The 51,488-nt window shown below is 71.4% G+C and carries 48 protein-coding genes and 1 riboswitch (1 of these 49 only partly in view); of the genes, 7 read left to right on the top strand and 41 right to left on the bottom strand.

The genetic code is table 11. The features are described from left to right. Positions 1 to 743 precede the first annotated feature (743 nt). Together ACZ3I4_RS38600 and yczE are read right to left on the bottom strand one after the other, a co-directional pair. Positions 744 to 1,172 carry a hypothetical protein gene (locus ACZ3I4_RS38600; protein WP_465387057.1) on the bottom strand — a complete coding sequence of 143 codons (429 nt, stop codon included), beginning with the start codon at positions 1,170 to 1,172 and terminating at the stop codon, positions 744 to 746. 184 nt (positions 1,173 to 1,356) lie between these two features. Then, the gene (yczE, locus tag ACZ3I4_RS38595; RefSeq protein ID WP_465387056.1) at positions 1,357 to 1,995 is read right to left on the bottom strand and encodes a membrane protein YczE; all 639 of its coding nucleotides are present in this window, start codon (positions 1,993 to 1,995) and stop codon (positions 1,357 to 1,359) included. A gap of 59 nt (positions 1,996 to 2,054) precedes the next feature. Between yczE and yczR the strand changes: the two genes are divergently transcribed. After that, complete coding sequence (gene yczR, locus ACZ3I4_RS38590) at positions 2,055 to 3,509, top strand: MocR-like transcription factor YczR (RefSeq protein WP_465387055.1); 1,455 nt, start codon at positions 2,055 to 2,057, stop codon at positions 3,507 to 3,509. 9 nt (positions 3,510 to 3,518) lie between these two features. Here the strand turns inward: yczR and ACZ3I4_RS38585 are convergent, their stop codons facing one another. Then, a complete protein-coding gene (locus tag ACZ3I4_RS38585; RefSeq protein ID WP_465387054.1) occupies positions 3,519 to 3,971 on the bottom strand; it encodes a pyridoxamine 5'-phosphate oxidase family protein in 453 nt (150 codons plus the stop codon). 55 nt (positions 3,972 to 4,026) lie between these two features. Here ACZ3I4_RS38585 and ACZ3I4_RS38580 point away from each other — a divergent pair, with 55 nt between their 5' ends. Then, positions 4,027 to 4,887, top strand: a complete 861-nt coding sequence (locus ACZ3I4_RS38580) for a sigma-70 family RNA polymerase sigma factor (RefSeq protein ID WP_465387053.1) — start codon at positions 4,027 to 4,029, stop codon at positions 4,885 to 4,887. 56 nt (positions 4,888 to 4,943) lie between these two features. On the opposite strand, the gene ACZ3I4_RS38575 is transcribed toward ACZ3I4_RS38580, so the two are convergent. The 4 genes from ACZ3I4_RS38575 to ACZ3I4_RS38560 all read right to left on the bottom strand — a co-directional run bounded on the left by ACZ3I4_RS38575 (position 4,944) and on the right by ACZ3I4_RS38560 (position 9,562). After that, on the bottom strand, positions 4,944 to 6,767 hold the full coding sequence (locus ACZ3I4_RS38575; RefSeq protein WP_465387052.1) for an AMP-dependent synthetase/ligase: 1,824 nt from the start codon (positions 6,765 to 6,767) through the stop codon (positions 4,944 to 4,946). A gap of 257 nt (positions 6,768 to 7,024) precedes the next feature. Then, complete coding sequence (locus tag ACZ3I4_RS38570; RefSeq protein WP_465387051.1) at positions 7,025 to 7,918, bottom strand: aminoglycoside phosphotransferase family protein; 894 nt, start codon at positions 7,916 to 7,918, stop codon at positions 7,025 to 7,027. A gap of 10 nt (positions 7,919 to 7,928) precedes the next feature. Continuing rightward, positions 7,929 to 8,690: an imidazole glycerol phosphate synthase subunit HisF gene (gene hisF, locus ACZ3I4_RS38565; protein ID WP_465387050.1), complete on the bottom strand. Its 762-nt coding sequence runs from the start codon at positions 8,688 to 8,690 to the stop codon at positions 7,929 to 7,931. Continuing rightward, complete coding sequence (locus tag ACZ3I4_RS38560; protein ID WP_465387049.1) at positions 8,687 to 9,562, bottom strand: EamA family transporter; 876 nt, start codon at positions 9,560 to 9,562, stop codon at positions 8,687 to 8,689. Before ACZ3I4_RS38560 ends, hisF begins: the two co-directional genes overlap by 4 nt. Positions 9,563 to 9,634: 72 nt before the next feature. On the opposite strand from ACZ3I4_RS38560, the gene ACZ3I4_RS38555 reads away from it, so the two are divergent. After that, complete coding sequence (locus ACZ3I4_RS38555; RefSeq protein ID WP_465387048.1) at positions 9,635 to 10,543, top strand: LysR substrate-binding domain-containing protein; 909 nt, start codon at positions 9,635 to 9,637, stop codon at positions 10,541 to 10,543. Here ACZ3I4_RS38555 and priA read toward each other — a convergent pair. Genes priA through hisD form a run of 7 tightly spaced genes read right to left on the bottom strand, consistent with a single transcriptional unit; the run spans position 10,509 to position 15,324 of the window. Beyond that, on the bottom strand, positions 10,509 to 11,228 hold the full coding sequence (priA, locus tag ACZ3I4_RS38550) for a bifunctional 1-(5-phosphoribosyl)-5-((5-phosphoribosylamino)methylideneamino)imidazole-4-carboxamide isomerase/phosphoribosylanthranilate isomerase PriA (RefSeq protein WP_465387047.1): 720 nt from the start codon (positions 11,226 to 11,228) through the stop codon (positions 10,509 to 10,511). The genes ACZ3I4_RS38555 and priA overlap by 35 nt on opposite strands. 18 nt (positions 11,229 to 11,246) lie before the next feature. Continuing rightward, positions 11,247 to 11,567 (bottom strand): hypothetical protein, encoded by a 321-nt coding sequence (locus ACZ3I4_RS38545; RefSeq protein ID WP_465387046.1) that lies wholly within the window; start codon positions 11,565 to 11,567, stop codon positions 11,247 to 11,249. 5 nt (positions 11,568 to 11,572) lie between these two features. Next, positions 11,573 to 12,187: an imidazole glycerol phosphate synthase subunit HisH gene (gene hisH / locus ACZ3I4_RS38540; RefSeq protein ID WP_465387045.1), complete on the bottom strand. Its 615-nt coding sequence runs from the start codon at positions 12,185 to 12,187 to the stop codon at positions 11,573 to 11,575. Further along, positions 12,187 to 12,333, bottom strand: a complete 147-nt coding sequence (locus tag ACZ3I4_RS38535) for a hypothetical protein (RefSeq protein WP_465387044.1) — start codon at positions 12,331 to 12,333, stop codon at positions 12,187 to 12,189. Before ACZ3I4_RS38535 ends, hisH begins: the two co-directional genes overlap by 1 nt. Then, the gene (gene hisB, locus ACZ3I4_RS38530; protein ID WP_133872264.1) at positions 12,333 to 12,944 is read right to left on the bottom strand and encodes an imidazoleglycerol-phosphate dehydratase HisB; all 612 of its coding nucleotides are present in this window, start codon (positions 12,942 to 12,944) and stop codon (positions 12,333 to 12,335) included. Before hisB ends, ACZ3I4_RS38535 begins: the two co-directional genes overlap by 1 nt. Next, entirely contained in the window at positions 12,941 to 14,005 is a 1,065-nt protein-coding gene (locus ACZ3I4_RS38525; RefSeq protein ID WP_465387043.1) for a histidinol-phosphate transaminase, read from the bottom strand. The genes hisB and ACZ3I4_RS38525 overlap by 4 nt, the downstream gene beginning before the upstream one ends. Beyond that, a complete protein-coding gene (gene hisD / locus ACZ3I4_RS38520) occupies positions 14,002 to 15,324 on the bottom strand; it encodes a histidinol dehydrogenase (RefSeq protein ID WP_465387042.1) in 1,323 nt (440 codons plus the stop codon). Before hisD ends, ACZ3I4_RS38525 begins: the two co-directional genes overlap by 4 nt. Before the next feature lie 140 nt (positions 15,325 to 15,464). Between hisD and ACZ3I4_RS38515 the strand changes: the two genes are divergently transcribed. Continuing rightward, positions 15,465 to 16,172, top strand: a complete 708-nt coding sequence (locus ACZ3I4_RS38515; protein ID WP_465387041.1) for an LON peptidase substrate-binding domain-containing protein — start codon at positions 15,465 to 15,467, stop codon at positions 16,170 to 16,172. On the opposite strand, the gene ACZ3I4_RS38510 is transcribed toward ACZ3I4_RS38515, so the two are convergent. The 27 genes from ACZ3I4_RS38510 to ACZ3I4_RS38380 form a co-directional block, all read right to left on the bottom strand. After that, positions 16,169 to 16,918, bottom strand: coding sequence for a hypothetical protein (locus ACZ3I4_RS38510; protein ID WP_465387040.1), 750 nt, complete (start codon positions 16,916 to 16,918; stop codon positions 16,169 to 16,171). The two genes, ACZ3I4_RS38515 and ACZ3I4_RS38510, sit on opposite strands and share 4 nt — an antisense overlap. A gap of 55 nt (positions 16,919 to 16,973) precedes the next feature. Next, complete coding sequence (gene dnaE, locus ACZ3I4_RS38505; RefSeq protein ID WP_465387039.1) at positions 16,974 to 20,507, bottom strand: DNA polymerase III subunit alpha; 3,534 nt, start codon at positions 20,505 to 20,507, stop codon at positions 16,974 to 16,976. A 79-nt stretch (positions 20,508 to 20,586) separates the two neighbouring features. Further along, positions 20,587 to 22,083, bottom strand: coding sequence for a MinD/ParA family ATP-binding protein (locus ACZ3I4_RS38500; protein ID WP_465387038.1), 1,497 nt, complete (start codon positions 22,081 to 22,083; stop codon positions 20,587 to 20,589). A 147-nt stretch (positions 22,084 to 22,230) separates the two neighbouring features. Then, positions 22,231 to 23,232: a hypothetical protein gene (locus tag ACZ3I4_RS38495; protein WP_465387037.1), complete on the bottom strand. Its 1,002-nt coding sequence runs from the start codon at positions 23,230 to 23,232 to the stop codon at positions 22,231 to 22,233. A 17-nt stretch (positions 23,233 to 23,249) separates the two neighbouring features. After that, positions 23,250 to 24,134: an RluA family pseudouridine synthase gene (locus ACZ3I4_RS38490; RefSeq protein ID WP_465387072.1), complete on the bottom strand. Its 885-nt coding sequence runs from the start codon at positions 24,132 to 24,134 to the stop codon at positions 23,250 to 23,252. Between the two features lie 41 nt (positions 24,135 to 24,175). Then, positions 24,176 to 24,736, bottom strand: a complete 561-nt coding sequence (gene lspA / locus ACZ3I4_RS38485; protein ID WP_465387071.1) for a signal peptidase II — start codon at positions 24,734 to 24,736, stop codon at positions 24,176 to 24,178. Between the two features lie 29 nt (positions 24,737 to 24,765). Beyond that, entirely contained in the window at positions 24,766 to 25,200 is a 435-nt protein-coding gene (locus ACZ3I4_RS38480; protein ID WP_465387070.1) for a TraR/DksA family transcriptional regulator, read from the bottom strand. 291 nt (positions 25,201 to 25,491) lie between these two features. Beyond that, on the bottom strand, positions 25,492 to 27,036 hold the full coding sequence (locus ACZ3I4_RS38475) for a potassium/proton antiporter (RefSeq protein WP_465387036.1): 1,545 nt from the start codon (positions 27,034 to 27,036) through the stop codon (positions 25,492 to 25,494). Beyond that, on the bottom strand, positions 27,033 to 27,362 hold the full coding sequence (locus ACZ3I4_RS38470) for a DUF167 domain-containing protein (RefSeq protein WP_465387035.1): 330 nt from the start codon (positions 27,360 to 27,362) through the stop codon (positions 27,033 to 27,035). The genes ACZ3I4_RS38475 and ACZ3I4_RS38470 overlap by 4 nt, the downstream gene beginning before the upstream one ends. A gap of 285 nt (positions 27,363 to 27,647) precedes the next feature. Next, positions 27,648 to 28,799, bottom strand: coding sequence for an ICP22 family protein (locus tag ACZ3I4_RS38465; RefSeq protein ID WP_465387034.1), 1,152 nt, complete (start codon positions 28,797 to 28,799; stop codon positions 27,648 to 27,650). Between the two features lie 35 nt (positions 28,800 to 28,834). After that, on the bottom strand, positions 28,835 to 29,647 hold the full coding sequence (locus ACZ3I4_RS38460) for a DivIVA domain-containing protein (protein ID WP_184952808.1): 813 nt from the start codon (positions 29,645 to 29,647) through the stop codon (positions 28,835 to 28,837). A 43-nt stretch (positions 29,648 to 29,690) separates the two neighbouring features. Beyond that, the gene (locus ACZ3I4_RS38455; protein ID WP_184952809.1) at positions 29,691 to 29,996 is read right to left on the bottom strand and encodes a YggT family protein; all 306 of its coding nucleotides are present in this window, start codon (positions 29,994 to 29,996) and stop codon (positions 29,691 to 29,693) included. Positions 29,997 to 30,041: 45 nt separating this feature from the next. Then, positions 30,042 to 30,740: a cell division protein SepF gene (locus ACZ3I4_RS38450; RefSeq protein ID WP_465387033.1), complete on the bottom strand. Its 699-nt coding sequence runs from the start codon at positions 30,738 to 30,740 to the stop codon at positions 30,042 to 30,044. A 231-nt stretch (positions 30,741 to 30,971) separates the two neighbouring features. Continuing rightward, positions 30,972 to 31,679 carry a YggS family pyridoxal phosphate-dependent enzyme gene (locus ACZ3I4_RS38445; RefSeq protein ID WP_465387032.1) on the bottom strand — a complete coding sequence of 236 codons (708 nt, stop codon included), beginning with the start codon at positions 31,677 to 31,679 and terminating at the stop codon, positions 30,972 to 30,974. Beyond that, positions 31,676 to 32,818 carry a cell division protein FtsZ gene (gene ftsZ, locus ACZ3I4_RS38440; protein WP_465387031.1) on the bottom strand — a complete coding sequence of 381 codons (1,143 nt, stop codon included), beginning with the start codon at positions 32,816 to 32,818 and terminating at the stop codon, positions 31,676 to 31,678. The genes ACZ3I4_RS38445 and ftsZ overlap by 4 nt, the downstream gene beginning before the upstream one ends. Before the next feature lie 296 nt (positions 32,819 to 33,114). After that, on the bottom strand, positions 33,115 to 33,876 hold the full coding sequence (locus ACZ3I4_RS38435; RefSeq protein WP_465387030.1) for a cell division protein FtsQ/DivIB: 762 nt from the start codon (positions 33,874 to 33,876) through the stop codon (positions 33,115 to 33,117). Between the two features lie 8 nt (positions 33,877 to 33,884). Beyond that, positions 33,885 to 35,312, bottom strand: coding sequence for a UDP-N-acetylmuramate--L-alanine ligase (gene murC / locus ACZ3I4_RS38430; RefSeq protein ID WP_465387029.1), 1,428 nt, complete (start codon positions 35,310 to 35,312; stop codon positions 33,885 to 33,887). A gap of 31 nt (positions 35,313 to 35,343) precedes the next feature. After that, complete coding sequence (gene murG / locus ACZ3I4_RS38425) at positions 35,344 to 36,456, bottom strand: undecaprenyldiphospho-muramoylpentapeptide beta-N-acetylglucosaminyltransferase (protein WP_465387028.1); 1,113 nt, start codon at positions 36,454 to 36,456, stop codon at positions 35,344 to 35,346. Continuing rightward, positions 36,456 to 37,832: an FtsW/RodA/SpoVE family cell cycle protein gene (locus tag ACZ3I4_RS38420; RefSeq protein ID WP_465387027.1), complete on the bottom strand. Its 1,377-nt coding sequence runs from the start codon at positions 37,830 to 37,832 to the stop codon at positions 36,456 to 36,458. The genes murG and ACZ3I4_RS38420 overlap by 1 nt, the downstream gene beginning before the upstream one ends. A gap of 62 nt (positions 37,833 to 37,894) precedes the next feature. Continuing rightward, on the bottom strand, positions 37,895 to 38,998 hold the full coding sequence (gene mraY / locus ACZ3I4_RS38415) for a phospho-N-acetylmuramoyl-pentapeptide-transferase (protein WP_465387026.1): 1,104 nt from the start codon (positions 38,996 to 38,998) through the stop codon (positions 37,895 to 37,897). Next, positions 38,995 to 40,380, bottom strand: a complete 1,386-nt coding sequence (locus ACZ3I4_RS38410) for a UDP-N-acetylmuramoyl-tripeptide--D-alanyl-D-alanine ligase (protein WP_465387025.1) — start codon at positions 40,378 to 40,380, stop codon at positions 38,995 to 38,997. The genes mraY and ACZ3I4_RS38410 overlap by 4 nt, the downstream gene beginning before the upstream one ends. After that, entirely contained in the window at positions 40,377 to 41,891 is a 1,515-nt protein-coding gene (locus ACZ3I4_RS38405) for a UDP-N-acetylmuramoyl-L-alanyl-D-glutamate--2,6-diaminopimelate ligase (RefSeq protein WP_465387024.1), read from the bottom strand. Before ACZ3I4_RS38405 ends, ACZ3I4_RS38410 begins: the two co-directional genes overlap by 4 nt. A gap of 54 nt (positions 41,892 to 41,945) precedes the next feature. Beyond that, complete coding sequence (locus ACZ3I4_RS38400) at positions 41,946 to 44,306, bottom strand: peptidoglycan D,D-transpeptidase FtsI family protein (RefSeq protein WP_465387023.1); 2,361 nt, start codon at positions 44,304 to 44,306, stop codon at positions 41,946 to 41,948. A 6-nt stretch (positions 44,307 to 44,312) separates the two neighbouring features. Then, positions 44,313 to 45,266, bottom strand: coding sequence for a cell division protein FtsL (gene ftsL / locus ACZ3I4_RS38395; protein WP_465387022.1), 954 nt, complete (start codon positions 45,264 to 45,266; stop codon positions 44,313 to 44,315). Further along, positions 45,263 to 46,327, bottom strand: coding sequence for a 16S rRNA (cytosine(1402)-N(4))-methyltransferase RsmH (rsmH, locus tag ACZ3I4_RS38390; protein ID WP_465387069.1), 1,065 nt, complete (start codon positions 46,325 to 46,327; stop codon positions 45,263 to 45,265). The genes ftsL and rsmH overlap by 4 nt, the downstream gene beginning before the upstream one ends. Positions 46,328 to 46,615: 288 nt before the next feature. Beyond that, positions 46,616 to 47,047 carry a division/cell wall cluster transcriptional repressor MraZ gene (mraZ, locus tag ACZ3I4_RS38385; protein ID WP_465387021.1) on the bottom strand — a complete coding sequence of 144 codons (432 nt, stop codon included), beginning with the start codon at positions 47,045 to 47,047 and terminating at the stop codon, positions 46,616 to 46,618. 550 nt (positions 47,048 to 47,597) lie between these two features. Next, on the bottom strand, positions 47,598 to 48,419 hold the full coding sequence (locus ACZ3I4_RS38380; RefSeq protein ID WP_465387020.1) for a C40 family peptidase: 822 nt from the start codon (positions 48,417 to 48,419) through the stop codon (positions 47,598 to 47,600). A gap of 6 nt (positions 48,420 to 48,425) precedes the next feature. Beyond that, positions 48,426 to 48,606, bottom strand: a riboswitch (cyclic di-AMP (ydaO/yuaA leader). Between the two features lie 454 nt (positions 48,607 to 49,060). On the opposite strand from ACZ3I4_RS38380, the gene ACZ3I4_RS38375 reads away from it, so the two are divergent. The 3 genes from ACZ3I4_RS38375 to ACZ3I4_RS38365 form a co-directional block, all read left to right on the top strand. Next, positions 49,061 to 50,281: a MurT ligase domain-containing protein gene (locus ACZ3I4_RS38375; RefSeq protein ID WP_465387068.1), complete on the top strand. Its 1,221-nt coding sequence runs from the start codon at positions 49,061 to 49,063 to the stop codon at positions 50,279 to 50,281. A gap of 32 nt (positions 50,282 to 50,313) precedes the next feature. After that, positions 50,314 to 51,024: a type 1 glutamine amidotransferase gene (locus tag ACZ3I4_RS38370; protein ID WP_465387019.1), complete on the top strand. Its 711-nt coding sequence runs from the start codon at positions 50,314 to 50,316 to the stop codon at positions 51,022 to 51,024. Positions 51,025 to 51,106: 82 nt separating this feature from the next. Beyond that, a protein-coding gene (locus tag ACZ3I4_RS38365; protein WP_465387018.1) for a TVP38/TMEM64 family protein crosses the window boundary here: on the top strand, positions 51,107 to 51,488 show its 5' portion. Its footprint extends 365 nt past the window's final position; only the first 382 of its 747 coding nucleotides appear in the window; the start codon lies at positions 51,107 to 51,109; its stop codon lies off the right edge, out of view.

The raw sequence follows: 51,488 nt of genomic DNA, 5'->3' as shown, positions 1-51,488 counted from the left end.
GCGAAATCTTCACCCACATCCACACCGCACTACGACAACACGGACTACTCACCACACCACAGTTATCCACAACTTGACTCACAGGAGCTTCAGGCCGTCTCCGAAGATCGGCTCGGCTTGGCAAAATAGCGACGCAGGCCGGGTAGGCATGTCACATAGCGCAAGGGCGTCAAGCGGCGTCGCGGTTCGTCCTGCGCGAAGCGTGGCGTTGATGGGTGGTGATTTCGTTGTAGTGGTTGCTGACTCAGAGTCGGCCGTGCTGGGTGGAGCGGCCGATTAGCGCTGGGCGGCGTTTGTGCCTCACTCAGCGGGTAAATGCTGCGGGCCTCATCAGGCGCGGGCACACAGGGTGAGGTCCGGTGTCGCAAGAGCTCCAGCAGCCGGCTTGGTCGAGACGGCGCTCCGGGCGGCTCGCGGAGACGGTCAGCGCAGAGACGACCAGCAGGGGACGGCCCGATCGAGGCGGCATGCGGAGACGGCCAGCAGGAAGACGTCATCGCGGAGAGGCTCGGCGCGCGAAGGCGTCGACCAGCCGACAGGTGTGCCCACACGGAGCTGACGCTGTGGCCGGCACACGGCGGATCACTGCCAAGAACGGCTCGGCCCGCTCGGAGAGCACGTCGCCAAGGCCGCTGCCTCAACGCGGCAACGGCTCGCCAAGGGCAGGGTGGGAGTGGTGCATTGGCGGCCGTCGCGGTCAGCGGGATGGCGGCCAGGTGCACGGTCGTGATCGGGGTCCGGGGTCAGCGGCCGTCGGCCAGGCGGTGGCTGTATTCGCGTACGGCGGCGGCGTAGGACTGTTCGTCGAGGACCCAGTCGGAGTCGCCCGGTGACGCGGCCCGGTTGAGTTGGGTCTGCAGCGTCATCACGGCCGAGGACAAGCCGCTGAAAGGGCGGCTCCGCCATAGCTGCTCGCCCGCAGGAGCGACCTCGACCAGGTCGTCCTCGACGACGATGAGGCCGGCGCCGGCCAGGCGGCGTACGGATTCTTCGAGCTCGGCCCGGCTGGGGACCGCGTGGTGCAGGAAGTCGGCGGCGGCGAGGACGTCGGCCAGGCTGGCACCGGCCATCGGCAGGGCGGCGTGCAGGGCCCGGTCACGTTCCAGGCGCTCGGCGATGACCGCGGACACGAAGATCCAAGCGTCGTTCCATTGCCAGTCGCCAGCCCCCATGCGGCAATGATGCCGTGCGACCGGGGCGCCGGGAAGCGAATGTGTCGTGATGATCACAAAGCTGTGACCGAGGACCTTGGCCGCTAAACCGAATCAGTTGGGCAAAACACTCAGTCCACAGAGGACCGCAGCCACGGATGAGTGAACGTGAGGGCCGGGGCGCGAGCGGCGGGCCGCACGCGCGTCAGTGTGTGAGCGCCGGTTCCTGGGTGGCGCCGGACCGCACGGTGCACCAGGGCAGGAACACGTGCACGAGCGGGCCGATGGCGAGAGCGTACGCCAGGGTCCCGATGCCGACCGTGCCGCCGAGCAGGAAGCCCACCCCGAGGACGAGCAACTCGATCGAGGTGCGCACCAGCCGGACCGAGAGCCGCGGGAAACGTCCGACGAGACCGGTCATCAGGCCGTCGCGCGGGCCGGGACCGAATCGGCTGCCGATGTAGAGGCCGGTGGCCAGGCCGTTGAGCAGGATGCCGCCGACCAGGTAGCCGATCCGGGCGGGAATGGTCCCGCCCTCGGGCAGCACGGCCAAAGCCCCGTCCACCGCGAAGCCGACGACGACCAGGTTGGCCAGCGTGCCGAAGCCGGGCTTCTGCCGCAGCGGGATCCAGAGCAGCAGGATCGGGATGCCGAGCAGGATCACGACCCAGCCGAAGCTGATTCCGGTGACCTCGGACAGGCCCTGGTGGAACACGTCCCACGGGTTGAGCCCGAGCGCCGACTCGACCATGAAGGCCATGCTGACGCCGTAGAGCACCAGGCCGGTGAAGAGCTGGATCACACGACGGGTGAGACGACGATCTCCGTTGCCACTCGGTTCCATGAATGCCACTCTGAGGGCCAATTGTGCGAAGCTGAAGAGCCAATTCCCCGGAGGTGGATGTGACCACGACGATACGCGGGGGCCAATTGGCGCGCCTGCTCGGTCAGTGGCACTCCTTGCCGGGGCGGCACCGCAGCCCGGATTACGCCGCTCTCGCGGCGGCGGTGCGGGGGCTGCTCAGTGACGGCCGGCTTCCTTTGGGCGTACGCCTCCCGGCCGAGCGCGAGCTGGCCGAGTCGCTCGCCGTGAGCCGCACGACGGTCAGCGCGGCCTATCGGACCCTGCGCGAGACGGGCCACCTGACCAGCCGCCGCGGCGCCGGAAGCTGGACCACCCTCCCGCACGGCCACCGGGTCGCGACGTCGGGGCTGTGGGCCGCAGGCGACGACCGCGACATGATCGATCTGGGGGTGGCGGCTTCGGCCGCGCCGGACGAGCTGGTCCCGGCCGCCCGCGCCGCCGCCGACGATCTGCCCCGCTATCTGGGTAGTGCCGGTTATCACCCGACCGGGCTGATGGAGCTGCGCGACGCCGTAGCCGCCGGCTACCGGGCTCGGGGCGTGGCCACGTCGGCCGAGCAGATTCTGATCACCGCCGGCACCCAGCAGGCGCTCGATCTGGTGCTCCGGCTGTCGGTCCCGGCCGGCTCGCCTGTGCTGGTGGAGGCCCCGACCTATCCGAACGCGCTGGCCGCCCTGGCCGCGCGGCGAGCCCGCATCAACACGCACGGGCTGGACGCCGAGACCGGGTGGGACGGCGAGATGCTGCTGGGCGCGCTGCGGCAGACGCGGCCGCGTCTCTCGTACGTGATCCCGGAATTCCACAACCCGACCGGGCATCTGATGTCGGCCGACCTGCGCGAGCGTCTCGCCGCCACGGCCCATTCCACCGGTACGGAACTGGTGGTCGACGAGTCGTGGGTCGATCTGGTGCTGGAGGGTGAGCCGATGCCGCCGCCGGTGGCCGTGTTCGACCGGCATTCGCGGGTGGTGTCGATCGGCGGCATGAGCAAGGGCTACTGGGGTGGTCTGCGGATCGGCTGGGTGCGCGCGTCGGCCCCGCTCGTGCAGCGGCTGGCCGCTATCCGGGTGGGTGTCGACATGGCCAGCCCGGTGCTCGAGCAGCTCGTCGCCGTGCGCCTGCTCGACCAGGCCCCGCAGGTGCTCGGCGAGCGCCGGATCCGCCTGCGGGAACGGCGGGACGTGCTGGCCGCGACGCTGCGGCGGCTGCTGCCGGAGTGGAGTTTCGTGCTGCCGCGCGGCGGGGCGTCGCTGTGGGCGGAGCTGGACGGGCCGATTTCGAGCGCGCTGGCCCGGGCCGCGGAGGATGTGGGCGTACGGCTGGCGCCCGGTCCCCGTTTCGGTCTGGACGGCACTCTCGAACGCTTCCTGCGGCTGCCGTTCACGCTGCCGCCCGAGGACCTGACCGAGGCCGTACGCCGGATCGCCTCGGTGCGGCACGACCTGGACCGCGCGTCCGCGCCCTCGTGGCGTACGCCAGCTGTGATCGCTTAGCTGGAGGGCCTAGATCTTCCAGGCGCCGTCGGTCATCAGTGTGCGGCCGGGCAGCTCGTTCTCCTCGCGCCAGGCCTGCACCCGTTCGGGCCGCATCACCAGGAAGACGTACGCCTCCCCGGCCGTACGCGGATCCCAGTCGTTCTGCTCGGCGTAGGCCGCGCCCTCGTCCCGCGCCTCGGTGACCGGGATCGTCGCCTCGAGCACCGCGTCGATCAGGACGACGTCGCGGGTCGTGCCGAGGGCGAGGCGCGCGCGGCCGCTCGCCGTGATGTTGCGGGCGGTGACCATCGTGCGGCCGGTGGCGATCAGCAGGCGCTCGCGGAACCAGGCCAGCGTCAGCGGCACCAGATAGGGCTGGTCGCCCCCGGCCGTGGACACCCACGCGTCGGCCACCGGAGCGCTCAGCCGGGCCAGCACATCCGCTTTGCGCTGTTCGAGGGACCGCGGATCCTCAGGCATCGCCGTAGCCTACGTGTCACAGTCCGTTCCCGCCGTCCGTCAGACAGGTGTGAACATGAACGAGCTCGACGTGCTGGCCGCCCGCTTCGAGCGGGATCGGGCCCACTTGCGTACGGTCGCTCAGCGCATTCTCGGCTCGTCCGACGAGGCCGACGACGCGGTGCAGGAGGCGTGGGTGCGTCTCAGCCGCAGCGACACCGGTGACGTGGGCAATCTGACCGGCTGGCTGACCACGGTCGTCTCCCGGATCTGCCTCGACATGCTGCGCTCGCGGGCGTCGCGCAAGGAGCATCCGGCCGAGGTGCCCGACGATCTGCCGGTCACCGCGCCGGGGCCGGAACACCAGGCGGTCCAGTACGACGCCCTCGGGCCGGCGCTGCTGCTGGTGCTGGACACGCTGGGCCCGAGCGAGCGGCTGGCTTTCGTGCTGCACGACATGTTCGCGGTGCCGTTTCCCGAGATCGCGTCGATCGTCGGATGCTCACCGGCGGCGGCCCGTCAGCTGGCCAGCCGGGCGCGGCGCCGGGTGCAGGGGCAGTCGACCGGCGGTGGGCCGGACACCGGGCGCCGCCGCGAGATCGTGGAGGCCTTCCTGGCCGCGGCGCGGGGCGGCGACTTCGACCGGCTGCTGACGCTGCTCGACCCCGAGGTGGTGCTGCGGGCCGATCCGGCGTCGGTCCAGATGGGCGCCAACGCGCTGGTCAACGGGGCCGCCGGGGTGGCCGGGGTGTTCAACGGGCGGGCGCACGCGGCCACCGTCGCGCTGCTCGACGGCGTACCGGGGCTGGTGTGGGCTTCCGGCGGCGCCGTGCGGGTGGCGTTCTTCCTGGTGTTCGACGACGACGCGGGCTGGATCGCGGGCATCGAGCAGGTGGCCGACCCGTCGCGCATCGCCGCCGTGACGATCGCGTCCTGAACAGAACGGCCGGGTTCCCCGTACGGGAAACCCGGCCTTTCGCTTATGCCGTGTGATCAGATCTGCGCGAGGGAGCCCGCGTACATCTTGTCGATCTGCTCGGCGAAGTTGGTCTCGACCGAGCGCCGCTTGATCTTCATGGAGGGCGTGATCTCGCCGGCCTCGATGCTCAGGTCGCGCGGGAGGATCGCGAACTTCTTGATCGTCTCCCAGCGGTTGAGCTTGGCGTTGAGCTCCTGCACGTACCCCTCGACCATCTTCTCGGTCTCGGGGGCGGTGACGATCTCTTCGTAGCTCTTGCCGGCCAGCGGCCCGTTCGCGGCCCAGCCCGTGATCGCGTCCTCGTCGAGCGAGATCAGCATGGTGACGAAGTTGCGGGCCTGGCCGACCACGACCGCCTGCGACGTGTACGGGCACACGGCCTTGAACTGGCCCTCGATCGCGCTGGGGGCGATGTATTTGCCGCCGGACGTCTTGACCAGGTCCTTCTTGCGGTCGGTGATCCGCAGGAAGCCGTCGGCGTCGAGCTCGCCGATGTCTCCCGTACGCAGGAAGCCGTCCTCGGTGAACGCCTCGGCGGTCTCGTTGGGCAGGTCGTGGTAGCCCCGCATGACCGGCTTGCCGCGCAGCAGCACCTCGCCGTCCGAGTCGATCTTGCACTCGAGGTCGCCCAGCGGCAGTCCCACCGAGCCGATCTTGAGCTTGTCGAGCCGGTTCACGAAGTTGGCCGCGCTGCTCTCGGTCAGGCCGTACCCCTCCATGATCGGGAGGTTGGCCGCGGCGAAGAACTCGGCGATCTCGCGGCTGAGCGGGGCCGAGCCGCTGACCAGCACGCGCAGCCGGCCGCCCAGGCGGGCCTGCAGCTTCGAGAAGACGAGCCGCTCGGCCACGGCGTACTTGAGCTTGAGGCCGGCCGGCAGGGGCTTGCCCGCCTGCTCCAGCTCGACCTTTTGCTTGCCGGTGGCCACGGCCCAGTGGAAGATCTTGACCTTGGCGCCGCCGCCGGCCAGCGCCGTGGTGACGGTCTTGTTGTAGACCTTCTCGAAGATGCGCGGCGCGGCGCACATCAGGGTCGGCTTGACCACCGAGAGCATGTCGACGAGCTTGTCGACGCGACCGTCGACATATGTCGGGACGCCCACGTGGAGGATGCCGCAGAGCAGCGTCTTGCCGAACGAGTGCGACAGCGGCAGCCACAGGTATTGCAGGTCGGTCGACTCGAACAGGCCGAGATCCTGCTGAGCGACGCCCTCCCACGTCCAGCCCGCGTGCAGCAGCTGCACGCCCTTGGGCCGGCCGGTGGTGCCGGAGGTGTAGATCAGCGTGGCCAGGTTGTCGGGGCCGATGCTCTCGACCACCTCGTCGATCAGGCCCGGGCGGTCGCGCAGGACGGCCGCGCCCCGCTCCTCCAGCTCGGTCAGCGTCATCTGCGGCGGGGTCGCCCCGGCGTCGGCCGGGCCGTCGATCAGCACGACATGGGTGACGTCGGTGTCGACACCCGAGATCTTGAGCGCCTGCTTCGCGTTCTCGGCGATCAGCACCTTGGAGCCGGAGTTGACCACGATGTAGCTCGCGTCCTCGGGCTCGGTCGTCGGATAGACCGTGGTGGTGGCGGCGCCGGCACAGTTGATGCCGAGGTCGGCCAGGACCCACTCGAACCGCGTGCCGGAGAGGATCGCCACCCTGTCCTCGAGGCCTACGCCCAGGTCGCGAAGGCCCGCCGCGATCGCCGAGGCGCGCTCGCCGACCTGCGCCCACGTGAACCAGACCATGCCCGTGTCATCGGCATTCGGCACGGCGAACGCCTGGCCGTTGGGGGTGGCGGCCACACGCTTGAAGAACATGTCGGGGATCGACCGGTAGGGAACCTCAACTGCCATCGGCGCCGCCTTATGTCCAGTGATGCGGGGGGAATTAACTTCTGAGTAACCGAAGGGTATTGGCCCGGCGGCGGCAGGGCTAGTGCGGCCCCCGCACCGGCCGCGACCGGGGATCTTCCGCCAAGTCTATCGACCGCCCGGGCCGGCCGTCTCACGACGTGAAACGTGCCCGCCGCGCAGCGCCGGGTCCCCCAGAGCGACGAATTGACCGTTTTGACCGGACCGGTCCGGCCCGGGTTTTCTCAGTACATTCCCAGTCAGTGCCGGGCCCGGTAGTCGGTGAAGATCTCGTCCAGCACGTGCCGCGTGTCCGCGGAGGGCGACCCGGCGCACATGACCAGCCCTTTCCACAGGGCCCAGCCCCGCCCCCGCGTCCAGGCCGCGTCGTCGATCGCCAAGCGTTCCCGGAAGGCGCGGCGACCGGCCGCGGTCAGCAGCGTCCACGCGACGGCGTAGTCGCACGACGGGTCGCCCACGCCGCACGTGCCGAAGTCGATGACGGCGCCCAGCTTCCCGTCCCGCAGCAGCAGGTTGCCCGGGGCCACGTCACCGTGGAACCACGTGACCGGGCCGGTGAGCGGCGCTTCCAGCGCGTCGTTCCAGATCTCGCGAGCCAGCCCGGTGTCGATGCGGCCACCCAGCTCGGCCAGCGCGCTTTCGGCCAGCCCGGAGAACGTACGCAGCGATCCGCCCCGGAACCAGTTGTGCGTCCCCGGCCCGGGCCCGTCCGACGGGTCGAATTCCTGCAACACGGCCAGGAAGCCGGCCAGATCGAGCGCGAACCGGACCGGGTCGGCGATATCCCGGGCGGCACGCACGGGCGCGCCCTCGATCCACTCGTAGACCGACCAGGCGAACGGATATCCCTCTCCCGGCGAGCCGAGGACCAGCGGCACCGGAACGGGCAGCGGAAGCCGAGCGCCCAGCACCGGCAGCCAGCGATGCTCCTTCTCGACCGCCAGCGCGTATTCGGCCGCGCTGGGCAGGCGTACGGACAGGTGCGGCCCCAGGTGAAAGGTCCGGTTGTCCCAGCCGCCGTCGGCCACCGGACGGATCGGCAGCCCGGCCCACTGCGGAAACTGGCTCTCGACCAGGCGGCGCACCTGGTCCACGGCGACGTCGAGGCGCTCCGGCGCCGGACCGAGGCTCATGAAGACCGTTTCACCGTACGGGGTTGCCGGCCTGCCGCAGGGAGTCCTTCACCTCGCCGATGGTCAGGTCTCCGAAGTGGAAGACGCTGGCCGCCAGCACCGCGTCGGCCCCGGCGGTCACCGCGGGCGGGAAGTGCTCGACCGCGCCCGCGCCGCCGCTGGCGATCACCGGGATGTCGACCACCTCACGGACCGCGGCGATCAGGTCGAGGTCGAAGCCGGCCTTGGTGCCGTCGGCGTCCATCGAGTTGAGCAGGATCTCGCCCGCCCCGAGCTGGGCGACGCGCGAGGCCCACTCGATCGCGTCGAGCCCGGCGCTGCGCCGGCCGCCGTGCGTGGTGACCTCCCAGCCGCTGGGCTGGTCGCCGGAGCGCCGCACGTCGAGCGACAGCACGAGCACCTGGTTGCCGAACCGCTCGGCGATCTCGCGGATCAGGTCGGGCCGCGCGATGGCCGCCGTGTTGACGCCCACCTTGTCGGCGCCCGCGCGCAGCAGCACGTCGACGTTCTCGACCGAGCGCACGCCCCCGCCGACGGTCAGCGGGATGAAGACCGATTCCGCCGTACGCCGGACGACGTCGAGCATCGTGCCGCGATCATCGGACGACGCCGTCACGTCGAGGAAGGTCAGCTCGTCGGCGCCGGCCTCGTCGTAGGCCGCGGCCAGCTCGACCGGGTCGCCGGCGTCGCGCAGGTCGACGAAGTTGACCCCTTTGACCACGCGTCCCGCGTCCACGTCGAGGCAGGGGATCACGCGCACGGCAACCGTCATGCCTCCACCCTAACCAGCGGCCGTGACGGAATTCGGGCCAGCCCGAGCAGGATGCCGCCGACCACCAGGACTCCCCCGGCGACGTCGACGGCGTAGATCCGCTCGCCCAGGAACACCGCGGCCGACGCCATGCCGAAGAACGGGACGAGCATCGTGAACGGGGCGACGGCCGACGCCCCGTACGTCTGCAGCAACCGGCCCCAGACCGCGAACCCGGCCAGCGTCGACACGAACGCCACGTAGAACAACGCCCCCAGCGCCGGAAGGTCGAACGAGCGCAGCGCGGCGAGGTCGGCCGAGGGACCGTCGACCAGCAGCGACAGGACGATCAGCGGCCCCGAGGCGACCGCGCTGACCCAGATCATGAACCGCAGCGTGTCGGGCGGGGACGCCTTGCGGGTGGCGATGTTCGACAGGCCCCAGCAGGCGGCCGCGCCCACGATGAGCAGGAACGCGCCGGACGCGGCGCCCATCCGGGTGGCCACCAGGACGACGCCGGACACCGCGACCAGCAGGCCGGCCACCTGCACCGGGCGCGGGCGTTCGCGGAGCAGCAGCACGGCGAAGACCATCGTGAAGACGGCCTGGCTCTGCAGCACGAGCGAGCTCAGCCCGGCGGGCATCCCGGCCGCCATGCCCGCGAACAGCAGCGAGAACTTGGTGACGCCGAGAACCAGGCCGACCGCGACGATCCAGCGCCACGGCACCTGCGGGCGGCCGGCCAGCAGCACCGCGGGGAACGCGGCCAGGGTGAAGCGCAGCGCGTTGAACAGCAGCGGCGGGAAGTGGTCGAGGCCGACGTCGATCATGACGAAGTTGAAGCCCCAGACCGCCATGACGGCGACGGCCAGCCCGATGTCCCGTGGTCTCATGAGCTCAGCCTCGGCCCACCGGACCGTTAAGCACCATCGAATACTGCTACACCCAAGTTGTAGCCTGACTGAATGATCGATCTGGGCCGTCTGCGCGCCCTGCACGCCGTGGCCAGCTACAAGACGGTGCTGGCGGCCAGTGAGGCGCTGCACTGCACGCCGTCGGCTGTGTCGCAGCAGCTGGCCAAGCTCGAACGCGAGACCGGCGCCACACTCGTCGAGAAGGACGGGCGACGGCTGCGGCTGACCGAGGCGGGCCGGGTGCTGGCCCGGCATGCGGAGAAGGTGCTGGCCACGGTGGACGAGGCCGAGGCGGCTCTGGCGGCTCACCGCGACACGGTCACCGGGCGGCTCACCGTGGCCGCGTTCGCCACGGCGTGCCGGGCCCTCCTCCCGTACGGGCTGCACCGCCTGGCCTCGGAGCACCCCCAGCTGAGCACCGGCCTGGTCGAGGTGAACCCGCACGAGGGTCTCGACATGCTGCACCGCGGGCACGTCGACCTGGCGGTGCTCGACGACTGGCCCGAGGTGGCGCTGCGCTATCCGGGCGGCGTCACGCACATCGAGCTGGGCTGGGACGTGGCCGACCTGATCGTGCCGAGCGGGCACCGGTTGGGCGGCACGGTCACCCTGTCGCGGCTCGGGAACGAGCGGTGGATCGCGGCCAAGGCGGGCGACATCTGCCACGAATGGCTGCTGCGGGTGCTGCCCGGCGTGCAGCCCGACTTCCACGTCGGCGAGTTCGAGACCCAGCTGACGCTGATCGCGGCCGGTCTCGGTGTCGCGATCATTCCCCGGCTCGCCCGGTCGGCCGAGCTTCCGGCCGGCGTACGGGTCGTGCAGGTCAATCCGGCACCCCGGCGCCGGGTGGTGGTGGCGTGGCGGGAGGCCTCCGCGGCCCGCCCCGCGATCGGAGCGGCCGTGGAGGCCCTGCGTTCCGCCTGGCTTACGCGAGTGCCTCGAGAGCCTGCCGCACCGTGAACGCGCCCGCGTAGAGCGCCTTGCCCGCGATCACGCCCTCGACCCCGACCGGCTCCAGCGTGGCCAGCGCGCGCAGGTCGTCCAGGGTGGACACCCCGCCGCTGGCGATGACCGGCTTGTCGGTGGCGGCGCACACCTCGCGCAACAGGTCGAGGTTGGGGCCGCGCATCGTGCCGTCCTTGGTGATGTCGGTGACGACGTAGCGGGACGCGCCGGCCTTGTCCAGGCGGGCCAGCACCTCGTACAGGTCGCCGCCGTCACGGGTCCAGCCGCGCGCCGACAGCGTCCGGCCGCGGACGTCGAGGCCGATCGCGACCCGGTCGCCGTACTCGGCCACGACCCGGTCGCACCACTCCGGGTCCTCGAGCGCGGCGGTGCCGATGTTGACCCGGGCGCAGCCGGTGGCCAGGGCCCGGGTCAGTGACTCGTCGTCGCGGATGCCGCCGGACAGCTCCACCTTGACGTCGAGCCGGCCGACCACGCCGGCCAGCAGCTCGGCGTTGGAGCCGCGCCCGAAGGCGGCGTCGAGGTCGACCAGGTGCACCCACTCGGCGCCGTCGTTCTGCCAGGCCAGCGCGGCCTCGAGCGGGTCGCCGTAGGCCGTCTCGGAGCCGGCGGCGCCCTGCACGAGGCGTACGGCCTGACCGTCCGCGACGTCGACGGCGGGCAGCAGCTCAAGCGTCATGTTCTTCTCCAGAGGATTTCAGCCGGCCTTGCGGCCGAGGACGACGACCACCAGGGCCGGCGCGGCGAGGACGAGCACCGCGGTGAGCACGATCCGCAGCGCCAATTCGGGCACGAACAGCCAGACCGCGACGATGGCCACCGCCGGCACGAGCAGGATGCCGATCCGCTCGCCCCGGCCGCGGCGGTGCAGCCGTCCGGCGTTGCGGGTCTGCGGGGTCAGGCGTTTGACGAGCTGCCGCCGGCGCTGCCGCCGCGCCACCTTGCGGGCGCGGGCGGCCTTCTCCTTCTCCAGCACGGCGAGGCGTTGCTCGCGCCGCCGGGCACGCTCCTTGGACATGTCCTTTACAGTCCGGCGACCCAGTTGCGCAGGAGCGCGTAGCCGGCGTCGCCCGACTTCTCGGGGTGGAACTGGGCGGCGCTCAGCGGGCCGAGCTCGACCGCGGCCGCGAAGGGCCGGTCGTGGCTCGCCGTGGTCACCTTGGCCTCGCTCAACGCGTCGAGATCGTTGGCCGCGTACGAGTGGACGAAGTAGAACCGGGCATCGGCGGGGAGACCGTCGAACAGCCGGGAGCCCTCGGGCACGTCGACGGTGTTCCAGCCCATGTGCGGGATGCGCTCGGCCGACAGCTTGTTGACGACGCCGGGCAGCAGGCCCAGCCCCTTGGTCTCGACGCCGTGCTCGACGCCCGCTTCGAAGAGGATCTGCATGCCCACGCAGATGCCGATCACCGGACGACCGGCGGCGACCCGGGCCGCGATCATCGGACCGGCGTCGATCTCCTCGATGCCGGCCATGCACGCCGCGTACGCCCCGACGCCGGGCACGACCAGCCCGTCGGCCGCGGCGGCGACGTCGAGGTCGCTGGTCACCGTGACGTCCACGCCCGTACGGGCGACGGCCCGCTCGGCCGACCGCAGATTGCCCGACCCGTAGTCGAGCACCACCACGCTCGTCATCAGACCGACCACAGGATGCCGCCGGCCGTGGCCAGGGCGGCGAGCACCCCGACCAGGCCGATGCTGAACTTTGTGGCGCCCGACCGGACGAGCTGGATCACGCCGCCGACCAGGAAGCCGGCCAGCAGGAAGAGGACGATCGCCATCAGAGCACGCCCTTGGTCGACGGCAGCTGACCGGCGTTGCGCGGGTCGATCTCGACGGCCTCGCGCAGGGCCCGGGAGAACGCCTTGAACTGCGTCTCGACGACGTGGTGGGCGTCCGGCTTGCCGCCGTCGCGGGCCGCCCGGAGCACGCTGACGTGCAGCGTCAGCTTCGCGGCGTGGCCGAACGACTCGAAGATGTGCCGGGTCATGCTGGTCGGATAGACCGGCCCGATGTACGGCGCGAGCTCGGGCTCGTCGTGCACGATGTACGGCCGGCCGGAGAGGTCGACCGCGGCCCGCACGAGCACCTCGTCCATCGGGATGGTGGCCGAGCCGTAGCGCCGGATGCCGGCCTTGTCACCCAGAGCGCGCGCGAACGCCTCGCCCAGCGTGATGGCCGTGTCCTCCATCGTGTGGTGGGCGTCGATCTCGAGGTCGCCCTCGGTGCGCACCGTGAGGTCGAAGCCGCCGTGCCGGGCCAGCTGGTTGAGCATGTGGTCGTAGAAGCCGACGCCCGTGCTCAGGTCGCCCTTGCCGGTGCCGTCGAGGTCGATCTCGACGAGCACCTTGGTCTCGTTGGTGACGCGCTCGATGCGCGCGGTGCGGCTCACTTCAAAGCCTCCAGGAATGCGTCAGTCTCAGCCGGGGTCCCCGCGGTCACGCGCAGCCAGCCCGCCAGGCCGACGTCGCGGATCAGCACACCGCGGTCGAGCAGGCGCTGCCAGGCGATCTTCTGGTCGCCGCCCACCTCGAACAGCACGAAGTTGGCGTCGCTGTCGGCCACCCGCAGACCGCGTTCGCGGAGCGTGGTGACGATGCGGTCACGCTGCTCCTTGATCGCCTCGACGGTGGCCAGCAGGGCGTCACGCTGCGACAGGGCGGCACGGGCCGCGGCCTGGGTGAGCGCGGACAGGTGATAGGGCAGTCGCACGAGCTGAACCGCGTCGACGACGGCCGGGTCGGCGGCCAGATAGCCCAGGCGGCCGCCGGCGAACCCGAACGCCTTGCTCATCGTGCGGGTGACGACCAGGCGCGGGTGACCGGGCAGCACGGTGAGCGCGCTCGGGGTGCCGGGGCGGGCGAATTCCGCGTACGCCTCGTCGACGATCACCATGCCGCGGGCCGTCTCGAGCACGGCCGCGACCACCTCGGGGTCGAGCGCCGTGCCGGTCGGGTTGTTGGGCGAGCACAGGAAGACCACGTCGGGGTCGTGTTCCTCGATCTGCGCCCGTGCCGCCGCCGGGGTGAGCCCGAAGTCGGCGTCGCGCAGCGCCCCGACCCACCGGCTGCCGGTGCCCTGGGCCAGCAGCGGGTGCATCGAATAGGACGGGCCGAAGCCCAGCGCCGTGCGGCCCGGGCCGGCGAACGCCTGCAGCAGCTGCTGCTGGATCTCGTTGGACCCGTTGGCCGCCCACGTGTTGGCCGCGGTGAGGCCGTGACCGAGATAGCCGGCCAGGTCGGCGCGCAGCGCGACGGCGTCGCGGTCGGGATAACGGTTGAGGTCGCGCAGCTCGGCCTGCACAGCCTTGGCGATCGCGTCGGCCACCGCGCCGGGCAACGGATACGAGTTCTCGTTGGTGTTCAGCCGCACCTCGACGTCGAGCTGCGGAGCCCCGTACGGCTTCTGGCCCCGCAGATCGTCACGGATCGGCAGGTCGTCGATCGAGGTCACGACTCGTCACCGCCGGGGAAGCGAACCCGGACGGCGTCGCCGTGGGCCGGCAGATCCTCCGCGTTGGCCAGCGCGACCACGTGACCGGCCACGTCGCGCAGCGCGTCCTCGGTGTATTCGATGACGTGCACGCCGCGCAGGAACGACTGCACCGACAGGCCCGACGAGTGCCGCGCGCAGCCGCCGGTGGGCAGCACGTGGTTGGAGCCGGCCGCGTAGTCGCCCAGCGACACCGGCGACCACGCCCCGACGAAGATCGCGCCGGCGTTGCGGACCCGCAGCGCCCACTCGCGGGCGTCCCGGGTCTGAATCTCGAGGTGCTCGGCCGCGTAGGCGTCGACCACCCGCAGGCCCTGCTCGAGGTCGTCGACCAGCACGATGCCGGACTGCTCGCCGCTCAGCGCGGTCTGCACCCGGGCGGCGTGCTTCGTGGCCGCGATCTGGCGGACGATCTCGGTGTCGACCGCCGCCGCCAGCGACTCGGAGTCGGTGACCAGCACGCTGGCCGCCAGGGGGTCGTGCTCGGCCTGGCTGATCAGGTCGGCCGCGAGGTGTCGCGGGTCGGCCGTGTCGTCGGCCAGGATCGCGATCTCGGTCGGCCCGGCCTCGGCGTCGATGCCCACGGAGCCGCGCAGCATGCGCTTGGCCGCGGTGACCCAGATGTTGCCGGGGCCGGTGATCACGTCGACCGGCTCGCAGCGGTCACCCTCGTCGGCGCCGTCGGAGCCGTAACCCAGCATGGCGATCGCCTGGGCGCCGCCGACCGCGTAGACCTCGGTCACGCCGAGCAGCGCGCACGCCGCCAGCACCCGGGAGTCGGGCAGGCCGCCGTTCTCCTTCTGCGGCGGGCTGGCCACAACCAGGCTCTCGACCCCCGCCACCTGCGCGGGCACCACGTTCATGACCACGGTGGACGGATAGACCGCGAGGCCGCCGGGCACGTAGAGGCCGACCCGGCGCACCGGGATCCAGCGCTCGGTGACCGTGCCGCCGTCGACGACCTTGGTGGTCACATCGGTGCGGCGCTGGTCGGCGTGCACCTTGCGAGCGCGTTCGATGACCACTTCGAGAGCCGCCCGTACGTCGGGTTCGAGCGTCTCGGCGGCGGCGGCGATCGCGGCCGGGGGCACCCGCAGCCGGTCGAGCTCGACGCCGTCGAACCGCTGCGTGGCCTCGCGGATCGCGGAGAAGCCATGCTGATGGACGCCCTCGACGACCGGGCGGATCTGCTCGACGGCCGCGGAGACGTCGAGCTGGGCACGGGGCAGCAGACCGCGCGGGTCCCGGGAGGAGCCGCGCAGGTCGATCCGATTCAGCACGCCGCCAATTCTAGGCGGAGCCCCCGGCGGAAGAGTCGTCGCCGCTGGCCGGCCCGAGACGTGGGACGAAGAACACCACCCGGCGTGGTGACGCGGGCGCGACGGGTTGACCATGAGGGGCCGACCGATAGGCTGAGCTCGTGAGCAATCGGCTGCCGGTGTTCCCGCTGGGTACGGTGCTCTTTCCCGGCCTGGTGCTGCCCCTGCACATCTTCGAGGAGCGATACCGCACGCTCGTACGCGAGCTGGTGGCCAGCCCCGAGGACGGGCCGCACGAGTTCGGCGTGGTGACGCTGCGCCGCGGGGCCGAGGCGCCCGGGTCCGACGGGGCCGACGGCCCGGCGCCCGAGGCCGCCCCGATCGCCGTCGACGACCTCTACGCGACCGGCTGCACGGCCGAGTTGCGGCAGGTCACCGAGCTGCCCGACGGTCGCTACGACATCATGACGGTCGGCCGGCGCCGGTTCACGCTCAAGGACGTGCGCCAGGGTGACGAGCCCTATCTGACGGCCGACGTCGAGTGGCTGCCCGACGAGTCCCCCGACGAGACGGCCGAGCTGCTGGCGCCGCGGGCCCTGGCCGCCTTCCGGGCCTATCTGGAGCTGCTGCGCCCCGATTCCGAGGTGCTCGACGCCGTGCCGGGCGACGCCACCGTGCTGTCGCACCTGATCGCGGCGACCGCGCAGCTCACCACCGACGAGCGTCAGCTGCTGCTGGCCGCGCCCGACACGGCGACCCGCCTGCGCACCGAGCTCAAGCTGCTCAACCGCGAGGCCGGTCTGCTGGCCCGGGTGCGGGCCGTGCCCGTCCCGCTCAGCGACCTGGCCCGCCCGGCCAGCCCGAACTAGCGGGGCTGATAACCCTCGTAAGGCGGTTCCGGGGCGGCGTATTCGTCGTTGGGGCCGTAGCCGGGCTTGGCGCCGGGCTGGTCGAGGTCGGGGTCGTTGGACCAGCCGGCCATCAGCGTCAGCGCGATCGCCGCGGCGAAGGCCGGCACCAGCGTCGGGCCGAGCGCGTGCACCTCGGGCGGCGCCAGATAGGTCGCACCCTGCTGGGCCGAGTCGGTCCAGCGCTCGTAGTCGGAGCGGCCGATCATCTCGCCCACCCAGGGCGCCACCAGCCAGCCCGCCCCGAGCGTGCCCAGCACGACCCCGAGCAGCAGGAACGGGCCGCGGTCGCGGCGCAGCACGAGCCAGGCCAGGATCGACACGAGCAGCCCGAACCCGAGACCTAGCAGCGTGAACCAGCCGTCGGCGGCGATGAACTCCTCGGGCGAGGGGTCGTTGATGACGATCCCGCCCTGGCCGGCGTCGATCACCGGCACGGACGGGGCCAGCGCGCGCCAGAGCAGGCCCAGCGGGCCGCCGAGCACCACGATGGTCAGAAAGCAGGCGACCGACACGGCGAGCGTGCGCTTCCACGGCCGGTGCGACGACATGCGCATGTTCCACGCCCGGCCGAAGCCGCCGCGCTCCTCGACCGGGCCCGACGGATGCGCGAGCCCGTAGCCCCCGCCGTCGGGCGCGCCGTAGCTCAGGCCGGCCTCGGGCGGCTCGGCGGGCTGATGCGGCGCCGGTTCCTGACTCGCGTTCACCCTACGATCCTGCCAGGTGCCGTGCCCCGGCGTCCCGCGTGCCCGATCACGAGCGTCAGCCCACCGCGGACGGGCCGAGGATCATCTTGAGGTCGGCCCGCAGCGCCGGGGTCGGCGCGACCCGCACCGCCCCCAGCCGCAGCACCGTCGTGCGGCTGCCGTTCTGCAGGTGAACGTGCACCTCGGAGTCGCCCGGGTGGCTGGTCAGGATTTCCTTGAGCTCGGACACCAGCGGCGGCGTGCACCGGGTGATCGGCATGGTCAGCGTGATCGGCTTGCTGTCCGGGTTGTGGCTGACGTCGGGCAGCGACATGTCCATCGCCATGATGCGCGGGGTGTCGTCGCGCCGGTCGACCCGGCCCTTGACCACGACGATCGCGTCCTCGGCGATGAACTGGCCGATCACCTCGTAGGTGTTCGGGAAGAACAGCGCCTCGACGCCGCCGGCCAGGTCTTCGAGCGTGGCCGAGGCCCAGGCGCGGCCCTGCTTGGTGATGCGGCGCTGCACGCCGGTGAGGATGCCGGCCAGCGTGACGACCTGGCCGTCGGGCACCGAGCCTTCCTCGTTGAGCGCGGCGATCGTCGTGTCGGCCGCGTTGTGCAGCAACTGCTCGAGGCCCGCGAGGGGGTGGTCGCTGACGTAGAGGCCGAGCATCTCGCGCTCGAAGGCCAGCTTGTCGCGCTTGTCCCACTCGGAGTCGCCGATGGACGGCATGGCCACCGTGGCCGCGCTGCCGCCCTCGGTGTCGCCGAACGCCCCGAACAGGTCGAACTGGCCGGCCGCCTCGTTGCGCTTGACGTCCGCGTACGCGTCGATGGCCTCGGCGTGCACGGCGAGCAGGCCCTTGCGGCTGTGGCCCATCGAGTCGAACGCGCCCGCCTTGATCAGCGATTCAATCGTCTTCTTGTTGCAGGCGACCGCGTCGACCTTCGACAGGAAGTCGTAGAAGTCCGCATATTCGCCCTTTTCCGTGCGGCAGCGGGCGATCGCCTCGACCACGTTGTTGCCGACGTTACGCACCGCGGCCAGACCGAACCGGATGTCCTTGCCGACCGGGGTGAACGGGCCGGCCGACTGGTTGACGTCGGGCGGGAGGACCTGGATGCCCATGCGCCGGCACTCGGCCAGATACATCGCCATCTTGTCCTTGTCGTCGCCGACGCTGGTCAGCAGACCACCCATGTATTCGGCCGGGTAGTGCGCCTTCAGATAGGCCGTCCAGTACGACACCAGGCCGTACGCCGCGGAGTGGGCCTTGTTGAACGCGTAGCCCGCGAACGGGACCAGCACGTCCCACACTGCTTGGATCGCCTGGTCGGAGTAGCCGTGCTGACGGCAGCCGTCGCGGAACGGGCCGAACTCCTTGTCGAGGATCTCCTTCTTCTTCTTACCCATGGCCCGGCGGAGCAGGTCGGCCTGGCCGAGGGTGTAACCGGCGAGGATCTGCGCGGCCCGCTGCACCTGCTCCTGATAGACGATCAGGCCGTAGGTCGGCTCGAGGATCTCCCGCAGCGGCTCCTCCAGCTCGGGATGGATCGGCGTGATGTCCTGAAGCTTGTTTTTGCGCAGCGCGTAGTTGGTGTGCGACTCGACGCCCATCGGGCCGGGACGGTACAGGGCCAGGACGGCCGAGATGTCCTCGAAGTTGTCGGGCTTCATCAGCCGCAGCAGCGACCGCATCGGCCCGCCGTCGAGCTGGAAGACGCCGAGCGTGTCGCCGCGGGCCAGCAGGTCGTAGGCCGCCTGGTCGTCCAGCGGCAGCGCCAGCAGGTCGAGGTCTAGGTCGTGGTTGAGCTTGATGTTCTTGACCGCGTCGTCGAGGATCGTCAGGTTCCGCAGGCCCAGGAAGTCCATCTTGAGCAGGCCGAGCGTCTCGCACGTCGGGTAGTCGAACTGCGTGATGATCACGCCGTCGGCCGGCCGGCGCATCAGCGGGATGTGATCGATGATCGGCTCGGCCGACATGATGACGCCGGCCGCGTGCACACCGGTCTGACGGATCAGGCCCTCGATGCCCCGCGCGGTGTCGATCACCTTTTTGACGTCGGGATCGGTCTCGTACAGCGTGCGGACCTCGCCCGCCTCGCTGTAGCGCTTGTGCTCCTTGTCGAAGATGCCGGACAGCGGGATGCCCTTGCCCATGACGTCGGGCGGCAGCGCCTTGGTGATCCGGTCGCCGACCGCGAACGGGTAACCCAGCACGCGGGCCGAGTCCTTGATCGCGGCCTTGGCCTTGATCGTGCCGAACGTGGCGATCTGGGCGACCTTGTCGTCGCCCCAGCGCTCGGTCACGTACTTGATGACCTCGCCGCGCCGGCGCTCGTCGAAGTCGATGTCGACGTCGGGCATCGAGATGCGCTCGGGGTTGAGGAACCGCTCGAAGATCAGGCCGTGCGGCAGCGGGTCGAGGTCGGTGATGCCCATCGCGTACGCCACCAGCGAGCCCGCGGCCGAGCCACGGCCGGGACCGACCGCGATGCCGTTGCGCTTGGACCACTGGATGAAGTCGGCGACCACCAGGAAGTAGGCCGGGAAGCCCATCTGGATGATCACGCCGAGCTCGTACTCCGCCTGCTTGATGTGCGTGTCGGGGATGCCGCCGGGGAACCGGTTGCGCAGGCCCTCGAACGCGACGTGGCGGAAGTATTCCTCCTCGGTGTAACCCTCGGGGATCGGGAACCGGGGCATCAGGTTCTTGAAGGTGAACATGCCGTCGGTGTCGACCTTTTCGGCCACCAGCAGCGTGTTGCGGCAGCCGTCCTGCCACGCCTCGGACGAGTCGACCGCGCGCATCTGGTCGGCCGACTTCACGAAGTAACCCGCGCCGTCGAAGCGGAACCGGTTGGGGTCGGCCACGTTGCTGCCGGTCTGCACGCACAGCAGCACGTCGTGGGCCGTGGCCTGCGCCTCGTGCGTGTAATGCGAGTCGTTGGTGACCAGCGGCGGAATGCCCAGCTTCTGCCCGATCTCGAGCAGGCCGTCGCGGACCCGCTTCTCGATGGACAGCCCGTGATCCATGATCTCGAGGAAGTAGTTGTCCTTGCCCAGGGCTTCCTGATATTTCGCCGCCGACTTGAGCGCCTCGTCGAACTGGCCGAGCCGCAGGCGGGTCTGCACGGCGCCGGACGGGCAGCCGGTGGTGCCCATGATGCCCTCGGCGTGCTCGGCGATGATGTCGAAGTCCATGCGCGGGTATTTGCCGAGCTGACCCTCGATCGAGGCGCGCGAGTTGAGGCGGAACAGGTTCTTGAGGCCGACGGCGTTGCGCGCCCACATGGTCATGTGGGTGTAGGCGCCGTTACCCGAGACGTCGTCGCTCTTCTGCTCGGGCCGGCCCCACTTGACGCGGCTCTTGTTGTCACGCGAGTCGGGCGCGACGTAGGCCTCGACGCCGATCACCGGAATGACCTCGGCCGCCTTGGCCTGGGTGTAGAAGTCGTACGCCCCGTGCATGTTGCCGTGGTCGGTGATGGCGGCGGCGGGCATGCCCAGCCGCTTGGCCTCGGCCAGCAACTCTTTGACGCGGGCCGCCCCGTCGAGCATCGAATACTCGGTGTGCACGTGGAGATGCACGAACGAGTCAGACACCCCGGGCCCCCTTAAGTTGTATGGACGACCCGAGCGACTCTAGTAGGCCCCACCGACAATCCGGCACCCCCACACCGGGCTACTCCGCGAATGGCTCGATCATCACAGAGGCGGCCTTGAGCCACGCCGTACGCGTCTCCTGCTGGAGGTCCGCGTACTCGATCGAGGAGCCCACTTCGAGCGCCTGGTCGTAGGGCACGATGGCCACCGCGCGGGTGCGGGTGGCGAAGTGCTTGGCGAAATCGTTGAGCAGCGGCAGCGGCCCCGGGGACGGGCACGAGATCAGCGTCACCGCGTTGGAGACCAGGTCACCCATGCCGCTGTCGTCGAGCACGTCGAGCATCCAGTCGGCGGTGAACGCGGCGTCCTCGCGCGGCACGGTAGTGATCACGAGCTGGTCGGCCTGGCGCATGACGGTCTGCCAGTTGACGCTCTCGACGTTGTTGCCGGTGTCGACGCAGATCACGTCGTGGGTGCGGCGCAGCAGGTCCATCACCCGGCGCACGGTGGCCTGGTCGAGCCGGGCCGCGAACCGCGGATTCTCCTCGCCGGCGAGCACGTCGTAGGACCCGTCGGAGGCGTGCCGCAGATAGCCGTCGAGCTCCTGCAGCAGCCCTTCGCCGTGCAGGTTCTCGATCTCCAGCAGGTCGGCCAGCAGGTGCTTGATGGTGCGGGCGTGGCGGGCGCTGCCGGCCCGCAGGCCGAGCGTGCCGCGCAGCTCGTTGTCGTCCCAGGCGAGCACGCCGCGGCCCCGGACGCTGCCGATGGTGGCGGCGGCCAGCACGGTGGCGGTGGTCTTGTGCACGCCGCCCTTGGGGTTGGCGAAGGCGAGCACCCGCGGCTTGCCGAGCTTGCGGCGCATCACCGCGACGGCCCGCTCGAGCTCGTCGTCGCTGCGGCCCTGACGCCACTCGATGCGCGCGGGGGCGGGCGAGGTGGGCTGCGGCGCGACCGGCGCCGGCGGCGGCATCATCGGGGGCTGCGCCACGGGCATCATCGGCTGCTGGACCGGCATCACCGGCGGCTGCTGGACCGGCATGACCGGCTGCTGAACCGGCATGACCGGGGCGGCCGAGCCCCGCACCTGGGGATAGTCACGGCCGGGCGGCGGGGCCGCGGGCGGGCGGGCCGAGGGGCTGAAGAAGCTGTGCGGTTCCTCGACCGGCGGCGCCGGAGCGGCGGGCGGGGGCGCGGCGGCCCGGCGGGCGCCGCCGTTGAGGTCGGCCGGGCGGTCCGGCTCGGGCTGGCGGGCCTGCCAGCGCGGGTCGAGCGGATTGATCGGCCGCTGCGGCATCGGCCGCGGCTCGGACTGCGGCGCCTGCTCGGGCTGGCGGGGCGCCTCGTATCGGCCGGCGCCGTACTGCCCGCGGGTATCCAGCGGGTTGACCGGGCGGCGGGTCGGCAGCGGCTGCCCGTACTGCTGCGGGGGTTGCTGTTGCTGTCCGGGCTGGGCCTCACGTTCCGGCTCGGACTGCTCGTCGGCCTGCCGGGAACCGTGCCGGGCGCGGTCGAGCAGCGCCCGCCATCGCGGGGCTGGTTCCGCAGGCCGGCCCCAGCCGGTCTCGGTCCCGTCCACGGCTCGTCCTCCCTGCACAAATGCTTTCGGTGACGCCCACGCCCGGGCGCTCGCCCCTGACAGGCTACGGAGCTAACCCCGATCGGGCCACTGCCCGTTCTCCCGAACCCCGGCCTTCATCGGCCGCGGCCCCGGCGGACGAAGAAACTAACGTCCGGGCGGGGTTGAAGGTGCTGCCGAACGGCGGGTCGCATCGTGAGCAGGAGTCGCGTCCGAGGCAGAGGGTACGGCAGAACGCTCCTCCGGTGCCGGGGTGGAAGACGGGGTCGTACGCCGGGCGACGTCCGATGAGGCAGATGTCACAGGCGCCCCGGGCGACGACACTATCGGCGCGGGCGGGCGGGAAGCAATGCCCGGTGTGGCCATTGGCACAGCCGGCGAGCGGGTCGGTTCGGGCGGCACCGTGCCGGTCTGCTCGGGCAGCGGCGGCCGGAACTCCGTCCGGTCGAGACGCCGGACCTCGGGGGCGGGGTCGACCGCGCGCACACCGGACCGGCCGGCCAGCCCGCGCAACGCGGACGGCGCCGCCCGCACCACGGCGGCGAAGACACAGAAGCAGCCCGACCGGTACGCCGAGGCCTCCTCCGCCGCCGTCCGGGCGGCCACCGCGTACGCCCGCCGGGCGCGCTGCTGATTCTCGCCCTCCCCGGTGATCCGGCGGGCCAGCTGCTCGTATTCGGCGTGCTCACGGTCGCGGGCCAGGGCCGTGTCGAGCATCCCCGTCATCACGTCGGCGGGCAGCCGGTAGACCTGGATCCGGACCACGGGAGTGTGCGCCTCGGGCAACGGCACCCGGGCGTACACCTGAGCCACCGCCGTGCCCGAGAGCAGGCCCGGCAGCACTCCGGGCCCGACGTAGCTGTCCAGGCTCACCAGCGCCCACGTCTCCCCGGCCGCGGGCGCCGACGGGTCGGTCAGGACGGACATCTCGCTGCGGGTGGCATCGAGATAGCCGGGCACCGACTGGCCCTGGACGACACCGACGCGGACGACGTCGGTGCGGTCTTCCGGAGGGACGGCGTCGCGCCGGCTCACCCAGATCAGGCCGAGCAGCAGAACACCGGCCGACACGGCCGCGACCGTGGCCGCCGTGCGCACCGCGGGGGCGCCGTGCGGGACGGGCCCCCGAACTCGTTCCGCGGCCCTCACGGTGTCCGCTTCTCAGTTCAGCTCGCGTCCTGCAGCACGCTCAGCGCGTGCTTCAGGTCGTCGGGGTAGTCGCTGACGAAGCGGACCTCGTCATGCGTACGGGGGTGCAGGAAGGACAGCTCACGGGCGTGCAGCCACTGGCGGTTGAGCCCGAGCCGGGCGGCCAGCGTCGGGTCGGCGCCGTACTGCTGGTCGCCCACGCAGGGGTGCCGCAGCGCCGAGAAGTGCACCCGGATCTGGTGGGTGCGGCCGGTCTCGAGCTTGACGTCGACCAGGCTGGCCGAGCGGAACGCCTCGACCGTGTCGTAGTGGGTGACGCTGGGCTTGCCGGTCGACATCACGGCGAACCGGTAGTCGGCCGTCGGGTGCCGGTCGATCGGGGCGTCGATCGTGCCGCGCAGCGGGTCGAGGTGGCCCTGCACGACGGCGTGGTAGCGCTTGTCGACCTCGCGTTCCTTGAAGGCCCGCTTGAGCGCGCTGTACGCCATCTCGCTCTTGGCCACCACCATGATGCCGGTGGTGCCCACGTCGAGCCGGTGCACCACGCCCTGCCGCTCGGCCGCGCCGCTGGTGGCAACGTTCTGACCCATCGCGGCCAGCCCGCTCACCACGGTCGGGCCGGTCCAGCCCGGGCTCGGGTGCGCGGCCACGCCGACCGGCTTGTCGACCACCACGATGTCGTCGTCGCTGTAGATCACCTGGAGGCCGTGCACCGGCCGGGCCTCGAACACCGGGGCCGCCACCGGCGCGGGCAGGGTGACCTCGAGCCAGGAGCCCGCGGAGACCTTGTCGGACTTGGGGCGCGGGAAGCCGTCGACCAGCGCGTCACCCGACTCGACCAGGGTCGCCGCGGCCGTGCGGGACAGCCCGAACAACCGGCTCACGGCCTGGTCGAGACGCATCCCGTCGAGGCCGTCGGGCACGGGCAGGGACCGCTGGGAGCTCACGGGGTCTCTTCCTTCTTTTTCCGTACGGAGATCCGGCTGCCGTCCCGCTGCCGGCCGGTGAGCTCGAGCAGCACCGCGAGCACGACGCCGACGCTGAGGCAGCTGTCCGCGATGTTGAAAACGGCGAAATACTCCGCGTACGGCCCGAAGACGCTGATCATGTCGACCACGTGACCGTGCAGGAAACCGGGGGCGCGGAACAGCCGGTCACCCAGGTTGCCCAGGGCGCCGCCGAGCACCAGGCCCAGGGCCAGCGCCCACGGCACCGACCGCAGCCGCGTCGCCATCCAGCCGATCCAGCCGATGACGACCAGCGTGATCACCGGGAAGACCCAGGTGTGGTCGCTGCCGAAACTGAAGGCCGCCCCGCTGTTGCGCAGCAGCGACAGATAGATGAGGCCACCGAGGATGCGGACCGGGTTGCCCTCGTCCAGATTCTCGGTGGAGAGCCACTTGACCCACTGGTCGAGGGCCACGGCCAGCACAGCGGTGGCGCCCAGCACCGCCACGGCGCGGCCGGTGAACCTAGGGCCCGGGCCCGGCTCCGGCTCGTCCACCGTGGTCGCTCCGGCCTGGTCGTCGGCGTTCAGCGTCGTTCCTCCAGCTGCTTGCAAGACACACAGAGGGTCGCGGACGGGAACGCCGCCAGTCGCTCGACCGGGATCGCGTTGCCGCATCGCTCGCACCAACCGTAGTTGCCCTCGCCGAGCCGGTCGATGGCGCGTTCCACCTGTGTGATGCGCTCCAGCAGATTGTTGGCCAGAGTGATTTCCTGCTCACGCTCCAACGTCTTGGTGCCCGTGTCGGCCTGGTCGTCACCGGCCGAGTCGTCGAGGCGGCCGCGCTGCAGTTCGGTGATCTCGGTGATCGAGGTGTCGTACTCGGCCTGCAGCTCGTCACGCCGCTCGACGAGAGCCACCCGGATCTTCTCGGTCTCGGCGGCACTACGGGTCCGCCGGACGGCGCCCTTGTCCCCGGTTTTACCGCTTGCGGCCGCTTTGGTGCCGGTTGCCTTGGCCATCGTCGCTCCCTCAGCCGCGCGCCACGCGGCGGTCAGCGTCCCTTGAGCCGGTGGCGTCCCCCGGGCGCCCGCCGGCTTCTTCTGTCGTTGTTCTGCCCACCCGGCGACCGGCTCACGCCCCGGTCCCGCGCGGCCGCGCAGTAGATCTTGCCCCACCTGCGAAAACGGCGCGGCCGAACGACCCGCCGCGCACTCTTCGAGGGTGGCAAGGATACGGAACGTATACCGGACCGACAACAGCCCGTATCGGATCATGCGCCTCATTCGGCATAAAACTCTGTGAAAGACGCGTCAAATACCCGACGCCGGGTCCTCGCCGCCCTCCTCGCCGAACCAGCGGGCCAGCCGGCCCCGGCGGCTCACCGCCCGCAGACGCCGCTCGGCCACGTCGCGCGCGGCCGCGGTGGCCACGATCAGCAGGGCGTCGCCGGCGCGGAGCCGGGTGTCGGGGCCGGGCACGAAACCGGAGCCGTCCCGCACCACCAGGGTCACCGAGGCGCCCTCGGGCAGGCGCAGCTCGTCGATGTGCACCCCGGCCAGCCGGGACCCCTCGGCCACGTCGAGCTGCAGCAGGTCGGCGTTCATCCGCTCGAGCGGGGCGGTCTCGATCCGCACCTCGGCCGCCTCGCCCGGCGCCGTCACCCCGAGCAGGCGCGCGGCCGGTCCCAGGGTGCTGGCCTGCAGCAACGTGAAGATGATGACCAGCACGAAGACCGCGTCGAACAGGCCCCGCGCGCCCGGTGTGCCGACCGAGAGCGGGATCGTGGCCAGCACGATCGGCACCGCGCCGCGCAGGCCCGCCCACGACAGGAACGCGCTCCCCCGCCAGCCCACCCGGTTGCCGGGGCGCCGCGGGCCCCGCAGCGGGCGGGCCAGCACGGCCGAGATCACCACCGACAGCGGGCGGGCCAGCAGGACCAGCGCCACCCCCGCGACCAGGGCCGGAACCAGCGCCTCGCCGAGCCGGCTGGGCGAGCTGAGCAGGCCGAGCAGCACGAACAGGCCGATCTGGGCGACCCAGGCCAGGCCGTCGGCGAACCCGAGAATGGCCCGGCGGTGCGGGATGCGGCCGTTGCCCAGCACCACCCCGGCGACATAGACGGCGAGGAACCCGGAGGCGTGGGCCACGGCCCCGGCGGCGTACGCGAGGACCGTCAGACCCACCGCCGCGATCGGATAGAGCCCGGCCGACGGCAGGGCCGCGTGGCGCAGCAGCCAGCGCCCGGCCGCGCCGACCGCGAAGCCGATGGCCGCGCCGGCCAGCAGCTCGTAGCTGACGAGGCCGAGCTCGTACCACCACGGATGCATCTCCGAGATGTCCGCGCTGAGCAGCACGACCAGCAGCACCACGGGCGCGTCGTTCATGCCGGACTCGGCCTCGAGCGTCGCCACCAGCCGCGGCGGCAAGCGCAGCCGGCGCAGGGTGGCGAAGACCGCCGCGGCGTCGGTCGACGACAGCACCGCGCCGTAGAGCAGGGCCAGCGCCCAGGGCAAATCCAGGATCAGGTGGACCGCGAGGCCGACCACCGCGATGCTGACCGCGACACCGACCGTGGCCAGCGAGGCGGCCAAGCCCAGCACCGGCCGCAAGGTGGACCACCGCGCGGTCAGTCCACCCTCGGCGATGATCATGATGAGCGCACAGAAGCCCAGCGTGCGGGTCAGCTCGACGTCGTCGAAGCGGATGCCCAGACCGCCCTCGCCGATCACCATGCCGATCGCCAGATAGACCAGCAGGCTGGGCAGGCCGACCCGGGTCGACACCCGGACGGCGGCCACCGCCACCAGGAGGACCGCGGCGCCGATCAGCAGCGCGTAGTCCAGCCCGCCGGTCACCGGCCGGCCGTACCGTCCCGCAGCGCGGCGAGCCGTCCGGCGACCTCGTCACCGGCCGCGGCGACGGTGAAGACCTTGTCGCGGCTCGTCGCGCCGAGCCGCAGCTCCACATCGGCCGGCCGCACCTCGAGCGCGCCGGCCAGCGCGCGGCGCACCGCCTCGGTGGCCTTGCCGTCGACGGCCGGGGCGCCCACGGCGACGATCAGGGCGGGGCCGTGCGGTCCTTCGTAGCGGCCACCGACCCGGTTGCGGCCGGCGCCCGGGCGCACCCGCACGGGCACGGCGAGGACGTTCTCGTCGGGCGGGGGCACGCGGCGCTTGACCATGCCTCATTGTGCCGATCGACGCCCGTCCCGGGGAGGCCCGGCTTCCTGCCCTTTCCCACCGGCCCCCATGCCCGTTGAGCCGCGCTCACGGCATGACCGGCCCCGTCGACCGGCCGACAACGCAGACCGCGGCGGCCGGCGACGCAGAGGTGGCGGCAACGCAGGTCGCGGCGGGCCAGTGACGCAGACCGCGGTGGGCGGCGATCGGTCAGCGGCGATTGGTCAGCGGCGATTGGTCAGCGGCGGGCCGCGGCGGCCACCAGGCGGTCGGTCAGCGGCGATCGGTCAGCGGCGGGCCGCGGCGGCCACCAGGCGGTCGACCGGACGGCACAGGCCGCACGGGCTGAAGCCGAGCTCCACGGCCTCGGTCACCGGGATCGGCTCGGCCAGCCGCCCGGCCAGGCTCGGGCACTCGGAGACGTGATAGCGCGGGCGTCCGTCCACCACGAGCACGTCGGCGTCGAGCCGGGCCAGCCGTACGGCGTCGGCCGGCTGGACGGCCTGCGGCAGCGGCTCGTCCTCGGGGTCGTCGGCGTCGGGCTCGGCGAACTCGCCGGCCCCGGTCGCGGGCGTGGCCCCGGCACCCGGTTCGGACGCCTCCGGACGCCGGCGCCAGGTGTCCTCGTCCGGCGTCTCGCTGCGCGCCGCGTTGATCGCCTCGGAGGCCCGCTCGTAATCCGGAGCCTCGGCGGCCCGGCCGTAATCCGCAGCCTCAGGCCCGCGGCCGTGGTCGTGGTCCGCAGTCTCGGGCCCGCGGCCGTAGTCCGCAGTCTCGGGCGCATGGGCGTACTCCGACGACTCGGGTTCGCGGCCGTACTCCGAGGGCTCCTGCCCGTAATCGGAAGACCCATGGTCGTACTCCGAGGACCCGTGACCGTAGTCGGACGGCTCGGGCCCGCGCGCGAAGACCTGGGTCTCGGGATCGCGGCCGTAATCAGCATCGGCGGTCTCGCGCTCGTAACCCTCGGCGTCAAGATCCCGACGTCGCCCCTCATCTGCTGACAAATCGCCCGCCGGGGCGGCGCCGGACTGGTCGGCGAAAGCGGCGGGACCTTCCGAGGCCGCCGCGAAGTCGGGACCGGCCGAGGGACGCGCCGCGGCGAGGTCGCCCGGGTCGAACTGGACGGTTTCGCGCCGATCGTCGAGCGGCGCCTCGTCGTGGGCGGGCCGGCGCGCGGTGGCCTGTTCGGCCATGGCGGCGAACTCGGGCTCGGCCACGAAGACTGAGTTGTCGTCGGCGGGGGCGGCCGGCTCCTCGGGAGCGGCCGGCGACGCCCGCCGGGTCGCGGCGGCCTGACGCGCGCCGATGACCAGGAAGACCGCGGCCACGAGACTGGCCACGATGGAACTGATGAGCAGACTGCTCGATCCGCCGGTGAGGCCCAGCACGAGCAGCGTCACCGCGACGAGGATGAGCAGCAGGCTAACAACGATCATGGCTCATCCTCGTCGAGGTGCCGGGGGGTGGTAGCTCAGCGCCCGGATTCGATGGCGTTGCGGCCGCCGTACGAGCCGGCGAGACCGGCCGCGGCGAGGCCCCCGCTTCCGCCGACGGCACGACCGGAGTCGGCCCGCGACATCTCGGCCTCGAGGCCCTGGCCCCGGCCGTCGAGGTCGCGCAGCTGGCTCTCCAGGTACGCCTTCAGACGGGTGCGGTACTCCCGCTCGAACTGCTTGAGCTCCTCGATGTGCTTCTGCAGCGCGGAGCGCTTCGCGTCGAGGCCGCCCATGGCTTCCTGGTGGCGCTGACGGGCGTCGCGCTCGAGGGCGTCGGCCTTGGCGCGGGCCTCGCGGGTGACCTCTTCGGCCTTGGAGCGGGCGTCGGAGAGAAGCTTGTCGGCCTCGCGGCGGGCGTCGGCGACGTGGTCGTCGGCCGTGCGCTGGGCCATCATGAGCACCCGCAGGGCCTGCTGCTCGCCGTCGGCACCGGACCCAGCGGCGCCACCACCGACCGGACCCTGGGCACGGACCTGCTCGAGCTCGGCCTGCATCTGCCGGGCGGCCTGCTCGGCCTGCGACTTGTCACGCTGGACGCGGTCGAGCTGCGCCTTGACTTCGTTGAGCTCGGCCGCAAGGCGCGGGTCGGCGCTCGGGCCGGCTGGAGCGCCACCCCGACCGCCGCGCTCCACCTGGGCGCGCAGCTCGTTGTTCTCCTCGATCAGACGGGCGAGCTCACGCTCGACCTCGTCCAGGAAGGCGTCAACCTCCTCCTCGTCATACCCCCGCTTGCCGATGGGGGGTTTCTTGAAGGCGACGTTGTGCACGTCGGCCGGGGTCAGCGGCATCGAAACTCCTCGGGTCAGTCGCGGCCGCGGTTGGGGCTGCTGTTTAGCTGAAGTTCAGGATCAATCTTTGAAGCACGAACCTCATGAGCACGAACAGGATAACCAGCAGCACGATGGAAGCCAGGTCCAAACTCACGTTACCAATGCGCAGCGGTGGGATCACACGCCTCAACGCCTTGAGGGGCGGATCAGTGACGCTCCACACCGTTTCCAATGCCGCCGACGCCCCACGACTGGGCTGCCACCGACGACCGTATTGGAGTACCGCACCCAGCACGAACCTGGCAAGCAGGACGAGGAAGAAGATGTAAACGACTAAATACAATATTTGGAACACGATCGAGAGCACTCGTGCGGATCCCCCATCTGGGTGGCGGGCTGCGCGCTGCCCGCCTCAGGCCTGGCCGAAGAACCCGCCCTCGGCGATCTTGGCCTTGTCCTCCGCGGTGACCTGGACATTTGCCGGCGAGAGCAGGAAAACCCGGTTGGTAACGCGCTCGATCGTACCGCGAAGACCGAAGGCGAGCCCGGCAGCGAAGTCGACCAGACGGCGAGCGTCCCCTTCATCCATCTCAGTGAGATTGATGATGACCGGAACCCCGTCGCGGAAGTGCTCGCCGATGGTGCGCGCCTCGCGATAGGTGGTCGGGTGCAGCGTGGTGATCTGGTACCGCTGCTCCTCCTCGACCGGGCGCGGACGCGTCTCCGGCGGGTGCACCGGCTGCGGCGCGAGGGCCAGGTTCTCCCGCGTGGAGTAGCTCAGCGCAGAGGAGTTGTCACTGACCGTGCTCGGCCGGGTGATCGAACGGACACTCGCACGCTCGCTCCGCTCGGAACGTTCCACCCGATCGTGGTCGTCCGCATCGACGTGCGACGACAGACGGTCGGACCCGCGACTGCGCTCCGTGCGCGCCCGCGGCACCGGACGCTCCTCTTCGACGTCTTCCTCGTCGGCGAACTCGTCATCGGCGTACCGGCTTCCCGAGTACCGGTTCCGAGGACGGTAGGAGTTGTCGTCGTAATCGTTGTAGCCGCGGTCGTCGTCCTCTTCGACGAGGCCCAGCCAGACGCCCGCCTTACGAAGCGCGCTCATGCCTTCACCCCATCACGCCACCGCGCGTCAACCCGACCAGACATGTGCCCCCACCTTCGTCCGCTGCTGCGGAACGCACCCCCTCGGCGTACCGCATTCCCCCCTTGCACGGTCGGAGAGGTCTTCGCGAACCCTCGTTCCGTGGCGTGCCGCGCCGTCGACGCGAGACCCCATCCCCCCGGGACGGTGCCGCGTAAACAACACCCATGTAGTTTGCTGCCCGCCGCAAGGCTACCGCAGCGGGTTTCGCATTCCGAGCAAAGAAGTGCCGATCCGGACGTGTGTCGCGCCGTGCCGGACGGCCGCCTCGAGGTCGCCGCTCATGCCGGCCGAGATGGCCGTGGCCCCGGGATGCGTCTTGACCAGGCGATCCGACAGGGCGTGCAGGGTCTCGAACGCGCGGTCGGGCTCCCAGTCCATCGGGGCCACCGCCATCACGCCGCCGAGCCGCAGCGTGTCCGCGCCCGCCACGAAGTCGGAAATCCGCCAGAGATCGTCACCGGCCGCGCCCCCGCGCGACGAGTCGCCGTCGATGCTCACCTGAACGAGCACGTCGAGCGGTTCGGTGCGTTCCGCGGCCGCCCGGGCCAGGGCCTCAGCCAGGCGCACCGAGTCGACCGACTCCACCACCCCGGCGTACCGGACGACCGAGCGGGCCTTGTTGCGCTGGAGCTGACCGATGAAATGCCATCGCGGGGCCGCCCCCGCGGCCCGCGCCGCCTCGGCCTTGGGCGCCGCCTCCTGGTCGCGGTTCTCGCCGACGTCGGTCACGCCGAGCCCGGTCAGCAGCACCACATCACTGGCCGGATAGGTCTTGGTCACCGCGACCAGTTCGACCTCGCCCGCGGCGCGGCCGGCGGCCACGCACGCGCGCTCGATCCGTTCCTCCACCTCACGAAGGGCGGCGGCCAGCTCGGCCCGCCGCCCCTGGTCGGTCACGAGCCGTTCTTGAGGAAGTCCGGCACATCCACGTCGTCGAAGAGCACGCGCCGCGGCGGCGGCGTGGTCTGGGCCGGTGCGGGAGGGGGTGTCGCGGCGGCCGCGGCGGCCGGCGTCTGCGGCGCGACCGCCGTACGCTCGGCCGGCTGCTGCACCACCTTGCGGGCCGGCTCGGACGGCTTGTAGGAGGGCGTGCCCCCGTCGAAGCCGGCCGCGATCACGGTGACCCGCACCTCGTCGCCGAGCGCGTCGTCGATGACCGCGCCGAAGATGATGTTCGCGTCCGGGTGGGCCGCGTCGGTGACCAGCTGCGCCGCGTCGTTGATCTCGAACAGGCCCAGGTCGGAACCGCCGGCGATGGAGAGCAGCACGCCGCGGGCGCCGTCCATGCTCTGCTCGAGCAGCGGGCTCGAGATCGCCTTCTCGGCCGCCTCGACCGCGCGGTTGTCGCCACGGGCGCTGCCGATGCCCATGAGGGCGCTTCCGGCCCCGCTCATCACGCTCTTGACGTCGGCGAAGTCGAGGTTGATCAGACCGGGGGTGGTGATCAGGTCGGTGATGCCCTGCACGCCGGAGAGCAGCACCTGGTCGGCCTGACGGAACGCGTCCATCATGCTGATTCCGCGGTCGCCCAGCGCGAGCAGCCGGTCGTTCGGGATCACGATGAGCGTGTCGCACTGGTTGCGCAGCTCGTCGATGCCCGACTCGGCCTGCACCTGGCGCCGCTTGCCCTCGAACGAGAACGGGCGGGTGACGACGCCGATGGTGAGCGCGCCGAGCTTGCGGGCGATGTTCGCCACCACGGGCGCGCCACCGGTGCCGGTGCCACCGCCCTCGCCGCAGGTAACGAAGACCATGTCGGCGCCCTTGAGCACCTCCTCGATCTCGTCGCGGTGGTCTTCGGCGGCGTTCTTGCCGACCTCGGGCTGTGCGCCGGCGCCGAGGCCCCGGGTCAGCTCGCGGCCGACGTCGAGCTTGACGTCGGCGTCGCTCATCAGCAGCGCCTGCGCATCGGTGTTGATCGCGATGAACTCGACGCCCTTGAGCCCGACCTCGATCATTCGGTTGACGGCGTTGACGCCACCGCCGCCGATCCCGACGACCTTGATGACCGCCAGGTAGTTGTGGGGAGGTGTCATGGGCTCAGCCTTCCCTTCCAGGGTTGTGAATGTCGTGGGCCCCGTGCGGTCCGGCCAGACCGCACCTTCGACACCCGCTGCCGGACAAGGGAGGGCGAGGAAACCCTCACCCTCTACTAGAGGGTGAGGGTTATGTCAACCACTCAACCTCTGGTGGCAACGTAAGCGGACTTCGGACGTCAACCAAAGAACCGGCGCGGCGTGTCGGCGTCCGCTTACGTGGCGAAAATCCGACGGACCCGTAACCTCGACCAAAATCTGCCGTTTCGGAGCAGATGTCCGGTTAGTCAGTGATACTAGCGGATCGTCACAACCGAGGGTGCGGAGACGTCGATCTCCTTACCCGCCCGTTTCAACAGGGCGGTGGCGACCTGGCTCTTGGTGTCGCTCTGGGTGTCGTCGCCCCACACCACCGTGCGGTCCTTGCGGAGCTCGAGGCGGATCTGGGCCGGCGCGGCGACCGAGACCGCCAGCACCTGCTCGCGCAGATCGTCGCTCAGGGCGGCCAGCACGGTCAGCGCCGAATGGGTGTTCACGTCGGACGGTCCGGGAAAGTCGACCCGGACCAGCGGGAGGCCGTCCGGCTTCTCCTTGACCGCCCGGTACGCCACCCCGGCCCGGTCGATCAGCGTGAACTCGCCGTGCTGCGGCACGGCGGCCACCGGCGTACGTTCCACGACCTCGACGACCAGGGTGGACGGCCAGCTGCGGCGCACCACGACCCGCTCGACCGGCGGCAGCTCACGCACGCGGGCGCGGATGCCGTCGAGGTCGACCCGGGCCAGGGGCTGGGCGTCGGGCACCGCGGCCGCCTGCTCGATCTGGGCCGTCGCCACGAACTGGGCGCCCACGATCTTGACCTCGCGCACGCCCAGCACCGAGGTGCCGTAGAGGACCCAGGCCAGGCCGCCGGCCACGAGCAGCACACCTGCGGCCACGGCCCAGGGCAGCGCGGCGCGCATCCGGCGCTGGCGGGCACGCGCCATGAACCGGCGCGCGGACGACGGTACCGCGTCGGTGTCGGCCCGCACCAGCCTCCAGTTGCGCCCCCCGCTCATGCCCTCTCCTATGCCCGGTCGGCCTCGTCCAGCGCGGCCAGCAGCTCGTCGCCCATCATCGAGATCGGCGGCGCGCCCATGGTCACCACGACGTCGCCCGGCCGGCTGCGACGCACGACCTCGGCCGGCACGTCCTCCCAGTCGGGCACGAACACCTTTTGCCCGGCCGGCAGGTCGATGGCCGCGGTGAGCGCGACCCCGCCCTCGCCCGGACCGCGCACCTCGCCCGGCCCGAAGACCTCCATGCAGATGACCTGGTCGGCGATGGCCAGCCCCTCGGCCAGCTCGGCCTGCAGGTCGCGGGTGCGATAGACGCGGTAGGGCTGGAAGACCACCAGCAGGCGGCCGTCGCCGGCCACCTCGCGCAGCGTGCGCAGCGCGGCCTTGACCGAGGTCGGGTGGTACGCGTACTCGTCGTAGACGCGCACGCCGGCCGAGATGCCCTTGCGCTCGAACCGCCGCCGGACGCCGGGGAACGACGCCAGGGCCTCGACGATCTTGTCGAGCGGCAGGCTCAGGCGCAGCGCGGTCAGCACCGCGGCGGCGCTGTTGAGGCCCATGTGCTTGCCGGGCAGCGCCAGCTTGATCTCGCCGAGCGGCTTGCCGTCGAGCTCGGCCTCGTAGCGCACGCCGCTGACGGTCGAGACCACCTCGCTGATCCGCAGGTCGGCGCCGGCCGCCTCGCCGTACGTGTAAACGGTCTTGCCCTTGGCCCGGAGCGCCGCGATCAGCTCCTGGGTGCCGGGGTCGTCGGCGCAGGTGACCACGAAGCCGCCGGGCTCGGCGAGCTCGGCGAACTGCAGGAAGCCCGCCTTGAGACCGTCGAGGTCACCCCAGTTGTTGAGGTGGTCGCCCTCGATGTTGGTCACGATCGCGACGTGCGGCCGATAGATCAGGAACGACTTGTCGCTCTCGTCGGCCTCAGCCACGAAGTGCGGGCCGGTGCCGTGGTGGCCGTTGGACCCGGCCTCGCTGATCTCGCCGCCGATGACGAACGACGGGTCCTGACCGGCGTGCTGCAGGATCACCGTCATGATCGACGTGGTCGTGGTCTTGCCGTGGGTGCCGGCCACCGCGATGGCCTGCCGGTTGGTCATCGCCGCGGCCAGCGCCTCGGAGCGGTGCAGGATGCGCAACCCGCGCCGGCGCGCCTCGACCAGCTCGAGGTGCTCGTGCGGGATGGCGGTGGAGTAGACGACCGTGTCGACACCGTCGAGGTTCTCGGCGACGTGGGACATGTGGACCGTGCCGCCCAGCGCGCGCAGCCCGGCCAGCGCGGGCCACTCGCGCAGCTCGCTGCCCGAGACCGGCACGCCCCGGGTGAGCAGCAGGCGGGCCAGCCCGGCCATGCCCACCCCGCCGATGCCGATGAGGTGCACGCTGCCCAGATCCTCGGCGGTCAACTCGCCGGCCGGCCGCAGCTCCGCCGTGTTCACTGGTTCGCTCCCTTGGTCACGTCGATCGCGCTCATTTGGCCCCGGCCACCGCTTCGAGAACGAATTCGAGCAGCGCTTCGTCACCGTCGCGACGACCGTACCGGGAGGCCGCGTGCCCCATGGCGGCGAGGCGCTGCCTGTCCCGCGCGAGCGGGATGATGTTCTGCTCGATCCACTCGGGGGTGAGATCGCCGTTGTCGACCAGGATGCCGCCGCCCGCCTGCACGACCGGCTGGGCGTTCCGCGTCTGCTCCTGGTTGCTGTACGGATAGGGCACATAGATCGCGGGCACGCCCAGCGCCGTCGTCTCGGCCACCGTGATCGCGCCGCCGCGGCACAGCATCAGGTCGGCCGCCGCATAGCCGAGCTGCATGTCCGACAGGTACGGCACCACGACGTACGGCACCGGGAGGTCGTTGGGCACCTCGAACGGGTCGTTGCGGCCGCCCTGCACATGCAGCACCTGCACGCCGGCGTGGGCCAGGCGCTTGGCCGCCGCGGCCACGGCCAGGTTGATCGTGCGGGCGCCGGACGAGCCGCCCGAGACGAACAGCACCGGCAGGTCGGGACGCAGGCCGAAGTGGTAGAGCGCCTGCGGGCGCAGCGCCGCGCGGTCGAGGTGGGTCAGGGCCGTGCGCAGCGGGACGCCGACCACGCGGGCGTCCTTGAGTGACTCGGCCTGCTGCGGCTGCTGCGGGAACCCGACGGCGATGTTCTTGGTGAACTTCATGCCCATCCGGTTGGCCACGCCCGGCGGCACGTTGACCTCGTGGATGACGATCGGCAGCTCGCGCCGCCAGGCCGCCAGATAGGCCGGGACCGAGACGTAACCGCCGAAGCCGACCACCGCGTCGGCCTGGACCTCGTCGAGGATCTTGCCGGCCGCGTGCGCCGACTTCCACATCCGGTCGGGGGTGCGGATCAGGTTCAGGTTGATCGAGCGGGGCAGCTGGAACGCCGGGATCACCCGCAGGTCGTAACCGGCCGCGGGGATCAACTCGTTTTCCATGCCCTGTGGGCTGCCCAGCGTGGTGATCCGGACGTCGGGGAAATGCCTCTTCACCGCGTCGGCGAAGGCGAGCAGCGGATAGATGTGACCACCGGTGCCTCCCCCGGCGAGCACGACCGACCGCAGCGAACCCATCACCGTCTCCTCTCTGCCCCCGCGGTCTCCCGCACGGCGGGACTGGGCCGCCGCGGAGGGGGAAGCGGCGGCAGCGGGGCCCAGACTAGCCGTACCCATCTCGCGGGCGGACGCGCGTTCAGGGCAAGTGACGCCTGCGGTTCGGCGCGGGCGAACGAGGCCAGCATGCCGACCGCCGCCATGGTCACGACGAGGGCGCTGCCACCTGCGGAGATGAACGGCAACGGCAGTCCGGTGATGGGCAGCATGCCGGTCACGCCGCCGATGTTGATCACCGCCTGGGAGACGAGCCACGTGGTGATCGCGGCCGCGGCCAGCCGGCGGAACGGATCCTGCGAGCGGCGGGCGATCCGGAAGCCGGTGTACGCCAGCACCGAGAACAGCGCCAGGATCACCGCGCAGCCGACCACGCCCAGCTCCTCGGCGACCACCGCGAAGATGAAGTCGTTGTCGGCCTCGGGCAGCCAGTTCCACTTGAGCGCGCCCTTGCCCAGGCCGACCCCGAACCAGCCGCCCTCGAAGATCGCCGAACGGGCCTGGATCAGCTGGTAGCACGGCCCGTTGAGGTCGCACTGGTCGATCGGCTGGAGGAAGTTGGTCAGCCGGGCCAGCCGGTAGTTCTCCTCGCCGACGGCGCCCGAGCCGGCGCCGCCGGACGCGGCCGCGATCAGCAGGCTGATGCCGGCCAGGCCGAGCACGCCGAGCGCGGCGAAGATCCGCAGGCGGACCCCAGCCGCCCAGAGCAGCCCCACGATGAGCGCCAGCAGCACCAGCATGCTGCCCAGGTCGTTATAGCCGACCAGCACGAACAGCAGGCCGACGACGGGGAACAGCGGGCGGGACAGCTCCTTCCAGTGCCCCAGCGCCGGGCCCTTGCGGGCGATCACGTCGGCGCCCCACAGCACCATGCCGAGCTTGGCGAACTCGGCGGGCTGCAGACCGATCGGGCCGAAATAGAGCCAGAGCAGATCGGCGTGCACCGGGCCGATGCGCGGGGTGCTCAGCAGGCCGACCGAGGCCAGCGCCTCGAGCAGGTCGAGCAGCGCGAGCAGCACGATGGCCGTGCCGAGCACGATCTTGCCCAGGTCGCGCAGGGTGCCGGCCGGCAGGCGCTGGCAGACCCAGAACGCGAACAGGCCGAGCAGCGCGAAGACGGCCTGGTTGGCGATCGCGCTGAAGGCGTTGCCGTTCTCCGCGTACGCCTTCACGCTGGTCGCCGAGAAGACCATGGTCAGGCCGATCAGCAGCAGCAGCCCGGAGCTGGCGAGCAGCAGATAGTACGAGGAGAGCGGGCGCGCCAGGAGCCCGTGCACCGCGGGCAGCAGCTGCCGGCTCAGTGACGGGCGGGGTGCCTGCTGAATCCGGTCTTCCGCCATTCACTCATCTTCGTCCCGGCGACACGCCAGCCGGTGTTGCTCGCTGGCGTGTCGCGGGAGATCTATCCCATGACGGCGAGGAAGTCTGAATAGAACAGTCCCAGACCGATCGCCACGCAGATGCCGGCCACGATCCAGAACCGCACCACGATGTTGACCTCGCTCCACCCCGCGAGTTCGAAGTGGTGCTGCAGCGGCGACATGCGGAAGACGCGCTTGCCGGTGGTCTTGAACGAGATGATCTGGATGACCACGGACATCGTGATGATGACGAACAGGCCGCCGATGATGACCGACAGCAGCGTGGTGCGGGTGGCCACGGCCAGGCCGCCGATCAGGCCGCCGAGCCCGAGCGCGCCGGTGTCGCCCATGAAGATGCGGGCCGGGGACGTGTTCCACCACAGGAAGCCCACACAGGCGGCCGCGGCCGCCGCGGCGATCATCGCGATCTCCAGCGGATCTCGTACCTGGTAGCAGTAGTCGTTGGCCCGGGCGTAGTCCGAGTCGCCGCACCAGTGGCGGTACTGCCAGAAGCCGATCAGCGCGTACGACCCCAGCACGAGGATCGAGGCGCCGGTGGCCAGGCCGTCGAGGCCGTCGGTCAGGTTCACGCCGTTCGACATGGCCATGATGACGAACACGAAGACCATGACCGAGCCGACCTTGCCGACGTCGAGCCAGCTGATGTCGCGGATGAACGAGATCCGCTCGCTGGCCACCGTCTCGCCGTTGGTGCTGGGCACGTAGAGCGCGACGACCGCGAACGCGCCGCCGACGATCAGCTGGCCGAGCAACTTGCCCTTGGCGCTCAGGCCGTCGGAGTTGCGCCGGCGCACCTTGAGGAAGTCGTCCAGGAAGCCGACCACGCCGCAGAAGACGAACAGGCCCAGCAGGACCAGCGCCGTCATGGTCGGCGACTCCTGCGCGATCTGCCGCTCGGGCAGCGTCGTCAGGGCGATGTGCCCGGCGACGTACGCGAAGACCGTGGCCACGATGAAGGCCACACCGCCCATCGTGGGCGTGCCCTTCTTGCCCTGGTGGCTCGCCGGCCCGAGCGTGCGGATCGGCTGACCGGCCTTGAGCGCCGTGAACACACGGATCGCGACCGGGGTGCCGAACAGCGAGATGATGAACGCGACCGCGGCCGCGACGATGACTGCCCTCACGGGCGAACCTCCTCGGGGCGCAGCGCGTCCGCCACGTCCCACGTGCGGTATCGGGAACCCTTGACCAGCACGACGTCGCCGCCGCCCAGGTCGCCAACGAGGATCTCGAGAGCGGCGGCCTGGTCGGCCACGACGGTCGCCACGCCCTTCCATCCGCCGACCGCCAGCGCGCCGTCCGCGATGGGTGCGGCCTCGGCACTGACCACGATGAGCCGGTCCACCCCGAGTTCGGCGGCCAGCCGGCCGGCCTCCTCGTGGCCCGGGACCTCGTGCTCGCCGAGCTCGGCCATGTAGCCGAGCACGGCGGTGGTGCGGCGCCCGCCCGCCATCGCGGCCAGCGCCTGCAGGGCGGCCGCGGTCGACGACGGGTTGGCGTTGTACGAGTCGTCGATCACCGTCGCGCCGTCGGGCCGGGTGAAGACGTCCATGCGGCGGCCCGACACGATGCCGGCCGCCCCGAGTGCGGCGGGCAGCTCGTCGAACTCCAGGCCCGCCGAGAGCGCGACCGCGGCCGCGGCCAGGGTGTTGGACACCTGGTGGCGACCGGTCACGCCGAGCGCGATCCGGGTCGAGCGCCCCTGGAACTGCAGCGTGTAGGAGGCGCGCCCGGCGGCGTCGAGGCTGACTTCGGTCGCCCGCACATCCGACGTCTCCGCTTCGCCTGCGAGCAGCACCCGGGCGGTTGTGCGCGAGGCCATCGCGGCGACGAGCGGGTCATCGGCGTTGAGCACGGCCACCCCGTCGGCCGGCAGCGCCTCGACCAGCTCGCCCTTGGCCCGGGCGGTGCCCTCGACCGAGCCGAACTCGCCGATGTGGGCCGCGCCCACGTTGAGCACCGCGCCGATCGACGGCCGGGCGATCCCGGTCAGATAGCGGATGTGCCCGATGCCGCGCGCGCCCATCTCGAGCACCAGGAAGCGGGTGTCCTCCCCGGCCTGCAACACCGTGTAGGGGAAACCGAGTTCGTTGTTGAGCGACCCGGCCGGCGCGATCGTCGGCCCGACCCGGGAGAGCAGCTGCCCGATGTAGTCCTTGGTCGTCGTCTTGCCCGAGGAGCCGGTCAGGCCCACGACGGTGAGCTTGCCCAGCCGGGTGACGACCACGCGGGCCAGAGCGGCCAGGGCGGTCAGCGGCTCCTCGACGAGCACGCCCGGCTGCCCGGTGTCGCGGGTGCTCAGCACGGCGGCGGCCCCGGCCGCGACCGCGGTGCCCGCGTACTCGTGGCCGTCCACCTTCTCGCCCTCGAACGCGACGAACAGGCCGCCCGGGCCGATCTTGCGGGAGTCGTACTCCACTCCCCCGGTGACCGCGAGATCCGGTTCCGCGTGCACGACGCGACCGCCGGTGATCTCCGCGATCTCCCCCAGCGTCAGGCGGATCACGAGGTCCCTCCGGCCGCGGCGGTCAGCGCCCCGGCGAGTTCGATCCGGTCGTCGAACGGCAGCATCTGCCCGTTCACCTCCTGGCCCCGCTCGTGTCCCTTGCCCAGCAGGGCGATCACGTCGCCCGGAGCGGCCAGCCGTACGGCCTCGTCGATCGCGGCCCGCCGCCCGGGGACTTCGATGATCTTCGCAGTAGCCCCGGACTGCTCGGCACCGGCCCGCACCGCCGCCCGTACGGCCGCGGGGTCCTCGGTCCTGGGGTTGTCGTCGGTGATGATCACCAGATCGGATCCGCGGGCCGCGGCCGCACCCATCAGCGGCCGTTTGCCCTTGTCGCGGTCGCCGCCCGCGCCGATCAGGCAGATCACCCGGCCGCCGCGCCCGGTCGCCAGCTCGCGCAGCGCGGTCAGGGCGGCGACGATCGCGTCCGGCTTGTGCGCGTAGTCGACCACGCCGAGCACCTCGCCCGGGGCGGTCACCTGCTCGAGCCGGCCGGGCACGCCGGGGCAGGCCGCGATGCCCTCGGCCGCCGTCTTGGCGTCGATGCCCGCGGCCACCAGCGAGGCCAGGGCCAGCAGCGCGTTGGCCACGTTGTGCCGGCCGGGCAGCGCCACGCCCGCCTCGACCTCGACGCCCGGCCCGTGCGCGACGAACCGCTGGCCGAAATCGGACGGGCGCACGTCGGAGGCCCACCACGTCGCCGCCGGGTCGCCGGCCGCCGAATAGCTGATGGTGGCCGGCTTGAACAGCGGGCGCAGGGCGGCCTCGTCCAGGTTGAGCACCTCGAACTGGCAGCGGCCGTCGAACAGCCTGGCCTTGGCCGCGAAGTAGTCGTCGGCGTCGGCGTGGAAGTCGAGGTGGTCGAGGCCGAAGTTGGTGTAGCCGCCGACGGTGAAGCCGATGCCGCCGACCCGGCCGACGGCGAGCGCGTGGCTGGACACCTCCATCACCACCGCGCCGACCCCGCGCTCGAGGCCCGCGGCCAGGATCGCGTGCAGGTCGGTGGCCTCGGGGGTGGTGCGCACGCTGGGCACGACCAGGTCGCCGATGCGGGTCTCGACCGTGCCGACCAGCCCGGTGACCACGCCCGCCGCCCGCAGGCCGGACTCGACCAGATAGGCCGTCGAGGTCTTGCCGGCCGTGCCGGTGATGCCGATCATCGTGAGCCGGCCGGACGGGTCGCCGTAGATCGCGGCCGCGGCCGTGCCGAGCACCGCCCGCGGGTCGTCGGCCACCAGCACCGGGAGCCCGGCGGCGGCCGCGGCGGCGTGGCCGGCCGCGTCGGTGAGGACGGCGGCCGCACCGGCCGCGGCGACGTCACCGGCGAACTCGGCGCCGTGCCGGTTCGCGCCCGGCAACGCCGCGTAGAGATCGCCCGGGCGGACCGCGCGGCTGTCATGTGTCACACCGGTGACCTCGACGTCCGGGCCGGTCAGCGTGGCCGGCAACAGCGCCGCCAGCCGTGCCGTCCGGTACGGAGCGACGGTCTCGGGTCGGGGAATGCCGGGCACGGCGTCAGACCCTACCCCGTGCCCGGCTCGGCGCGGAAAACGCCATGCAGAGGGTCATGGATGGATCTTGAACTTCGGCGCCGGCGTCGAGGACGGCGGCACCCGGTAGTGCAGGAGCGCGTACGACATCATCTTGGCGAACGCCGGGGCTGCCACGTCGCCACCGGTGCCCACCGGAACGTCGGCCGACACCGCGATGACGAACCGCGGGTTCTCGGCCGGCGCCATGCCGATGAACGAGCCGTAGTTGGCGCTCGTGTACTGCCCGTCGATGAGCCGCTTGCCGGTGCCGGTCTTGCCGGCCACGCGATACGCCGGGACGGCGGCCTGGGTGCCGGTCGCGCCCTTGTTGTCGACCACGGCCTCCATCCAGCTGCGCACCTGCGCCGCCGCGGGCGGGTCGAGCACCTTGTGCGTCGCGGGCGGGGCGGCCTCGGTGACCTTGCCGTCCTTGCCCGAGATCATCGACTTGATCAGGCGCGGCTGGATGTACGTGCCGTCGTTCGCGATCGCCGCGTAGCCGGCCGCCATCTGCACCAGCGTGGCGTCCACGCTCATGCCGATCGGCACCGAGCCCGACGCCGAGCCGCTCCACTCGTCGGGCGTGAGGATGCGTCCCTCGGCCTCGCCCGGCATGCCCTCGTTGGTCGCCTTGCCCAGCCCGAACTTCTGCTGGTACTCGTAGACCTTCTGCTTGCCCAGCATGTCGGCGATCAGGATGGTGCCCACGTTGGACGAATAGGCCAGCAGCCCCGGCATCGTCATCTTGGTGCCCTTGGGCTGCATGTGGCCGTCCTGGAAGCGGTATCCGCCGCGCTCCAGGGCCGGTCCGATGGTCAGCACCGAATCCGGCTTGATCAGCCCCTCCTGCAGCGCCGCGCCGAAGATGAAGGCCTTGTGCACCGATCCGGGGTCGGCCACGATGCTGCTCGGCACGTCCTCGCGCTCGGTCGGGGTGGACTCGCCCGGCTTGGCGGCGTTGTAGGGCGGGTAACTCGCCTGGGCCAGCACCTCGCCGGTCTTCACGTCGATCACCACGGCGCCGGCCATGGTCGCCTTGGTCTTCTTGCTCTGCTCGGCCAGGATGCGCTGCACCTCGTACTGCAGCTTGCTGTCGATGGTCAGCTGCAGCGAGGTGCCCGGCTGGGGCTCGGTGTACTTCTCGAACCCGCCCGGGATCGGCTTGTTCAGGTCGCCCTTGCCGATCTCGAACTGCCGTTCCCCGTCGGCGCCGCGCAGCAGCGAGTCGTAGCGGGCCTCGAGTCCTTCCAGGCCGGAGTTGTCGGCGCCGGTGAAGCCGATCAGGTTGGCCGCCAGGTCGGCGTTCGGCACGTCGCGCCGCTCGTCCTCCTTGACCACGATGCCGGGCAGCTTCATCGCCGCGATCCGGTCGCCGACCGAGACGTCGACACCCTGCTTCAGGAACTCGAAGCGGGCGTCGCCACCGCCGGGCCGCTTGTGCGGCGTCATCAGCGGCACGAGCTTGGACTGCGGGACGCCGATGATCGGGCTGAGGATGGCCGCGGTGTTCACCGGGTCCTTGATCAGCACGGGGTCGGCGCCCACGAACCGCGCCTCGACGCTGTGCGCGAGCACGGTGCCGTTGCGGTCGACGATGCTGCCGCGCGGGGCGGGCAGGCGCACCTCGGCCAGCCGGTCCTTGCGCAGGGCGACCAGCCGCTTCGCGTCCTCGGGCGACGCCGCCACCTGCAGGACCACCAGCCGGACGCCGATCATGGCGAACAGCGACAGCGCGACGACGGCGCCGATCCGCAGCCGCCGGGTGCTGTTGGCCAGGCGGGGCGGTTCGGCCGCGACCGCGCGGACGGCGCGGTCGACCCGCGGTCCACTCACGGTCCGCCGGGCTCCGGCTGCTTTTCCCGTACGCGGTGGGGCCGCCGGGCGACCCGTGCGGGCCGGCTTGGCCGCGGTCGTCCGGGCCGGCTTGGCCGCGGTCGTGCGCGCCGGCTTGGCCGCCGTCGTCCGGGCCCGTTCGCGGTCGGCGACAACCCGCCCGCCGGTCCGGCGCGCGGGACGGATCTCGTCCTCGTCGTCGTCCTCGATCTCCGGACGCCGGCTGCGCGGAGGCTGCTTCTTCTCCGGCGTCTTCCGTTCGGGCCGGCCGATCGGTTCCTCCGGCGCCGGGCGGCCGCGGCGCGGCGGCTGACCGCCGTCGAGCACCTGCAGCGCGGGCCGGAACGGATCGGAGTTGCGCGCGGCCCGCGGCGAGCGGGTGCGCTGGTCGCGTTCGGCCACAGTGCGGCCGCGCGGGGTGTAGGCCCGCGCGTCGCCGATGCCGCCGAACCCGCGGCTCTGCTTCCCCGTCTCGTCTTCCTCGATGGGCAGGTCACGAGACGTACCGCGCCGGGGCTGAGTGCCCCGGCGCGGTGGAGTGTCGTCGGCTCGCGGCGGCATGGGTGGCTACCGTCCCGTGCCGCCGGCGGGCGAGATGTTCTCGCCGCCCTTGTCGGTCACCACGTCGGGCTGGGTGATCGAGGGCGTGCCCCGCACCGGCTTCGGCACCCGAATGATCTTGCCGTCGGGCAGCCGCAGCTGGGCCACGTCCTGAATGTCGGCCCGCACCAGGCCGAGCCGGCGGGCCGCGGCGTCCAGGTTGCCGATGCTCGACGCCTCGACCAGCTGGTTGTCGAGATCCTGCCGCTGGTTCTCCAGCGCGCTGTTCTGGTTCTGCAGGTCGGCGATGCGGAACGAGTTCTCGTTGGTCTTCGTGTTGATCAGCAGGATGCCGAGCACCCCGACGATCACCACACCGATCACGCCCGCGACGAACGGGGCCCGCGGTCCACCGTGGATCGGTGGCGGCGGGGCGACCCGCAGGCGCGGCGCGGCCGGCTTGTCCGGCGTCGTGCGCAGCGGCTCGGCGGTCACCTCGATCTGCAGCGCGGCGGCGCCGTCGACCGGGGCCTCGACCTTGCGGCCGCCCCGGCCGGGCACGACGGGCTTGCGGTCGCGGCCCGGACCGGCGCCGCGGCTCCGCACGCCCTCGGTGTCACGAGTCGCGCGGACGCCCGGTGTGCGCGCGGCCCGCACCCCCTCGGTGTCGCGCGGGCCGCGCTCGTGGCTCGTGCGGCTGGTGCGGTCCGGCCGGTCGTCCCGTGCGGAACGTCGCTCGTCCCGCTCCCGGCGCGCGTCGGCCGCCGGCCGCGCGTCGTCCCGGCTCCGGGTCCCTGACCGGCGCGTGTCGGACGGGCGTTCCCGCTCGTCCTCGGCTCCGGCGAAGTGCCGCGCCCCCCGGCCGGCACTTCCCGGGGCGTCCGCATCGCGGCTCGACCCGGTCTCGCGCCGTCCGGTGGCCGGACGTCGCTCTTCCGCGGCCCGGCCCCCCGACCGCGGCGCGTGGGTGCGCTCGCTCATGCTTTCCCCTCCCCCTCTTCACGTTCCCCCGGGCGTAACCGCCCTTGTCCCCCGTGCGTTGTAGTCATTCGGGGCCGTTCGCGGGCGGCCCCGGGTGTTGCTGTTCCGTCGCGCTCGATGCGCTCGACCGCGCGCAGCTTGACCGAAGCCGCTCGCGGGTTGGCCATGACCTCTTGCTCGCTGGGCGGCTCCGACCCCCTTGTCAGCAGCCGCAGTGTCGGACCCGTCCCGGGCAGCTCGACCGGCAGATCGATCGGCCCGGTGCTCCGCGTCCTCGCCGTGAGGGCGCGTTTGACGATGCGGTCCTCCAAAGATTGGTAGCTCATCACCACAAGGCGCCCTTTCGGGGCCAAGGCATCCAAGGCCGCCGGAACGGCGGCCTCGAGCGTGGCGAGTTCGCCATTTACCTCAATACGTAACGCCTGAAACGTTCTTTTGGCGGGATTTCCACCCGTTCGCCGCGCGGCGGCCGGAATCGCGGCCTTGACCAGGTCGGCCAGCCGCGCCGTCGAGGTGAGCCGGCCCTTCTGCCGCTCGCGCACGATCGACGAGACGATCCGCGGCGCGAACTTCTCCTCGCCGTACGCCCGCAGGATCCGGACCAGGTCGCCCGGCTCGTAGTCGTTCACCACCTGCTCGGCGGTGATGCCCGAGGTCTGGTCCATCCGCATGTCGAGCGGGGCGTCCTGGGCGTACGCGAAACCGCGATCGGCCTCGTCGAGCTGCAGCGACGAGACACCCAGATCGAACAGCCCACTGTGGAACGCGGCCAGGCCGAGCTCGTGGAGAACCCGGGGCAGCTCGTCGTAGACCGCGTGCACCAGCCGGGCCCGCTCGCCGAACCGCTCGAGACGGCGCCGCGAGTGCGCCAGGGCCTCGGTGTCGCGGTCGAGTCCGATCAGGACCACGTCCGGATAACGCTCGAGGACCGCCTCGGCGTGACCGCCCAGACCCAGCGTGAAGTCGACGTGCACGGCGCCCGGCAGCCGCAGCGCGGGGTCGAGCAGCTCGAGGCAGCGCTCGAGCAGCACCGGCACATGCGTGCCGCGCAGCTCCCCCATGTCGACCCCCATCGCCCCACCCCGACTGTCACGCGCGCCCTGCCCGGCACCGACCTGCCGGTTGTTCGTGCCGACGCCCGCGTACGTCACCCGTTCCGCGGCGTTTCCCGGACGCCCGCCCGTACCGCCAGATCCCCATCCGCTCGTGCCCGTTGCCATTCGGGCTCGCCCTTGGCCGGACACGCGCCTGGCGCCGGGGAAGAGGCGCCAGGAGCGGGAGCGGCTGGAGATCTCGCAGTACGGAAGCAGCAGCGTCCGGGCCTTCGCGGGCCCAGTCGAGTGCCGTGCCTACAGTCCGCCGGGCAGCACCCCCTCCTCGATGTCGGCGAACTCGTCTTCGCTCGCCGCGAGGTAGTCCTCCCAGGCCTGCTTGTCCCAGATCTCCACCCGGGTGCTCGCGCCGATGACGACGAGCTCACGGTCCAGCGCCGCGTATTCCCGCAAGTGGCCGGGAATGGTGACCCGCCCCTGCTTGTCGGGGACCTCGTCATGCGCGCTGGCGAAGAAGACCCGGCTGTAGGCCCGTGCGGCCTTGTTGGTCACCGGTGCTTCCCGCAGCTGACCGGCGATGCGCTGGAACTCCGGCATCGGGAACACGTACAGGCAGCGTTCTTGCCCCTTGGTGATCACGACACCTCCCGCCAGCTCATCACGGAACTTCGCCGGAAGGATCAGCCGCCCCTTGTCGTCGAGGCGTGGGGTATGCGTGCCGAGAAACATCGGCCCCTACCCCCTGCCCCGGGCGGTTCGCGGTCCGCCTGTCAACTCGGGCCGGCAGGCCCCTCAGGTCTGTTCGACTTCGGCCCTGCCACTGCGCTCCACTCTACTCCACTTCCCTCCACCCGCAAGCCGAATGAGCGGGGTCGCGAAGCCGATTCGCAGACGAAACCCCAGCTCAACGAGGTGGGGCGGAAGTGGAGGGCCCGAGCATGATCAACCACGTCCGGTTTCCGACATCCTCCCGGCCACCCTGTCAAGAACCCCCTCAAACACGCCCGAACCGCCCAGACGACCACGATGTCAACCCCCTCCGGGGAGGAAAGTGGAGGACGCAGGGGGGTCGCGGTGGAGCGGGGCCTTCTATATAGGGCCGGACATGCAGGAACGCCGGGCCGCGTGGGGCGGCCCGGCGTCCGGGGACGAGCGAAGGGGCAAGCCTCGCCGCAGGGGCGGGCAACGGGGATCAGGGCGGGCTTGCCGCGTACGGGAAAGACGAGAGCGTGACAGCGGGACGCACCCGAACCGGGCACGTCCCGCCGAGTCAGGCTCGTCAGACCAGACGGCGAACCACGTAGTTGGAGCCGATCATCTTGCGCTTCGACACCCGCGCGCCGGTGTGCGGGGAGTCGTACATGTAACCGCTGCCGGCGTAGATGCCGGCGTGGTAACCGTACGAGCCGTTGCGGAAGATGATCAGGTCGCCGATCTGCTTGCTGCCCTTGGCGACCGACTTGCCGTACTTCTGCTGCGAGTTGGCCTTGTGGGGAAGCTTCTTACCGGCAGCCTTCTTGTAGACCCACATCGTGTAGCCCGAGCAGTCGAAGCGGGACGGGCCGGACGCGCCGTACTTGTACAGCGATCCGACGTGCTTCTTGGCTTCGTTGATGATCCTGGTCCGTACAGGCGCCGACTTCGGCTTGACGGTCACCGAGAACTTGCCGCCGGCCACCGCCTTGTAGGTCGGGGTGCCCACGTAGTAGGCCCGGACGGACCCGCTGACGTGCGGCTCGCCGGTCAGCGTGACGGTGCCGGTCTTGCCCAGCGTCTTGGCCGACAGGTTGACCCACTTGCTCTTGCGGAGCGCCTGCAGGCGGACGGTGCCCGAAGTGATCACCTTGCCGTTGGCCGGGTTGATGTACTTCGCGGTGACCTTGATCTTGCCGCCGAAGGTCACGCTCCGGGTGGAGATGGAGCTGCGGACCGACGGCTTGACCTTCGCGGAGGCGGACGCCGCCGTGATGATCGGCGCGGCGCTGGCCGCCGAAGGGGCGACCAACTGGCCCGCGCAGAGGCAGAGACCGAGGCCAAGAGACAGTGCGACGGCACCGGCGCCGGCCTTGCGGCGGCCACGGCTCGAACTGTTTTCGTGCACGGTAGAGATATCCCTCCGGCACGCCTGCGAGGTTAGCTGTCGGGTTCGGGCGGGAAGGTTTGCCCGGTCGCCAAAGCGACTTCACCCCAAGGTTCTCCGTGGTCACCACCGGAGCGGGTGGTGCGGAGTGGACCGGAAATGGTTCCCCCGTCCCTGCCCCCGTATGCCTTCTTGGTGTTCTGGTGCGGGTGGTCGCGTCGACCGGCCCGGGGCAGGGCTCGGCGTGAACCAGGTCGTTGCGAGTCAGGCAGCGGGTGCTGCCGGCCAGACCTTGCTACACCGATTTCCGGCGGCCCGGGGGAAGCGGTTCAGTAACAGAGAGTATTTGGCACATTGACCACTGTCCGATTTGTTACTAGGCGACAAGAATTGCCATCACCACTCGTGATTGGTGAATTACCGAGGGTTGAAGGTTACGGGTGAATCAGAACACATATTTGGCCGGCACCAATCGGGTGACGGAGACCGCAATTTCACTCTTCCGCCGTTCAAACCTTTCTCACCGGCCAAAATGGTTTCCTTCGAATGGTTGATCTCGATGCTCGCCGGCCGTGTTCCGGCCGCTCGCCGGCCACCGGATGCTCGGCAACTCGACGTAACAGCCGGGTCCGGTAACCTCGTCTCCCGTGACGGACGGGAAAATGCCCCTGCGGGCCAAGGTCGCGACCTCCGTGTCGAAAACCGCGGCCGCACTCTCCAGGGCCGCGGGACGCGGCGACGGCTCGGTGATCGGCGGCTGGATCGGCCTCAAGATCGACCCAGATCTGCTGGGTCACCTCGCGTCCGGGCGCGCGATCGCGCTGGTGTCCGGCACCAACGGCAAGACGACGACGACCCGCCTGGCCGCGGCCGCGCTGGGGGTGCTTGGCCCGGTCGCCACCAACTCGTTCGGCGCCAACATGCCCACCGGGCACACGTCGGCGCTGGCCAAGGCCGGAGCGACCCCGTTCGCCGTGCTCGAGGTCGACGAGCACTACCTGGCCCGGGTGATCGACGAGACCAACCCGCGCGTGGTGGCGCTGCTCAACCTCTCGCGCGACCAGCTCGACCGGGCCAAAGAGGTCGCGATGATGGCCCAGATGTGGCGCACCGCGCTCGCCGGACATCCCGATGTCGCCGTGGTCGCCAACGCCGACGACCCGATGGTGGTGTGGGCGGCCCGCGGCTCGTCGCACATCACCTGGTTCAGCGCCGGCCAGCGGTGGATGGACGACTCGTGGGTCTGCCCCGAGAGCGGCGACCCGATCGAGCGGGCCAACGGCGACTGGTGGTGCACCGGCTGCCCGCTGCGCCGCCCGCAGGCCCAGTGGCGCGTCGAGGACGAGGGCGTCATCGACCCGCGCGGCGACTGGCACCTGGTCAAGCTGCAGCTGCCGGGCACGGTCAACCTGGGCAACGCGGCCACCGCGCTGGCCGTCGCGGCCGAGTTCGGCGTCCGCCCCATCGAGGCGCTCCCCCGGCTGGCCACCGTGGCCTCGATCGCCGGCCGTTACGCGCAGGTCGACCGGGACGGCCGCAACATCCGCCTGCTGCTGGCCAAGAACCCGGCCAGCTGGCTGGAGGCGTTCGACATGGCCGAGCAGGCGCCGACCCTGCTCTCCATCAACGCCCGCGACCCCGACGGCTTCGACACCTCGTGGCTCTACGACGTCGACTTCTCGCCCCTGCACGACCGGCCCGTGCTGATCACCGGGGACCGCGCCTTCGACCTCGCCGTACGCCTCGAGGTGAACGGAATCCGGTTCCGGCACGTGTTGACTTTCGAGGAGGCGATCCAGTCGGTGCCGCCGGGCCGCCTCGAGGTGATCGCCAACTACACGGCGTTCCAGGACATCCGGGCGGTGCTCGACCGTGTCAACTGAGCCGGCCCGCCGCGCAGAACAGAAGGAAGACCATGAGTGAGAGCGTGCTTCGCATCGTCTGGATCTATCCGGACCTGCTCTCGACGTACGGGGACCGCGGCAACCTGCTGATCCTGGCCCGCCGCGCCGCCATGCGGGGCATCCCGGTGGAGACGTATTCGGTGCGGTCCGACCAGCCGATGCCCTCGACCGCCGACATCTATCTGATCGGCGGCGGCGAGGACGGCCCGCAGGCCCTGGCGGCCCAGCGCCTGATCAACGACGGCGGCCTGCACCGGGCGGTCAACCAGGGCGCGGCCGTCCTGGCAATCTGCGCCGGTTACCAGTTGTTCGGTCACTCGTTCTTCGCCAAGGGGGCCAAGTGCCCCGGCCTGGGCCTGCTCGACCTGCACTCCGACCGCGGCGAGACCCGCGCGGTCGGTGAGATCCGGGGCGACATCGACCCGCGGCTGGGCCTGCCCCCGCTGTCCGGTTTCGAGAACCACGGCGGGCGTACGCACCTCGGCCCCGGGGTGGCGCCGCTGGCCCGGGTGACCGCCGGAGTGGGCAACGACGGCCAGACCGAGGGAGCGTGGCACGGAAAGATCCTGGGGACGTATTCCCACGGGCCCGCGCTCGCTCGCAACCCAGCTATAGCCGATCTGCTACTGCGTTGGTCCATCGGCGCGGATAGTCTTGCCCCGGTCGACGACACCTGGCCCGACAAACTGCGGGGCGAACGACTCGCGGCCGCCGGCGCTTAGCTCCAGCACACGACGCTCCGGCACACGACGCTCCGGCACACGACCAGCAACTGACCCGACGAACAAGGGACGGTACGCCTGCATGACTGACATCCTGATCGCCCCGCGGGGCGTGAACCTCGCGGACTCTCAGGTTTCTCAGCCCTCGCAGTCGGAAGCTCCGGTCCAGGCGTCGATGGGGTGGAAGCGCCGCCTCGTCCGGTTCGGCGTCCTCGGCGGGGTCGTCGGCGGCGTGGCCGTCGCGGCCGCCACGCTCCCGCTCTCGCAGATCGCCGGCCAGGTCGCGAGCCTCGGGCCCGCCGCCGCGGTCGCGATCGCGGTGATCGGCGGTCTGCTGCTCTCGGTGCTCGTGCCGCGCACGGCGATCACGCTGGCCTGTGGCGCGCTGCTCGGCGCCGCGACCGGTGCCGCGACCGCCCTGGCCGCGGCGATCATCGCCGCCGCCGCCACCTACTACGCCGGCC

Source organism: Actinoplanes sp. NPDC021490 (assembly GCF_055562135.1).
Note: the sequence above shows the minus strand (reverse complement) of the source record. Positions and strands in the feature narration are given on the sequence as shown.

What these genes read in the sequence shown, in the direction of transcription:
- ACZ3I4_RS38490 (WP_465387072.1), bottom strand. Translation starts at nt 24,134, where the DNA reads ATGCGTCTCGACCAGGCCGTGAGCCGGTTGTTCGGGCTGTCCCGCACG.
- mraZ (WP_465387021.1), bottom strand. Translation starts at nt 47,047, where the DNA reads ATGTTTCTCGGCACGCATACCCCACGCCTCGACGACAAGGGGCGGCTG.
- ACZ3I4_RS38465 (WP_465387034.1), bottom strand. Translation starts at nt 28,799, where the DNA reads ATGATCGTTGTTAGCCTGCTGCTCATCCTCGTCGCGGTGACGCTGCTC.
- ACZ3I4_RS38460 (WP_184952808.1), bottom strand. Translation starts at nt 29,647, where the DNA reads ATGCCGCTGACCCCGGCCGACGTGCACAACGTCGCCTTCAAGAAACCC.
- priA (WP_465387047.1), bottom strand. Translation starts at nt 11,228, where the DNA reads ATGACGCTTGAGCTGCTGCCCGCCGTCGACGTCGCGGACGGTCAGGCC.
- ACZ3I4_RS38555 (WP_465387048.1), top strand. Translation starts at nt 9,635, where the DNA reads ATGATCGATCTGGGCCGTCTGCGCGCCCTGCACGCCGTGGCCAGCTAC.
- ACZ3I4_RS38535 (WP_465387044.1), bottom strand. Translation starts at nt 12,333, where the DNA reads ATGGCGATCGTCCTCTTCCTGCTGGCCGGCTTCCTGGTCGGCGGCGTG.
- ACZ3I4_RS38580 (WP_465387053.1), top strand. Translation starts at nt 4,027, where the DNA reads ATGAACGAGCTCGACGTGCTGGCCGCCCGCTTCGAGCGGGATCGGGCC.
- ACZ3I4_RS38470 (WP_465387035.1), bottom strand. Translation starts at nt 27,362, where the DNA reads ATGGTCAAGCGCCGCGTGCCCCCGCCCGACGAGAACGTCCTCGCCGTG.
- yczE (WP_465387056.1), bottom strand. Translation starts at nt 1,995, where the DNA reads ATGGAACCGAGTGGCAACGGAGATCGTCGTCTCACCCGTCGTGTGATC.
- ACZ3I4_RS38435 (WP_465387030.1), bottom strand. Translation starts at nt 33,876, where the DNA reads ATGAGCGGGGGGCGCAACTGGAGGCTGGTGCGGGCCGACACCGACGCG.
- ACZ3I4_RS38575 (WP_465387052.1), bottom strand. Translation starts at nt 6,767, where the DNA reads ATGGCAGTTGAGGTTCCCTACCGGTCGATCCCCGACATGTTCTTCAAG.
- hisH (WP_465387045.1), bottom strand. Translation starts at nt 12,187, where the DNA reads ATGACGAGCGTGGTGGTGCTCGACTACGGGTCGGGCAATCTGCGGTCG.
- ACZ3I4_RS38585 (WP_465387054.1), bottom strand. Translation starts at nt 3,971, where the DNA reads ATGCCTGAGGATCCGCGGTCCCTCGAACAGCGCAAAGCGGATGTGCTG.
- hisF (WP_465387050.1), bottom strand. Translation starts at nt 8,690, where the DNA reads ATGACGGTTGCCGTGCGCGTGATCCCCTGCCTCGACGTGGACGCGGGA.
- ACZ3I4_RS38420 (WP_465387027.1), bottom strand. Translation starts at nt 37,832, where the DNA reads ATGGCGGAAGACCGGATTCAGCAGGCACCCCGCCCGTCACTGAGCCGG.
- ACZ3I4_RS38375 (WP_465387068.1), top strand. Translation starts at nt 49,061, where the DNA reads ATGCCCCTGCGGGCCAAGGTCGCGACCTCCGTGTCGAAAACCGCGGCC.
- rsmH (WP_465387069.1), bottom strand. Translation starts at nt 46,327, where the DNA reads ATGGGGGAGCTGCGCGGCACGCATGTGCCGGTGCTGCTCGAGCGCTGC.
- ACZ3I4_RS38600 (WP_465387057.1), bottom strand. Translation starts at nt 1,172, where the DNA reads ATGGGGGCTGGCGACTGGCAATGGAACGACGCTTGGATCTTCGTGTCC.
- ACZ3I4_RS38450 (WP_465387033.1), bottom strand. Translation starts at nt 30,740, where the DNA reads ATGAGCGCGCTTCGTAAGGCGGGCGTCTGGCTGGGCCTCGTCGAAGAG.
- ftsL (WP_465387022.1), bottom strand. Translation starts at nt 45,266, where the DNA reads ATGAGCGAGCGCACCCACGCGCCGCGGTCGGGGGGCCGGGCCGCGGAA.
- ACZ3I4_RS38570 (WP_465387051.1), bottom strand. Translation starts at nt 7,918, where the DNA reads ATGAGCCTCGGTCCGGCGCCGGAGCGCCTCGACGTCGCCGTGGACCAG.
- ACZ3I4_RS38480 (WP_465387070.1), bottom strand. Translation starts at nt 25,200, where the DNA reads ATGGCCAAGGCAACCGGCACCAAAGCGGCCGCAAGCGGTAAAACCGGG.
- ACZ3I4_RS38370 (WP_465387019.1), top strand. Translation starts at nt 50,314, where the DNA reads ATGAGTGAGAGCGTGCTTCGCATCGTCTGGATCTATCCGGACCTGCTC.
- murG (WP_465387028.1), bottom strand. Translation starts at nt 36,456, where the DNA reads ATGGGTTCGCTGCGGTCGGTCGTGCTCGCCGGGGGAGGCACCGGTGGT.
- ACZ3I4_RS38400 (WP_465387023.1), bottom strand. Translation starts at nt 44,306, where the DNA reads ATGCCGCCGCGAGCCGACGACACTCCACCGCGCCGGGGCACTCAGCCC.
- ACZ3I4_RS38545 (WP_465387046.1), bottom strand. Translation starts at nt 11,567, where the DNA reads ATGTCCAAGGAGCGTGCCCGGCGGCGCGAGCAACGCCTCGCCGTGCTG.
- ftsZ (WP_465387031.1), bottom strand. Translation starts at nt 32,818, where the DNA reads ATGACACCTCCCCACAACTACCTGGCGGTCATCAAGGTCGTCGGGATC.
- ACZ3I4_RS38560 (WP_465387049.1), bottom strand. Translation starts at nt 9,562, where the DNA reads ATGAGACCACGGGACATCGGGCTGGCCGTCGCCGTCATGGCGGTCTGG.